Genomic DNA, 57533 nt, shown 5'->3' on the forward strand with positions numbered 1-57533 from the left:
ACCACAATCTAGCTGGCCGGCCGTGCGCCTTCTCCCCTCAGATGGGAGAAGAACCAAAAAAAACGGGCCCCTTTCGGGGCCCGTTCGATCATGGCGCGGCGGAGACCGTCGCTGCCCGATCAGAAACTCGCGCGCACGCCCACCGACACCTGGGTGACATCGCGGTAGGCCTGCACTTCAGCGACCAGACCCCAGGTCTGGGTGAAGTTCACCTGGCCACCGAGGTTGCCTACCCACGTGCCCTTGAAGTCGCTGCCGCCGTCCAGGTAACCGGCCTTGGCCCACGCTTCGGTACGCACCGACGGCTTGCCACGCACGCCCACGGTGGCGCGGCCGGCGTTGGTGTGGTCCTTGTCGGTGGCGCTGTCGAAACCGTCCACGGACAGCTTGGCTTCCACGTTCTGGCGGATCCAGGCGATGTCGGCGGTGAAGTCGACGCGGTCGCTCATCGGCATGTGGTAGCCGATGCCCAGCTCGGGCTGATTCAACTCCAGCTTGAGGCTGGCGTCATAACCGGCGTAGCTGCCGTTGTACTTCTTGGACACGTACGACCAGGCGCCGAATACATTGACCTGCGGGCCGATGTCGAACGAGCCGCGGATGTAACCACCGTCGACCTTCGGATCGCCGAAGTAGTCGTCGTTGGTGTCCAGCTGGGTCCAGCCGGCTTCGACATAGGTGTAGCTCACGCGCTCGGCGGCGGAAGCGGAAAGCGGGGCGGCGGCCAGCAGGGCGGCGGCCAGGAGAATCTTGCGCATGCAGGTTCCTTGGGTGAAGTTGAGGTCCATTTCAGCCAGCCCTTCGTGGGCGGCAGGGCGGCGATCACTGCCGCGCGGCCGCATTTTAACCATATCTTCACAAAAAGCGAGCAGTCAGCTTGGCTTGCTACAATGGCGCGGCCGGTTCGCCGGTACACAAACGTCTTCAGGGCGGGGTGCGATTCCCCACCGGCGGTAGGTGCGCAAGCACGAGCCCGCGAGCGCTTCCAGTTCCGCTGGAAGGTCAGCAGATCCGGTCCGATGCCGGAGCCGACGGTATAGTCCGGATGAAAGAAGACGGTGCGGCCGTGCCTTTGCGCGCGGCGTGCGCCTATATGCCTTGCGGCGTTTTTCGCTCACTTTCTGCGGGAAACGTTATGTCTGATTGCACCTCCATCCCCTGCCTCCGTCCGGGGGTCCGCTGATGTTCACCGGCATCATCGAAGGCGTCGGCCGCCTGGCCGCGCGTGACACCCTCGGCGGCGACGTCCGCTTCACCTTCAACGTCGGCAACCTGCCGTTCGACAGCGTCCAGCTCGGCGAAAGCATCGCCATCAATGGCGTCTGCCTGACCGTGATCGCTTTCGACGCGACGAGCTTCCAGGCCGATGCCTCCACTGAAACCCTCGGGTTGACCACGCTGGGTCAGCTTGCCGATGGCGCAGTGATCAACCTGGAACGTGCGATGCGTCCGACCGACCGCCTGGGCGGGCATCTGGTCAGCGGCCACGTCGATGGCCTCGGCCGGGTCCTGTCCATCCACGACGACGCACGGGCCCAGCGCTGGCGTTTCGCCGCGCCTGCGGCACTGCTGCGCTACATCGCCAAGAAGGGCTCGATCTGCGTGGACGGGGTCAGCCTGACCGTGAACGAGGTTGACGACCAGGGCTTCGAGGTCGCGCTCATTCCACACACCGTGGCCAACACCGCCTTCGCCGCCACCGGCGTGGGCAGCGCAGTCAACCTGGAAATCGACCTGGTCGCCCGCTATGTCGAACGGCTCATCGCCGTGCCCGCCCAGGGCCCGCAGCAGGGAGCCAACGCATGAACTTCGCCTCCATCCCCGAGATCCTCGAGGACATCCGCCTGGGCCGCATGGTCGTCATCGTCGATGACGAAGACCGCGAGAACGAAGGCGACCTGATCATGGCCGCCGAGCTGGTCAAGCCGTCGGACATCAACTTCATGGTCACCCACGGCCGTGGCCTGGTGTGCCTGCCGCTGACCCGCGAGCGCGCCGCCGATCTGGGCCTGGCGCCGATGGTCCAGGCCAACACGGCCCAGTTCCAGACCAACTTCACCGTCAGCATCGAGGCCGCCGAGGGCGTCACCACCGGCATCTCGGCCTACGACCGCGCGCACACCATCCGCACCGCGGTGAAGCCGGACGCCAAGCCGGCCGACCTGCACCAGCCGGGCCACATCTTCCCGCTGATCGCCCAGCCGGGCGGGGTGCTGACCCGCGCCGGCCATACCGAAGCCGGCGTCGACCTGGCCATGCTGGCCGGCCTGGAACCGGCCGGCGTACTGGTGGAAATCCTCAACCCCGACGGCAGCATGGCGCGTCGCCCGGAGCTGGAAGTGTTCGCGCGCGAGCACGGCCTGAAGATCGGCTCGATCGCCGACCTGATCGCCTACCGCCTGGCCACCGAGAAGACCGTCGAGCGCGTGGACGAGCGCGAGATCGAGACCGAATTCGGCCCGTTCACGCTGGTCACCTACCGCGACCGGATCGCCCACGACCTGCATTTCGCGTTGGTCCGTGGCACCCCCGACGCCGAGCCGACGTTGGTCCGGGTCCAGGTGGAGAACCCGCTGGCCGACCTGCTGCACTGGCGCCGCGACGACTTCGGCGTGGCCTCCACCGATGCCCTGCGTGCGATCGCCGCCGCCGGGCGCGGGGTGATGGTGGTGCTGTCCGCTCCGCGCGACAGCAACAGCCTGCTGGCGCGCCTGCGTCAGCAGCCGCAGCCGGTGGTGCCGGGCAAGGACAAGGATGTGAGCCAGTGGCGCCGCAACGGGGCCGGGGCGCAGATCCTGTCCGACCTGGGCCTGGGCAAGTTGCGGGTGCTGGGCACCCCGCGCCGGCAGATCGGGCTGGCCGGGTATGGGCTGGAAGTGGTCGAGACGGTGGGGAACACGTCATCGCATGCGCGCTGACGCCCCACGATGTGCTTCGCAAACCGTGGGCCCCTCTTACCACCATCCAGGCCCCCGCCGCGTCGCGGCAGCCCCCTGACTCAGGGGGCTGCTGCACCCGACCCGTCCCGTAACGCGCGGCGACCCGGCTACACGCGGCCATGCGCTAGAATATTCACCTATTAAATGGACCCCACGCCGAACATGAGCCACTACGAAGGCGACCTCCGTACTCCGGAAAAGGCCCGTTTCGCCATCCTCGCCAGCCGCTGGAATGCCCGCATCACCGACGTGCTCGTCGCTGGCGCGCGCCAGAGCCTGGCCGGCAATGGCATCGCCGAGTCGGCCATCGACGTGATCCGGGTGCCCGGCGCGTGGGAACTGCCGCTGGTCGCCGCGCGCCTGGCTGCCGCCCATGAGCACGCCGCCATCATTGCCCTGGGCTGCGTGATCCGCGGCGATACCCGCCACTACGAGCACGTCGCCGATGGCTGTGCCGAGGGCCTGATGCGGGTCCAGCTGGACTTCGGCGTGCCGGTGCTCAATGGCGTGCTGGCGGTCGAACGTGCCGAGGATGCCGAGGCACGCGCCGGTGGCAGTCATGGCAACAAAGGTGAGGAAGCCGCACTGACGGCGTTGGAAATGGTCAATCTTCTGGAGCAGTTGCCGTGAACAAGTCAAACCCGGGCAAGCCCTCCGGAAAGCCCGTCCGCCGCGATGGCATCGACCCGGTGCTGCGCTCGCGCGCGCGCCGTCGTGCCTTGCAGGCGATCTATGCCTGGCAGATTTCCGGCGGCAACGCGCAGTCGGTGATCGCCCAGTTCGCCCACGAACAGGCCCGCGAAATCGCCGACCTGGCCTACTTCGAAGCGTTGGTGCACGGCGTGCTCGACAATCGCAAGGACCTGGACGAGGCGCTGACCCCGTACCTGGACCGCGGTGTCGAGGAAGTGGATGCGATCGAACGTGCCGCGCTGCGCGTGGCCGCCTACGAAATGCGTTACCGCCTGGACGTGCCGTACCGCGTGGTGATCAACGAGGCGATCGAATCGGCCAAGCGTTTCGGTTCCGAACACGGTCACACCTACGTCAACGGCGTGCTGGATCGTGCGGCCGTGGAATGGCGCAAGGTCGAAAGCGGCCACTGAGCCGATTGTTCGCCGGCGGCTGATCCCGCGCACGCCGCCGTGTGATCGTTGGTAGAGCCGACCGTTGGTCGGCTGACCGCTTGGTAGAGCCGACCGTTGGTCGGCTGACCGCGCAAAGCGCGATCCGTCGCAGCCGGCATGATGTCCGGTTTCAAGGCAGCCGACCAACGGTCGGCGCTACATCCCAACGGTCCTGCCGGATCCGACCACGGTCGGGCCCACACGGCGGACGTTCCGCTGCCGGAGTTGCCCATGTCCCTTGCCGAATTCGCGTTGATCGACCGCATCCGTGCCCGCACCCGTGCGCGCGCCGACGTGGTGCTGGGCATCGGGGACGACGCGGCCCTGCTGCAGCCGCGCGCCAGCGAACAGCTGGTGGTCACCGCCGACACGCTCAACAGCGGCGTGCATTTTCCGGCGGAAACGCCGGCGTTCGAGATCGGCTGGAAGACGCTGGCGGTGAACCTGTCCGACCTGGCCTCGATGGGCGCGCGTCCGGCGTGGTGCACCCTGGCCATGTCGTTGCCGTCGACCGAGCCTGAGTGGATCGACGCCTTCGCCGATGGCTTCTTCGCACTGGCCGACGAGCACGACATCGTGCTGATCGGCGGCGATACCACGCGCGGTCCGCTGTCGCTGTCGGTCACTGCGATGGGGCAGGTCTCGGCCGGCCACGCGCTGCGCCGCGATGCGGCCCGGGTGGGCGACGACATCTGGGTGAGTGGCACGCTGGGCGATGCCGCCGGTGCGCTGCGGTTGTGGCAGCAGGGCCGTCTCGATGTGGCGGTGGTGTCCGATGATCCCGACCTGGAAGCGCTGCGCCAGCGTCTGCTGTGCCCCGTTCCGCGGGTGAAGCTGGGCCAGCGCCTGCGTGCCTACGCGCATGCGGCGGTGGACATCTCCGACGGCCTGCTCGCCGATCTCGGCCATATCGCGGCCCGCAGCGAGGTGGCCGCGCGCCTGGAAGTGGACACGCTGCCGATGTCCTCGGCGCTGCGCAACGCGCTGGGTCGCGATGACGCGCGCGATTGCGCGTTGCGCGGTGGCGATGACTACGAACTGTGCTTCACCGCCGCCGCCGACCAGCGCGACGCGCTGCATGCGCTGGCCGAAGCGCTGGCGCTACCCCTTACCCGCATCGGCCGCATCACCACCGGCCAGGGCGTGCACGGCGACGACCTGCCCAACGCGGACGGCTACGAGCACTTCGTCCTCCAGTAGAGCCGACCGTTGGTCGGCTGCTGTTAGAGCCGACCCTTGGTCGGCCGCTGTTAGAGCCGACCCTTGGTCGGCTGCTATGCGATGGGGGGATGTCTGCAACTGGACGAGGAGCAGCCGACCAACGGTCGGCTCTACGAAACGGTTGCGTCGACGATGGACGCACGAAACGGTTGCGTCGACGGTGGACGCACGAAACGGTTGCGTCGACGGTGGACGCAACGAAACGGTTGCGTCGACGGTGGACGCACGAAACGGTTGCGTCGGCGGTGGCCGCACGAAACGGTCGCGTCGGCGGTGGCCGCACGAAACGGTTGCGTCGGCGGTTGCCGCACGAAAAGGTTGCGTCGGCGGTTGCCGCGCACGCGAGGATCACCCTGCAGGCGGCAGCACCTTGCCCGGGTTGAGGATTCCGTCCGGGTCCAGCGCCTGCTTGATCGCGTGCATCGCCGCCAGCGTGGCCGGGTTGAACGCCTTGGCCATGAAATCGCGCTTGGCCAGGCCGATCCCGTGCTCGCCGGACAGCGTGCCGCCGAGCGACAGCGTCAGTGCGAAGATCTTCGGCAGCGCCGCGTGCGCACGCGCATTCTCGTCGGCATCGTCGGGGTGGTAGAGAATGTTGACGTGCAGGTTGCCGTTGCCGGCATGGCCAAAGGTGACGATCACCAGCTGATGCTCGCGCGCCAGCGCCTGTACCCCGGCCACCAGGTCGGGGATGCGCGATACCGGCACCACCACGTCTTCATTTATCTTGCCCGGGGCGATGCTGCGCAGCGCAGGCGACAACGCCTTGCGCGCGGCCCACAGTTTCTCGCGCGCGCTGCCTTCCATCGCCACATCCAGCGCGATCATACCGTCGCCTTCGGCGGCCGTGGCCAGCGCCTGCAGCAGATAGGGGAGGGTGTCGTGGTCGCCGTCGGCCTCGACCAGCAGCATCGCGCCGGCTTCGGGCACCTCGGCGCCATTGCGGCGCAGGAGCTCCAGGCTGCGGGCATCCATGAATTCCAGTCGGGTGGGCACCACCGGCTGGCCCATCAGCCGCGACACGGCCGCGGCCGCCGCATCGGCATCGCGGTACAGCACCCGCAGGCCGGCCTGCGCCACCGGTAGCGGAGTCAGTTTGAGCGTGGCCTCCACGATCAGCGCGAGGGTGCCTTCGCTGCCGACCAGCAGGTGGGTGAGGTCGTAGCCGGTGGCGTCCTTGGTATAGGCGCCACCGCAGTGGATGAGCTCGCCCGCGCCGGTCACCGCGACCAGACCCAGCACGTTGTCGCGGCTGGTGCCGTACTTCACCGCGCGCGGGCCACCGGCATTGCAGGCCAGGTTGCCGCCGATGCTGCAGATGTCCGCGCTGGACGGGTCCGGCGCCCAGAACAGGCCATGCGGTGCCAGCGCGTGCTGCAGGTCGCCGTTGAGCACGCCCGGCTCGACCACCGCGCAGCGGTTGCCCGGCTGGATATCGAGGATGCGCGCCATGCGCGCGAACGACAGCACGATGCTGCCCGAGACCGGCACCGCTGCGCCGGTGGTGCCGGTGCCGGCACCGCGCGCGACCACGGCGATGCGATGTTCGCGGCAGGCGTGCACCAGTGCCACCACCTGCTCGCGGTCACGCGGGAAGGCCACGCCGAGCGGCAACCGATGCCGCCAGGAATTGTCCTGCGCGTGCGCGGCGAGCGCGGCCTCATCGGTGCGCCAGCCGTCCTCGCCCAGCAGCGCATGCACAGTGGAAAGGAAGGCGGCGGGCAGGGCGGTCGTCATGACGGGGTCCGGGCATCGACAGGGGCGCGTTGGATCAGCTTCCAGCCGATCACGGCGGCGGCCAGAGGCAACCACACCCAACGCAGTTCAGAGAAAACGGTGGCCAGTCCGCGCGCGCTGAAGAACTGGCCGGCGAAGGGCGAGACGCGGATCGGTCGCCAAGGTGCGAATACGCGCTCGCCGCTCCACGGCCACCACAGGGCAACGCCGAGACCACCGGAGGTGAAGGCATCCAGCAGCGGGTGCGACAACGCGCTGATCCCCACGAACGCGGCGGCCTGCACCGTGCCCGCACGCAGCGGTCGGTGCAGCACCGCGGCGAGCACGGCCAGCAGGGTGGCAAACACGATCGAATGACTGGCACCGCGATGACCGAAGCTGTCGGCGTAGGGGATGTGCAGGGCGAAGGCCAGCACGTCGGTATCGGGAAGTATCGCCGCCACCACGCCAGCAGCCAGCAACGGCCTGGAAATGCGCCCGCGATCAGCGGCGCACCACAGCGCCAGGGGAATCGCGGCGTGGGTAAAGATGCTGGGCATCAACAATCCTCCAGCCGGAACGCATCGCGCAGCCAGCGCAGTTGCGGTGGATCGCCGCTGGCCTCGACCACGTCGAACCGACACGGCCGTTGCGCCAGCGCCGGGTGCGCGCCGAGGAACAACTGCGCGGCCAACACCAGCTTGCGTCGCTTGCGCAGGTCCACCGATGCCGCGCCGCCACCAAAGCCGGCGCTGGCGCGGTAGCGCACTTCCACGAAGACAGTGGTGTCGCCATCGCGCATGATCAGGTCCAGCTCGCCGCCGCGATAGCGCGCGTTCTGCGTGATCGGGCTCAATCCCTGCGTGCGCAGGTACGCCTGCGCCGCAGCTTCCACCGCTGCCCCACGCTGTGCCCGCGCGGTCGGCACGGGCCGCAGATCAGTTGGCGTTGGCGATCGGCATCGGCCGGCCGCCGCTGAAGGTCGACCATGCCGGCACGCGCAGCACGTTGCCGTTGCTGTCCAGGAACAGCGTGCCGGTGGCGCCGGCCAGGCCGCCCTCGTTGGACATCTTGTCCAGGTAGGCGCTGATCTTCCACGCATCGAAGCCGAAGGCGAACAGGCGGCCAGCCGCGCCGCGCGCATTGGGCAGGATCTGTCCGGCCGTGCTGGCCGAGGGCAGGCCGGCGACGCCGCGCACGTTCCATGCCTCGTTGGGATAGACGATGCCGTCCAGCGCCATGTCTTCCTCGGCCTTGCCCGCACCGACGGTCAGCTGCGAGGTGCCCACGCGGGTGGCGCCACCGGCACCGGCCAGTGCCAGCTGCGGTGCCAGCGCGCGCGCCTGCGGCGCCTTCACCGCCAGCAGCACGCCATCGACGCTGCCGGCCGCGCGGATCTGCGCGCTGATATCGCCCACGGCTTCACCCACCCCGATCGTGGCCACCACCTGGCCGCCGCGCTGCGCGAAGCGTTCGCGGAAGGCGGCGGCGGCACGGCGGCCGTTGTCGTCGTTGCTGTGCACCACCAGCACCTTGCTGCGCTCGCGGCCGCGCAGGAATTCGGCGGCGATGATGCCGTCGTCTTCCGGGGCCAGCGAGAACCCGGCGCTACCGGCCGGCGGGCTGCTCTTGCCACGGTTCAGCGCCAGCACCGGCACCGGCAGCTGGGCGCGGCCGAACACCGCATCGACCTCATCGCGGCCGAGCGGACCGACCACGAAGTCCACGCCGGCACCGACGGCTTTGTCATAGGCCGCCACCGCACCGGCAGCGGTGCCGGCGGTATCGATGAACTGGATGTCCGGGCGACGGCGGGTTTCGGCGTAATAACCGCTGAGCAGGCCATCGCGCACCGGCTGGGCGGCGGTGGCCAGGCGACCGCTGAGCGGCAGCAGCACGGCCATCTTCAGCGGCGGGCGGTAGCCATCGCTCATGGCCGGCGGACGCTTGCTGGTATCGAACTGCACCGCCTGCTCGCGATCGAACGGACGCGGCAGCGGCAGCCCGCGGGCGATCAACGCGCGCCCGGCGAAGTTGTACAGCGGCTCGTTGGCCGGCAGTGCCGCCGCGCGCGAACGCAGGGTGGCATCGTCGAGCGTGCCGAGCAGACCGGCGATGGCCTGCTGGTTGTCGGTGCGCGCCTTGCCGGTCAACGCGGCGTGCGCGCGGGCGCGCTCCTGCGCGGCACCGATGATGTCGCCGGTGCCCTGCAGCGCATCGGCGCGGGCCAGCTGCCAGCGCGTGCGCAGCTGCGGCACCACCGTATCGGAGGATTCCTTCAGCGAGGCCAGCGCCTGCGCCGGCTGCTTATCGGCCAGGGCCAGCTCGGCGGTGGTCAGGTGGTAGCGCTGCAGGTTGGCGCCGTTGAGCTGGCGCGGGGTGATCTGGGCCAGCAGGCTGCGCGCGCGTGCGCTGTCGCCGGCCTCATGCCAGGCAAAGGCAGCATCGGCCAGCGCGGCAGCGCGGGCGCTGCCCTTCAAGGTGTTGGCCAGTGCTTCCAGCTGCACGGCGGCGTCGCGCGGCTTGCCCTGGTCGATCAGCGCCAACGCCTGGCTCTGCGCCGGCGATTCAGGCGCACTGGTCAGGCTCGTCGTGGCGCAGCCGGCAAGCAGCATCAGCGACAACGAAAGGGCGGAGATCCGTGCGACGGGCTTGTTCATGATCAGGTCCATTCGATGGGGGCAGCGGCCGTGGCCGGGGAACGGTACGATTCTACCCTTGACCCACGAGTGCCGTTGCGATGAGTGCTGTCCCTACGCTGTATGTCGTTGCCACCCCGATCGGCAACCTGGCCGACCTGACGCCGCGGGCGCAGGACGTGCTGCGCTCGGTGGCGGCGGTCTGCGCCGAAGACACCCGCCGCAGCGGCCAGTTGCTGGCCCATTTCGGCATCCAGCAGCCGCTGGTGGCATTGCACGACCACAACGAGGAAGCGCTGTCCCAGCGCATCGTTGCGCGCCTGCTGGCTGGTGAATCGCTGGCGCTGGTGAGCGATGCCGGCACCCCGCTGGTCAGCGATCCGGGCTATCGGCTGGTGCGCGCCGCCCGCGAGGCGGGCATCCGGGTGAGCCCGGTGCCGGGTGCCTGCGCGGCGATTGCCGCATTGAGCGTTGCCGGCCTGCCCAGCGACCGCTTCACGTTTGAAGGCTTCCTGCCGGCCAAGGGCTCGGGCCGCCGCGAACGCCTGCAGGGCCTGGCCGGCGAAACCCGCACGCTGGTGTTCTACGAATCCTCGCACCGCATCACCGAGTCGCTGGCCGACATGGTCGCGGCCTTCGGCGCGCAGCGCCCGGCGGTGCTGGCCCGCGAGCTGACCAAGCTGTTCGAGACCGTCCTCGACGGCACGCTGGCCTCGCTGCTGCAGCAGGTGGAAGCCGACGACAACCAGCGCAAGGGCGAGTTCGTGGTGATGGTGCAGGGCGCTGCCGACGACGAACGAGCGCAGCTGGCCGCCGGCCGCCGCATGTACGCCAAGCTCAGCGAACACCTGCCGCCATCCACCGCCGCCAAGCTCGCCGCCGAACTCACCGGCGCCCCACGCAAAGCCCTCTACGGCAGCTGATCGCGAGCTGGGCGCAGGCAGAGCCACCCCACGGGTGGCCGCCCGCGATGCCGAAGAGGTAGAGCCACCCCATGGGTGGCTGCCCGTAGTGCCGAAGAAGGTAGAGCCACCCCACGGGTGGCTACGCACGATGCCGGAACGAACAGCAGCCACCCATGGGGTGGCTCTACCAGGCGTGCAGCAAACACCGCATTGGAATAAAGCCCCCCGCAAACCATCCGGAGTAGAGCCGTCCCATGGGTGGCTGCCCGTGATGCCGAAGAGGTAGAGCCACCCCATGGGGGGCTACGCACGATGCCGGAACGAACAACAGCCACCCATGGGGTGGCTCTACCAGACGTGCAGCAAACGCCGCTTTTGAATAACCCCCCCCCGCAAACCGTCTGGAGGCACAGCCCCCTTTAGTAAAGGGGGCGCGGCGACAGCCGCGGGGAATTGGACGCTGGTGGCGCCCGGGGCCCACGGTTTGCACCGCAAACCGTGGGGCTTCTTCGCGGCATCGCGAAGAAAGGGCGGAGCCGGCCGATAAGCCGGGTTTTGTCGTGGACAGTCATTCCTCTAGGCGCTACGTCACCGCAGCGCTCAAGCAACCTACCCGGACCCGACGCGGGCCACGCCATTAGGTCCCTATTTGGTCTTGCTCCAGGTGGGGTTTGCCGTGCCGGTCTGTTGCCAGACTCGCGGTGCGCTCTTACCGCACCATTTCACCCTTACCGGCTTCCCGAAGGAAACGTAGGCGGTATCTTTCTGTTGCACTTTCCGTCGGCTTGCGCCGCCCAGGCGTTACCTGGCACCTTGCCCTATGGAGCCCGGACTTTCCTCGGCATCCGCAAGGGATGACGCGACTGTCTGGCCGACTCCGCCGCGCGCATTGTCCCACATCCCGGCGTGCGGAGGGCGGGCGATCACCCCGGCGTTCGGTATTGCCCGGCCGAGATGAACTGCGCGAAGCGCTCGCACCACACCACCACAGTGGTGAATTCCTCGACATCCACGCCCGGTGGCACCTCGACCAGGAAGCGGTTGAAGGTCTTCACTTCGCCGATCCGCACCGCATCGGCCTTGATCCGTTCAAAGCCGGCCTTGGTGTCGACGAACTCGCGGGTCAGATAGACCTTGTAGTCGGGCCCCGGAGCGATCTTGCCGGTGAAGGCCACCTGGGTGGCGCTCACGCTCAGCGCGCCATCGGCCCAGTGCAGCGCATCGCTGCCCTTCTGGTCGCGGTGGAGGTTGGCGTGGTAGCGCGCCTGCTCCATCGCAGCCTGTACCTGCTGAGCCGGCGGATCGTCCGGTGCGGTGAGGATCGGCAGGAAGTACACGCCCAGGCCGAAGCCCACGCCAAGCACAAGCAGGTGGCTGATCAGAAGAAGGAGGATGCGTCGTCGCATGGAAGCTCCGTACAGAGTGGAGACGCGGCAACGGCGCCGCCCCGCCATCCTCGGCACGCAGCGCGTCGGGTCAAGGCGCCCTGGAGGCGGCGTCGGGCCGGCATCCTGCGCAGAACCAGCTCCATCTGGGCCGAGGGGCCGGGAATGCCTTCTGGCGCAGCGGCGTTAAACTTTCGTGAACACCCTTGCTTGTGGCTGAAGTGCCGCAATGCCCGGTCCCTGAAGATTGGCTTGGCAACGTCAAAGTGCGCCGATCTGCGCCCTTGCCTCCAGCCGGGTCTCACCGATGCAACTGCCGTCCGGCCCAAACCGGCGCTCGTGGATGAAACCCTCGCCATTGGCATCCAGTGCGATCAGCGTGCTGGCGCGGGTGCCGTACTCCGGGCTGCGGATGAACGCTGCGCTCAGCCAGCGCTCGCGTTCCAGGCCGATGCCGGTGTTGGGCAGGGCGCTGTCGTCAGCCCGGGTTTCATCGGCCAGCGCCGCCCACAGGGGCCCCAGGTCGTCGCTGCCGCTGGCGATCCAGCCCCGCAGGGCGGCGTTCAAACGCTCGGTCTTGGGCCACGGCGCATCCAGCGGCCCGTTGGACATGCCGTGCACGCCGGGCGCCAGCGCCTGCCGGCCCAGCGGGTGATTGCCCAGGAACTGGCAGCTGTCGCGGTCGGCCAGCAGCAGGTTGAACGGCGCGAAGGTGGTGGCGCGGGCGGCCAGCTCGTCGGCGAAGGTGGCAGCCGACGCATCGGCACGCAGGTAGTCGGCCACCAGAGCACCACGTGACGGGCCGGTCTGGCGCGCCAGCGGGTCGCGGACATTGGTGACCACCGCCATCCGGCCCTCGGGCGCGACCCCGGCCCAGGTCCCGCCCGAACGCAGGTCACGTCCAGCCAGCAGGCCGGTGTCCGGCGCCGGCCAGGCCACCAGTGCGGCGGTGGGGCGGGCGTGGAACTCGTCGCGGTTGCCGACCATGACCAGCTGCCACCGCGGGTGTGTTTTCCAGGCAAGGGCGAGAAGGCACATGGCCGGCATTGTGCCGGGGTTTGCGCAAGACCGGGTCAATGGCGACGGGGCTTCTCATGAATGCGCGCCTATGTTTCACACCCTCTACACGCGCCTGAACTTCGCCCCAATCTCAAAAGATGAGACGAAACAGCAACTTGTGGATAAGCCTTGAACAAGTCTCTAAACATTGCTGCAAGCCCTTGATGTCCAAGGTGATTTCCCGCTTGCAAAGTTGTTGACAACCCAATCGGCACTGCTAAGGTGGGTAACAGAGGCAAAACCGGGTTTTTTGTGGTTTTTCGTGGTTCAATGTTTCATCCGGGCGAAGGAAAGGTGCACGCGTCGTGTTTCAGGGCGAGACGGCCATCACGGTTGACGATAAAGGGCGCATGGCGGTTCCCACCGCGCATCGCGACCTTGTCGCGCGCGTGAGCAACAACCGCCTGGTCCTGACCTACAACCCCTTCGAGTCCGGCTGCCTCTGGCTGTATGCCGAGCAGGAGTGGGAGCGGGTCCGCGACGACGTCATGTCCAAGCCCAACACACAGCGTGTCGTGCGTCTGCTGCAACAGAAGCTGGTCGGTTCGGCCGCGCATCTGGAGCTGGACGGCAACGGTCGCATCAGTATTCCTGCCAGCCACCGCGGTGCCGTTGGCATTGAAAAGAAGGCGGTTCTGCTGGGCATGGGCGACAAATTCGAATTGTGGAGCGAGCAGGCACATCGCGCGTTGATCCAGCAGACGTTGTCTGACGGGGATCTGGGCGATGGGTTGCTCGACCTGAAGTTGTGAGCCGGGGTGCCCGGATGCGCGGAGCAGCGCAGACCGGTCACCTTCCGGTGTCGCAGTCGCCGGCGGGGCACCTGCCGGTTCTGTACACGCAGGTCCTGGATGGCCTGAGGGTGATCGAAAACGGTACGTATCTCGATGGCACGTTTGGTCGTGGTGGTCACGCCCGCGGCGTGCTCGAGCAACTCGGTCCCGGAGGCCGGCTGCTGGTCATGGACAAGGATCCCGAAGCGATTGCGGTTGCCGAGCGCGATTTCGCGCCGGACCCGCGCGTGACGATCTTCCGTGGCAGCTTCGCCGACCTGCTGCATTGGGAGGCCACCGCCGACGGCCTGGACGGGGTGCTGTTCGACCTCGGCGTGTCGTCGCCGCAGCTTGACGTGGCCGAGCGCGGTTTCAGTTTCGGCAAGGACGGCCCGCTGGACATGCGCATGGACCCGGACAGCGGCGAAAGCGCCGCGCAGTGGCTCAACCGTGTTGAAGAGCGCGAGCTGATGGACGTGCTGTGGACCTATGGCGAAGAGCGCCAGGGCCGCCGTATCGCCAAGGCCATCGTGGCCCGCCGCGACAAGCAGCCCTTCACCCGCACCGCCGAATTGGCGGAGCTGATCGGCTCGGTGATGCCGCGTGGCAAGGACAAGATCCACCCGGCCACGCGCAGCTTCCAGGCCATCCGCATCCACATCAACCGTGAACTGGCCGACCTCGAAGCCGGCCTGGACGCGGCGATGGCGCGGCTCAAGCCCGGTGGCCGGCTGGCGGTGATCAGCTTCCATTCGCTGGAAGACCGCATCGTCAAGCAGTTCATGAACCGTCACGCCAAGGCCCCGCCGAGCAATCGCCGGCTGCCCGAGCTGGCCGCGTTCGTGCCGACCCTGGATCTGCACGGCGGCGCGATCAAGGCCGAGGACGACGAGCTGGCGGTCAACCCGCGCTCGCGCAGCGCGGTGCTGCGCGTGGCCGAAAAGCGCGAGGTGGCCGGGTGAGTCGCCTGCTGCTCATCGTGCTGCTGGCCTGCACCATCGCCTCGGCGATCGGGGTGGTGTTCATGCGCCACCGCCACCGTCAGACCTTCATCGAGTTGTCCAAGGTCGAGCGTGCGCGCGATGAGATCAACATCGAATTCGGCCGCCTGCAGCTGGAGCAGGCGACCCTGGCCGAGTCCACCCGGGTCGACCGCGTCGCCCGCGAGAAGCTCGGCATGAAGTTCCCCGAAGCGGCGGACGTGGTGGTGGTACGGCCATGAACAAGTCCGGTCGCAACCGTGCACGCAACAGCTTCAACCTGCGCCAGCGCCTGAAGTGGGTGGGTCTGGCGCTTGGGCTGTGCTCGGTGTCGCTGGTCGGCCGCGCGGCCTATGTGCAGATCATCAACAGCGAGTTCTACCAGCGCCAGGGCGAAGCGCGCTACCTGCGCGAGCTGCCGATCAACACCTCGCGCGGCATGATCACCGACCGCAACGGCGAGCCGGTGGCGGTGTCCACGCCGGTGGCTTCGATCTGGGTCAACCCGCAGGAACTGCTGCGCTCGCAGGACCGCATCCCCGAACTGGCGACCGCGCTGGGCATGCCGCTGGACGAGCTGACCTCCAAGCTGGCGCAGAAGTCGGACAAGGAATTCATGTACCTGCGTCGCCGGATCAATCCGGACGAGGCGGAAAAGGTGGTCGCGCTGAAAATTCCGGGCGTGGCCTCGCAGCGTGAGTTCCGTCGCTTCTACCCGCAGGGTGAGGCGATGGCGCACGTGCTGGGCTTCACCAACATCGACGACCGCGGCCAGGAAGGGCTGGAGCTGGCCTTCGACGAATGGCTGCGCGGCAAGGCCGGCGCCAAGCGGGTGATCCGCAACCGCAAGGGCGACACCGTTGAAAGCGACCTGCTGCGCCCCGCCGAGCCGGGCAAGGACCTGACCCTCAGCATCGACCGCCGCATCCAGTTCCTGGCCTTCAAGGAGCTGCGCAACGCGCTGATCGCCAACAAGGCGGCCGGCGGCTCGATGGTCATCATGGACGTGGCCACCGGCGAAGTGCTGGCCATGGTCAACCTGCCCACCTACAACCCCAATTCGGTTGGCGGTGCGGCCCCGGACACCCGTCGCAACCGCGCGGTGACCGACCTGGTCGAGCCCGGCTCGACCATGAAGCCGTTGACCATCGCCTCGGCGCTGCAATCCGGCGTGGTCACCAAGGACACCACGGTGGACACCAACCCGGGCTACATGTCCGTGGGCCGCTTCACCATCAAGGACGTGCCGCGCAACAACGGCGTGCTCAATGTCACCGGCGTGATCACCCGCAGCTCGAACATCGGCGCGGCCAAGATCGCCGCGAAGATGCCGGACCAGGTCTTCTACGACCACGTCCACAGCTTCGGGTATGGCGTGTCCCCGCATAGCGGATTCCCGGGTGAATCGGCCGGCGTGCTGCCGCGTCCGGCGCGCTGGAGTGGTTCGTCCAAGACCACCATGTCCTACGGCTATGGCCTGAATGTCACGCCGCTGCAGATCGCCACCGCCTACTCGGCGCTGGGCAACGGCGGCAAGCTGATCGCGCCGACCTTCGTCAAGGGCCAGCGCAACGAAGGCAAGCAGATCATCGACGAGAATATCGCCAAGCAGGTCGTGGCGATGATGGAAACCGTGGTCACCCAGGGCGGCGCCAAGCAGGCGGCGGTGCTGGGCTACCACGTGGCCGGCAAGACCGGCACCGCGCGCAAGGCCGGCCCCGGCGGCTACGAGCGCGGGCATTACAACGCGCTGTTCGCCGGTGTGGTGCCGGCCACCAACCCGCGCTTTGCCACGGTCATCGTGATCAACGATCCGCAGGCCGGCAAGTATTACGGCGGCCTGGTGTCCGCCCCGGTGTTCCACAACGTGATGGAAGGCGCGCTGCGCCTGATGGACGTGCCGCCGGATGATATCGAGTCGTGGCTGGCCGCCCAGCAGTCCGGAAAGATGGGTCACGCCGCCTCGGTACTGCCGATGCCGCCGCCGGAAACGGTGATCGCCCCGGACGCCGCCGCCGAATTCGATGCCGCGCTGCCCAGCGCGCACGCCACGGTGCCGCCCCCGCAGGGAGGCACCCAATGAGCCAGACGATGTTGCTTTCGCACCTGCTTCCCGATGTGGCGCTCAGCCACGATCCGTCCATCACCGGCCTGGTGCTGGACAGCCGCGACGTGCGTCCGGGCAATGCCTTCGTGGCGATCGCCGGCTTCGGCGCGCACGGGCTGGGCTTCGTCGACCAGGCGCAGGCCAATGGCGCCGGTGCGATCCTGTTCGACCCGCCGGCCCCGACCGAGCTGCCGGCCCCGGCCGACGCGATCGCCGTGCCGGGCCTGCGCAACCGCATGGGCGCGATGGCCGACCAGTTCCACGGCCGCCCGTCGCGCGCGATGACGATGGTCGGGGTGACCGGCACCAACGGCAAGACCTCCACCGTGCAACTGCTGGCCCAGGCCTGGCACCTGCTTGGTACCCGCAGTGGAAGTATCGGCACGTTGGGCGTGGGTCTTTATGGCCACGTCGTGCCGACCGGCTTCACCACCCCGCTGGTATTGCAGATGCACCAGGTGCTGGCGCAGCTGCGCGATGACGGCGCACAGGCGGTGGCGATGGAAGTCAGCTCGCACGCGCTGGACCAGGGCCGCGTGGACGCCGTGCACTTTGATGTGGCGGTGTTCACCAACCTCACCCGCGATCATCTGGATTACCACGGCGATATGCTCCAGTACGGCGCGGCCAAGGCCAGACTGTTCCACCGCGAGGGCCTCAAGGCGGCGGTGGTCAACCTGGACGACAGCTTCGGCAGCGAACTGCTGCGGACCGTCGAGGCCGGCGTGCGCCAGATCGGGCTGAGCTCGCGCGGCGCGCAGCAGGCCACGCTGCGCGCGGACTCGCTGAAGCTGGATGGCCGTGGCATCGCCTTCGACCTGGTGGTCGATGGCACTCGCCATCCGGTGCAGTCGCCGCTGCTGGGCCGCTTCAACGTGGACAACCTGCTGGCCGTGGCTGGTACGTTGTTCGCCCTCGACCATGCACCGGCCGCGATCGCCGACCTGCTTTCGCAGCTGCAGCCGATCGCCGGGCGCATGAACCGCCTGGGCGGCGAGCACGGCCTGCCCACCGTGGTGGTCGATTACGCACACACTCCCGACGCGCTGGAACAGGCGCTCGGCAGCCTGCACGACCACCTGAGCGGGCGTCTGGTCTGCGTGTTCGGCTGCGGCGGTGAGCGCGACACCGGCAAGCGTCCGCAGATGGCGGCCATCGCCGAGAAACTCGCCGACGTGGTGATCGTCACCGACGACAATCCGCGTGGTGAAGATGGCGACGTGATCGTGGCCGACATCGTCGCCGGCCTGAGTTCGCCCGCTGCCGCCACCGTGCAGCGCGACCGCGCCGCCGCGATCGCCACCGCGATCGGCCTGGCCGGCGCCGGTGACATCGTGCTGATCGCCGGCAAGGGGCATGAGCCCTATCAGGAAGTCCACGGCGTCAAGCATGCCTTCGACGACACCGAGGTCGCCGGTCGCGTGCTGGCGTCGCGGATGCAGGAGGTGGCCCCATGAAGCGCACCCCGCTGTCGCTGATCGCGCATTGGGCCGGTGGCGAGATCCATGGCGATGACACCGCCATCGACGCCATCAGCAACGACACCCGCACGCTTGCCCCCGGCAGCCTGTACGTGGCGCTGCGCGGTGAACGTTTCGACGGCCATGATTTCGCCGCCGACGCGATCGCGCGCGGTGCTTCGGCAATGTTGGTGGAGCGACTGCTCGACCTGCCCGTGCCGCAGATCGTGGTCGCCGACAGCGAACACGCGCTGGGCCGGATCGCCCACGGCATGCAGCGTGACCGCCGCACCGCCGTGTTCGCCATCACCGGCAGCAACGGCAAGACCAGCGTCAAGAGCCTGCTGCTGGCCATCCTGGCACAGGTCGCGCGCGAACAGCACAAGGTCGTCTACGCCAATCCGGGCAACCGCAACAACGAGATCGGGCTGCCGCTGGCGGTGCTCGACGCGCCCGAGGACGCCGACTTCGCCATCTACGAGATGGGGGCCGGCAAGCCGGGCGACATCGCCTACCTCACCGAGATCGTGCGCCCGCACTACGCGCTGGTGAACAACGTCGCCCCGGCCCACCTGGAGCGGATGGGCAGCCTGCAGGGCGTGGCCACCACCAAGGGCGCGATCTACGCCGCGCTGCCGGCCGATGGCGTTGCGGTGATCAATGCCGACGACGCCTTCGGCATCTGGTTCGAACAGCACATCGTCGGCCAGCCGCCGCGCAGCCGTGTGCTGCGCTACGGGCTGGACCACAGCGCCGATGTGTCGGCGCTGGCGATCCGTCCGAGCGCTTCGGGCAGCCAATTCCTGTTGACCAGCCCGCACGGGCAGGTCGAGATCGCCCTGGCCTTGCCGGGTCGGCACAACATCAGCAATGCATTGGCCGCCGCCACGCTGGCGCTGGCCGCCGGTATCGGCCTGGACCAGATCGCCGCGGGCCTGGCCCGCGCCGAACCCGTTCCCGGCCGCCAGATCGCGCACCAGTTGCCCAATGGCGCGGTGCTGATCGATGACAGCTACAACGCCAATCCCGGCTCGCTGGCCGCGGCGATCGATGCGCTGGCCGGCGGCAAGGCCGAGGGCTGGCTGGTGCTGGGCGACATGCGCGAACTCGGCCCGGACGGCGAGGCGCTGCACGCCCAGGCCGGGCGCCGCGCGCGCGATGCCGGGCTCAAGCGCCTGTACACGCTGGGCACGCTCAGTGCGGCCGCATCGACCGCGTTCGGCGAGGGCGGGCGGCACTTCACCGACCACGACACGCTGGCCGCCGCGCTAGGCGACGAACTGCATGCTGGCGTGCGCTGCCTGGTCAAGGGTTCGCGCGGCAGTGCCATGGACAAAATTGTAAAAGCGCTGCTGGCGCGAGGAGAGGAAAGCCCCAATGTTGCTTGAACTGGCCCGATGGTTGCAGCAGTTGGAGAGCCTGTTCGGGCTGTTCGGCTATCTGACTCTGCGCGGCATCCTCGCTGCGCTGACCGCGCTGTTCCTGTCGCTGTGGCTGGGCCCGGCGATGATCCGCAAGCTGGCCCAGTTCAAGGGCGGCCAGCCGATCCGCACCGACGGGCCGCAGACCCACTTCTCCAAGGCCGGCACGCCGACCATGGGCGGTTCGCTGATCCTGCTGACCATCACCCTGTCGGTGCTGCTGTGGGCCGACCTGCGCAACCGCTACGTGTGGGTCGTGCTGGCGGTGATGCTGTGCTTCGGCGCCATCGGCTGGTACGACGACTGGATCAAGATCGTGCGCCGCGACCCGAACGGCCTGAAGTCGCGCTGGAAGTACCTGCTGCAGTCAATCTTCGGCCTGGCCGCCGGGCTGTTCCTGTTCTACACCGCCGATGTCCCGGCGGCGTTGACCTTCTACATCCCGATGTTCAAGTCGGTGGCGTTGCCGCTGGCCGGGATCAGCTTCGTGGCCATCGCCTACTTCTGGATCGTGGGCTTCTCCAACGCGGTCAACCTGACCGACGGCCTGGATGGCCTGGCGATCATGCCGACCGTGCTGGTGGCCTGCGCGCTGGGCGTGTTCGCCTACGCCTCGGGCAACGTGGTGTTCTCCAGCTACCTGCAGATCCCGCAGATTCCCGGCGCCGGTGAACTGGTGATCATCTGCGCGGCGATTGCCGGCGCAGGCCTGGGCTTCCTGTGGTTCAACACCTATCCGGCCATGGTCTTCATGGGCGATATCGGCGCGCTGGCGCTGGGTGCGGTGCTGGGCACCATCGCGGTGATCACCCGCCAGGAACTGGTGCTGGTGATCATGGGCGGCGTGTTCGTCATCGAGACCCTGTCGGTGATGATCCAGGTGGCCTCGTTCAAGCTCACCGGCAAGCGCGTGTTCCGCATGGCCCCGATCCACCACCACTTCGAGCTGAAGGGCTGGCCGGAGCCGCGCGTGATCGTGCGCTTCTGGATCATCTCGGTGGTGCTGGTGCTGATCGGCCTGGCCACGTTGAAGGTCCGCTGATGAATGATCTGTCGCGCCAGGCAACCCGCCTTGAAGCCATCGGAGGCCACTTCGACAAGTGGCTGCTGGGCGCGATCATCACGCTCACCGGGCTGGGCGTGGTGATGGTCGCGTCCAGCTCGATCGCGTTGATGAGCAGTCCGTTCTACTACCTCAACCGCCACTTGATCTTCCTGGCGGTGGGTATCGTGCTGGCCATCATCGCCATGCGCACCGAGCTCAAGACCATCGAGCAGTACAACCAGGTGCTGCTGCTGGGCTGCTTCGCCCTGCTGGTGGTGGTGTTCATCCCCGGCCTGGGCAGCAGCGTCAACGGTGCCCGCCGCTGGATCAACCTGGGCTTCTCCAAGTTCCAGACCGTCGAAGCGGTCAAAGTGCTCTACATCGTGTGGCTGTCCAGCTACCTGGTGCGCTTCCGCGACGAGGTCAACGCAACCTGGCCGGCGATGCTCAAGCCGCTCGGCGTGGCCGGTGCGCTGGTGGTGCTGTTGCTGCTGCAGCCGGACTTCGGCTCGTCGACCCTGCTGCTGGCGATCACCGCCGGCATGCTGGTGCTGGGCGGGGTGAACCTGCCGCGCATGTCGATGCCGATCGTGTTCGGCCTGGTGGCGATGAGCGCGCTGGCGATCATCGAACCCTACCGGATGCGCCGCATCACCTCCTTCTGGGACCCGTGGGCCGACCAGCAGGGCGACGGCTACCAGCTGTCGAACGCGCTGATGGCCGTGGGCCGCGGCGAATGGACCGGCGTGGGCCTGGGCAACTCGGTGCAGAAGCTCTACTACCTGCCCGAAGCGCACACCGACTTCATCTTCTCGGTCACCGCCGAAGAACTGGGCTTCCTCGGTACCTGCCTGATCGTGGGCCTGTACGCGCTGCTGGCCGGCCGCGCGTTCTGGATCGGCATGCGCTGCGTGGAAATGAAGCGGCACTTCTCCGGCTACATCGCCTTCGGCATCGGCCTGTGGGTGAGCATGCAGAGCTTCGTCTCGATCGGGGTCAACCTCGGCATCCTGCCGACCAAGGGCCTGACCCTGCCGCTGATCTCCGCCGGCGGTTCCAGCGTGCTGATGACCTGCGTGGCGATGGGCCTGCTGCTGCGCGTGTCCTATGAACTGGATCGCGCCGAGCGCCGCCAGGCCGTGCGCATGCACGCAGCCGAAGGCGAGGAGCCGATCGCCGCCGAGCCGGGCAGGGCGCCGAGCGCGTCGGCCGTGGCGGCTGCCATGCAGGAAAGTACCCCGCGCGACGGCACCCCCCGTGACAGCTCGCCACGGGGCACCAGCCGCATGCAGCAGCGCATCGAACCGACCCTGGGGAGGATGGGATGAGCACTCGCCCGACTTCTTCCCCGCGTCCGGTGATGATCATGGCTGGCGGCACCGGTGGGCACATCTTCCCCGGCCTGGCCGTGGCCGGGGTGCTGCGCGCGCGCGGCATTCCGGTGACCTGGCTGGGCAGCGACGGCGGCATGGAAACGCGCCTGGTGCCGCCGCACGACATCCACATCGATACGCTGGCCATCAGTGGCCTGCGTGGCAAGGGCAAGCTGGCCCTGCTCGCCGCACCGGCACGCCTGCTGCGTGCGGTGCGCGCGGCCGGCTTCCTGATCCGCGACCGCCAGCCGCGCGCGGTGATCGCCTTCGGCGGCTTCGCCTCCGGCCCGGGCGGCCTGGCCGCGCGCCTGCATGGTCTGCCGCTGCTCGTGCACGAGCAGAACCGCGCGCCGGGCCTGACCAACCGCGTCCTGTCGCGCTTCGCGCGCCGCGTGCTGACCGGTTTCCCGGGCAGCTTCGCCCAGCGCGAGGAAGCGGTGGGCAACCCGGTGCGTGCCGAGATCGCCGCGATCACACCGCCTGACATGCGCCTGGCCAACCGCCAGGGACCGCTGCGCCTGCTGGTGCTCGGCGGCAGCCAGGGCGCGCGCGCATTGAACAACGCGGTGCCGCAGGCGCTGGCAGCACTGGGCAGCCGCGTCGCTATCGAGGTGCGCCACCAGAGCGGTGAGAAGCTGCATGCCGAAGCGCTGGCGGCTTACCGCGATGCCGGTGTCGAGGCGCGCGTGGAGGCCTTCATCGCCGACATGGCCGAGGCCTTCGCCTGGGCCGACCTGGTGGTGTGCCGTTCCGGCGCCTCGACCCTGGCCGAGCTGTGCGCGGTCGGTGTCGGCAGCGTGCTGGTGCCCTTCGCCGCCGCCGTCGACGATCACCAGACCCGCAATGCGGAGTATCTGGTCGAGCGCGGCGCGGCCGTGTTGCTGAAGCAGGATGAAACGCTGGCCACGCATCTTGAAGGCGTGCTGCGCGAATTGTCCGAAAATTCCGCCCGACGCATGCAGATGGCCAATGCCGCGCGTGCCCTGGCCAAGGTCGATGCCGCAGAGCGCATCGCCGACATCATCCTCGAGGAATCCAAATGAAGACCGCTATGCGCCACCGCGCACGCCTGACGCGAGGCCGCGCATGATCCGTCGCCTGCACGACACCAACGACCTGGTGCGCGCCTTCCCGCGCGTGCACTTCGTCGGCATCGGCGGCACCGGCATGAGCGGCATCGCCGAAGTGATGCTGACCCTGGGCTATGAAGTGTCCGGTTCGGACAACGCCGACAACGCCGCGACCCGTCGCCTGGCCAGCCTCGGTGCGCGCGTGATGCGCGGCCATTCGGCGGCCAACGTGCTCGGCACCGACTGCGTGGTGGTGTCCAGTGCGATCCGCGATGACAACCCCGAGCTGATGGAAGCGCGCAGCCAGCGCATTCCGATCATGCCGCGTGCGGCCATGCTGGCCGAACTGATGCGCTTCCGCCGCGGCATCGCGGTGGCCGGTACCCACGGCAAGACCACCACCACCAGCCTCACGGCCGCGGTGCTGAGCGAAGGCGGGCTGGACCCGACCTTCGTGATCGGTGGCCAGCTGCTGGCCGCAGGTGCCAACGCCAAGCTGGGCAGTGGCCAGTGGCTGGTGGCCGAAGCCGATGAAAGCGATGGCAGCTTCCTGCGCCTGAACCCGCTGGTGTCGGTGATCACCAACATCGATTCGGATCACCTGGAAAACTACGGCAACGATTTCGCCCGCGTCCAGGCCGCCTTTGCCGAGTTCCTGCAGCGCCTGCCGTTCTACGGCCTGGCCGTGCTGTGCATCGACGATCCGGAAGTGGCCGCGCTGGCCGCACAGACCCCGCGCCATGTCATGAGCTATGGCATGAGCAGCAACGCCGACGTGCGCGCCGAGGACGTGGTCCAGGATGGACCGCGCATGCGCTTCACCCTGCGCCTGCCCGAAGGCAGCAGCTACCCGGTCACGCTGGCGCTGCCGGGCGCGCACAACGTGCTCAACGCGCTGGCCGCCGCCGCCGTGGGCTGGCAGCTGGGCGTCGCCCCCGACGCCATTGCCCGCGCGCTGGAAAGTTTTGCCGGCATCGGCCGCCGCTTCAATGACCTGGGCATCGTCACCACCCACACCGGTGCCCGTGTGCGTCTGATCGACGACTACGGTCACCACCCGCGCGAGCTGGCGGCGGTGTTCGCGGCCGCCCGTGGCGGCTGGCCGGACCAGCGCCTGGTGGTGGCGTTCCAGCCGCACCGCTACAGCCGTACCCGCGACCAGTTCGATGCCTTTGCCGCGGTGCTGTCCGAAGTGGACGCGCTGGTGCTGAGCGAGGTCTACCCGGCCGGCGAAGCGCCGATCCCGGGCGCCGACTCGCGCTCGTTGGCGCGCGCCATCCGTGCGCGCGGCCGCAGCGAGCCGGTCGTGGTGGGCCATACCGCCGAGCTGTCGCACGTGCTGCCCGACGTGCTGCAGGACGGCGACCTGCTGCTGCTGATGGGCGCCGGCGACATCGGCCACGTGGCGCAGCTGATCGCAACCGAAGGATTCACGGAGACCCCGGCGGCATGAACCCGATCTTCTTCCCGTCGCTGCGTGTCACCGACCCGGCCGTGTTCGGCCGCGTCGCGGTGCTGCTTGGCGGTACCTCCAGCGAACGCGAGGTGTCGCTCGACTCGGGCCGCAACGTGATCGCCGCGCTGCGCGCGCGCGGCGTCGACGCGGTGGCCGTGGACGGCATCCCGGCGCTGGCGCTGGCGCTGGTGGAAAAGCGCTTCGACCGGGTGTTCAACATCCTGCACGGCCACAACGGCGGCGGTGAGGACGGCATCGTGCAGGGGCTGATGGACGCCTTCGGCGTGCCGTACACCGGCTCCAAGGTGCTCGGCTCTGCGCTGAGCATGGACAAGATCCGCACCAAGCAGGTGTGGTTGTCGCTAGGCCTGCCCACGCCGCGCTACGTCAAGCTGGTGGAGGGCGTGGACGTGCACGCCGCCGCTGCCGAACTCGGCCTGCCGGTGGTGGTCAAGCCCGCCAATGAAGGCTCCAGCGTGGGCATCAGCCGGGTCACCGACGCCGCCGGCCTGGCCGACGCCGTGGCCCTGGCCGCGCGCTACGACGGCCAGCTGCTGATGGAACAGATGGTGGTGGGCGACGAACTCACCGTGGCGATCCTGGGCGACCAGGCCCTGCCGTCGATCCGTATCGTGCCCAAGGGCCAGTGGTACGACTACAACGCCAAGTACATCGCCGAGGACACCCAGTACCTGTGCCCCGGCCTGGACGGCGATGACGAAGCCGACATCCGCCGCATCGCGCTGGCCGCCTTCCAGGCCGCCGGTTGCCACGGCTGGGGTCGGGTGGACGTGATGCGCGACCGCGACAGCGGCCGCTTCTACCTGCTGGAAGTGAACACCGCGCCGGGCATGACCAGCCACTCGCTGGTACCCAAGGCTGCCGCGCAGGCTGGCATCGGCTTCGAGGAACTGGTCTGGCGCGTGCTGGAACAGACCCTGCCGACCCACCTGCAGGACCTGGACAGGGAGCGTGCCCACGCATGAACGCGGTGCTGCGCATCTTCGTCTGGTTGCTGGCCCTGTCGGTCGTAGCGCTGCCCGTGGTGGCGGTGCTCAACGGCTGGGTCGGTGCCGAACGCTGGCCGCTGGCCAAGCTGCGCGTGCACGCCGAGTTCAAGCGGGTGCCGGCCGAACAGCTGCAGCAGGTTGTGCTGCCCTATGCCAAAGCCGGGTTTTTCGCGGTCAAGCTGCAGGATGCGCAGGACGCCATCGAAAAGCTGCCGTGGGTGGAAAGCGCGCAGGTGCGCAAGCAGTGGCCGGACGTGCTGGAAATCAGCCTGGTCGAGCACAAGCCGTTCGCGCGCTGGGGCCAGGACCGCCTGCTGTCCGAGCAGGGCAAGCTGTTTGCCACCCCCAAGAAACTGCAGGACCTGCAGCTGCCCGACCTGGACGGCCCGGACTCGCAGACCGAAGAAGTGGTGGCGCTCTACAACGATGCACGTGCGCTGTTTGCGCCGGCCGGGGTGGACGTCAAGCGGGTCACCATGGATGCCCGCGGCAGCTGGTCGCTGCTGCTCAGCAACGGCACCGAAGTGGTGGTCGGCCGCGATGACGCGCGCTCGCGCCTGCAGCGGTTCGTGCGCGTGCTGCCACAGCTGGCCAACCCGCAGGCGCCGATCGAACGCGCCGACCTCCGATATACCAATGGCTTCACGCTGAGCTGGGGTACCCCGGCCGCAACCGCGCCGAAACCGGCGCAGGACAGGACATGAATCGCAAGGGTGACAAATCACTGATCGTCGGACTGGATATCGGCACCTCCAAGGTGGTGGCGCTGGTCGGCGAGTATTCGCCGGGCAATCCGATCGAGGTCATCGGCATCGGCTCGCACGAATCGCGCGGGCTCAAGCGCGGCGTGGTGGTGGATATCGAATCGACGGTGCAGTCCATCCAGCGCGCGGTCGAAGAGGCCGAGCTGATGGCCGGCTGCGAAATCCGCTCGGTGTATGCCTCGATCTCCGGCAACCACGTGCAGTGCAAGAACTCGCCGGGCATCGTGCCGATCCGCGACGGTGAAGTGACCTGGGGCGACCTGGACCGCGTGCTCGATGCGGCCAAGGCCGTGGCGATCCCGGCCGACCAGAAGATCCTGCACGCGATCCCGCGCGAGTACGTGCTGGACGATTCGCAGGAAGGCATCCGCAACCCGGTCGGCATGACCGGCGTGCGCCTGGAGGTGCACGCGCACCTGGTGGTGTGCGCGCAGTCGGCCGCGGCCAACATCTCCAAGTGCGTGCAGCGCTGCGGCCTGCAGGTCGACGATCTGGTGCTGTCTTCGCTGGCCTCCAGCGTGGCCGTGCTGACCGCCGACGAGCGCGAGCTGGGCGTGGTGCTGGTCGACATGGGCGCCGGCACCACCGACCTGGCCGTGTTCGTGCAGGGCGCGATCTGCCACACCGCGTCGCTGCCGATCGCCGGTGACCACGTCACCAACGACATCGCGCACATGCTGCGCACCCCGACCCCGGAAGCCGAACAGATCAAGGTGCGCTACGCGTGCGCCCTGGCCCAGCTGGCCACCGCCGAGGAGAGCATCCAGGTGCCCAGCGTCGGCGATCGTCCGCCGCGCCGGATGCCGCGCCACGCGCTGGCCCAGGCAGTGCAGGGCCGTTACGAGGAAATCTTCGAGATGGTGCAGGCCGAACTGCGCCGTTCCGGTTTCGAGGAACTGGTGCGTGCCGGCATGGTGCTCACCGGGGGTGCCTCGAAGATGGAAGGCGTGGTCGAACTGGCCGAGGAAATGCTGCAGATGCCGGTACGCGTTGGCATTCCGCAGCACGTTACCGGGCTGGGCGAAGTGGTCGGCAATCCGGTCCACGCCACCGGCGTAGGCCTGCTGCTGATGGGCAGCCAGATCGAACACCCGCGCCGTCCGTCGCTGCCCACCGGGCGCGCCGGCAGCATGTTCAAGAAACTCAAGACCTGGTTCCGCGGCGAATTCTGAGCGCGGTACTGACACGCAGTACACATGCAACACGCGATAAGCAGTTCCCGAAAATTCCACGCAGTCCACGCACCACCGGCAACACCACGCAGTGCGATGTAACTGGAACACAGGCAACACCGCGGCCCCCCGGCCGTTCATTGAAGCAGGCAACACGGCCGCAACCGGTGCGAACCGGCCAGGGCAAACCAACTACAACTCGCCGGCACGACGGTGGGGGAGGACAGGAGAAGGAATCTCCAACGCCCCCGTCCCGCGTAAACGGCATCAAGAGGACACGGACATGGCGCATTTCGAACTGATTGAAAAGATGGCACCCAATGCGGTGATCAAGGTGATCGGCGTGGGCGGCGGCGGCGGCAACGCGGTGGCGCACATGGTCAGCACCAGTGTGGACGGCGTGGAATTCATCACCGCCAACACCGACTCGCAGGCCATCAAGAATTGCGGTGCCAAGCTGCAGCTGCAGCTGGGTACCAACGTCACCAAGGGCCTGGGCGCCGGCGCGAATCCGGAAGTGGGCCGCCAGGCCGCGCTGGAAGACCGCGAGCGCATCATGGATGCCCTGCAGGGTGCGGACATGGTGTTCATCACCGCCGGCATGGGCGGCGGCACCGGCACCGGCGCCGCGCCGGTGGTTGCACAGCTGGCCAAGGAGATGGGCATCCTGACCGTCGCCGTGGTCACCAAGCCGTTCCCGTTCGAAGGCCGTCGCCGCATGCAGGTCGCGCTGAAGGGCATCGAGGAACTGAGCCAGCATTGCGATTCGCTGATCACCATCCCCAACGAAAAGCTGATCACCGTGCTGGGCCGCAACGCCACCATGATCCAGGCCTTCCGTGCCGCCAACGACGTCCTCCAGGGCGCCGTGCAGGGCATCGCCGACCTGATCGTGCGTCCGGGCCTGATCAACGTCGACTTCGCCGACGTGCGCACCGTCATGTCCGAAATGGGCCTGGCGATGATGGGCACCGGCACCGCCCGTGGCGATGACCGCGCCCAGGCCGCCGCCGAAGCCGCCATCCAGAACCCGCTGCTGGACGATGTGAACCTGGCCGGTGCCAACGGCATCCTGGTCAACATCACCGCCGGCGCCGACTTCACCATGGCCGAGTTCGACGAGATCGGCCGCACCATCGATGGCTTCGCTTCCGAAGACGCCACCGTGGTGGTCGGTACCGTGCTGGATCCGGACATGCAGGACGAAGTCCGCGTGACCGTGGTCGCCACCGGCCTGAACCGTGCCGTGGCTGCCAAGACCCAGCGTCCGGGCGAGCGCGCGCCGATCAAGCTGGTCCGCAACGCCACCACCGGCCAGCCGGAGTTCGGCGAGTTCGACACCGGCGGCGATGCCGTGTCCAAGGCCGTCGGCGGCATGGGCATGGGGATGGGCCTGCGTCGTCCCAGCGCGGACACCGTGGCTCCGTCGGCGCCGTCGTCCTCGGGCCCCGCGGCTGCTGAACTGCCCAACGATTACCTGGACATCCCGGCGTTCCTGCGCCGCCAGGCGGACTGACGCGTGCATGCCGGGGTCTTGTCCTCCCCGGTTGACGCCTCCATGTCCCTTGCTGCCGGGCCAGGATCGGCCCGGCAGTCTGCCGCCTTCGTGCCTCGGCACGTGTGTGCGGCGCTGCCCGTTTTTCGGTTCAGAAAGGGGTAGTGGTAGTGCGTGTTATTCTTGTTTGTCACCGTCGCGCTGACCGCGCGCTTTCCCGGTCCTGCTCCCCATGATTCCGCAACGAACCCTCAAGAACACGATCCGCGCCACCGGCGTTGGCCTGCACAGCGGTGACAAGGTCTACATGACCCTGCGCCCGGCACCGGTCAACCATGGCATCGTGTTCCGACGGGTCGATCTGGAACCGGTGGTGGAAGTGCCCGCGCGCGCGGACCTGGTCACCGAAGTCACCCTGTGCACCGGGCTGACCTACCACGACGCCAAGATCCAGACCGTCGAACACCTGATGTCGGCCCTGGCCGGCCTGGGCGTGGACAACATCATCGTGGAACTGTCCTCGGCCGAGCTGCCGATCATGGACGGCTCTTCCGGTCCGTTCGTGTTCCTGCTGCAGTCGGCAGGCATCGCCGAGCAGGACGCACCCAAGCGCTTCATCCGCATTCTCAAGACCGTGGAAGTGACCGAAGGCGACAAGGTCGCCCGCTTCGAGCCCTATGAGGGCTACAAGCTCGGTTTCACCATCCAGTTCGATCATCCGATGATCCCGGCCAAGCAGTCCCGCGCCGAGATCGAGTTCTCCACGGCCGCCTACACCAAGGAAATCTCCCGCGCGCGCACCTTCGGCTTCATGCGCGACCTGGAGTACATGCGCGAGCGCAACCTGGGTCTGGGCGGGTCGATGGACAACGCCATCGTGCTCGACGAATTCCGTGTGCTCAACGACGACGGCCTGCGCTACGCCGACGAGTTCGTGCGGCACAAGATCCTCGACGCGATCGGCGACCTGTACCTGGCCGGTGGCCAGGTGCTGGGTGCCTACGAAGGCTTCAAGTCCGGCCATGCGCTCAACAACAAGCTGGTGCGGGCCCTGATGGCCGATGCCAGCGCCTGGGAGTGGGTCAGCTATGACGCGGCGGCGGCCACGGCCCCGGTCGTTTACAGTGTCCCGGCCTACGCCTGATCTTCCGCAACCCATTGAATGTATTGAAAAACAAACGGCGCCCAAGGCGCCGTTTAGCGTTTCGGGGTCGAACCCGCTGGTTTCTTGACGTCGATGAACCATTGGCCGACGTGGGTCACGGATTTGTGAACCTGATCGAGGTTCTTGCTGAATTTAACGCAAATTTAATAAAAGACTAACGACTGGGCGACGTTCCGCGGCTACGATGCAGGCCGGTTCCCTGACAAGTTCACATGTTCGTGACGCGTCGGGGAAGGGGCCGGATGCCCCGATGCCTTCAGGATTTGGAGAGGTCCATGTCCTTCAGGCAAGCCAACGCGTCGCGTAGCCCTTTGTGCGTGGCGGCTGAAACTGCGTGGGGGCCATTCCGGTTGTCAACCGCTGGGGAGCGGGGAGGAGGGGCAGGCGCAGTTTTGACGGTCACCTTGGTGACCTTCAGCCCGATGGACCGGGCCGCGTCGATCAACTGTGCTTCGGCAAGCCGCAACCTGGCGTGCCACACGGGGGAGTCGACGAGAAAAACGAGGTGCTCGCCGTTTACATTCGCCAGCCGGCAACGGGTGGCCAGTGCAGGCGGTAAATGGGGGCGTAACTGACGGTCCAGCGCGTCGAGCCACAAGGCGCGGCGCAGCGGGTTACCGGCTTTATCCGCCATCACCGCATCCAGCGCCGGCTTCGGCGTTGATGGGGAACGGGCACTGGATTTCGGCTCAGACATGAAAACTCACTGATGGCATTCAAAAAGATCGTAATCAAAACGCGTGAAGGAAAGGCCAAGACGCCGCTGGCGCGTTTGCGTTTCTACTTCGAGGATTCACCCCGGGCCCTGCTGGGCAGTGTGCTGGGGGTAGGCTGCCTGATCGGCTTCGGTGCCGGTATCGGTGGCAGCATGTTCAACGATTCCCGGCTCCACGCCAAGGTCGCCCAGCAGGAACGCGAGCTGGCGCAGGCCCAGAAAGACGCCCAGACCCAGGTCAACGCGCTGGCAGCGCGGATGGGTGAACTGCAGGCGCAGGCCACCCGTCTCAACGCCCTGGGCGAACGGCTCACCCAGATGGGCAAGCTGGAGGACGGCGAATTCGACTTCAACGAGACCCCCGGCCTCGGTGAAGGCGAGCCCGGCCCCACCCAGGACATCCCGGTCAGCGCGGTCAACGCCGACTTACAGGTGCTGGAGCAGCGCTTCGCTGCTTCAGGCCGCCAGCTGTCGGTGATGGAATCGCTGATGTTCGACCATCAGCTCGAGCAGAATGCGGTGCCCGGCCGCATGCCGATCCGCAATACCTACATCACCTCCAACTTCGGCACCCGCAGCGATCCGTTCGGTCGCGGTGCGGCCACCCACAAGGGCATGGACTTCCATGCCAAGGTCGGTGACCCGGTGATGTCGGTGGCCGACGGCGTGGTCAGCTTCGCCGGCGTGAAGGGCGGCTACGGCAACGTGGTCGACGTGGACCACGGCAACGGCTATGTGACCCGCTACGCGCACAACTCGCGCCTGGTGGTGAAGCCGGGCGACCTGGTCCGGGCCGGTCAGGAAGTGGCCAAGGCCGGTTCCACGGGCCGTTCCACCGGTGCCCACGTGCACTTCGAGGTGTGGGAGCGAGGCCAGGTGGTCAACCCGCGCAAGTTCCTCGGTGACGGCGGCAATACCCCGGTCGGGCGCGTTTCGCGCGGCTGATCGCGGATTTTCGCTTCGGAAGGGGGTGCTTGAAACGCCAGGCCCCCGACCCAAGCTACAATGGGTGTTGCCATAGACAGGGCGCAGTGCGCCCTGTTTCGTTTGCGGCGGACGATTCCCCCGGGGGAGCGTCGCCGTTGGGGCGTCTCATTCCAACCGGTTCCTTCAATGATCAACAGCCTGCTTACCCGCGTCTTCGGCAGTCGTAATGAACGACAGCTGCGCCAGCTCAACCGCATCGTCGCCAAGGTCAATGCGTTGGAGCCGGAAATCGAAAAGCTCTCCGACGAGCAGCTCAAGGCCAAGACCCCGGAGTTCAAGCAGCGCATCGCTGACGGTGAAGCCCTGGACAAGGTGCTCCCGGAAGCGTTCGCGGTCTGCCGTGAAGCCAGCCGCCGCGTGCTCGGCATGCGCCACTATGATGTCCAGCTGATCGGCGGCATGGTCCTGCACCTGGGCAAGATCGCCGAAATGCGCACCGGTGAAGGCAAGACCCTGGTCGCCACGCTGCCGGTGTACCTCAACGCGCTGGAAGGCAAGGGCGTCCACGTCGTCACCGTCAACGACTACCTGGCACGCCGTGACTCGGCGCAGATGGGCAAGCTGTACAACTGGCTTGGCCTGAGCGTGGGCGTGGTGTACCCGGGCATGCCGCACGGCGACAAGCGCGAGGCCTATGCCAGCGACATCACCTACGGCACCAACAACGAATTCGGCTTCGACTACCTGCGCGACAACATGGCGCTGTCCCGCGCCGACCGCTACCAGCGCGGCCTGCACTACGCCATCGTCGATGAAGTCGACTCGATCCTGATCGACGAAGCGCGCACCCCGCTGATCATCTCCGGCCCGGCCGATGATTCCCCGGAGCTGTATATCCGCGTCAACCGCGTCGTCCCGCACCTGATCAAACAGGAAGCCGAGGAAGGCGAGGGCGATTTCTGGGTCGATGAAAAGGGCAAGCAGGTCCACCTGTCCGAAGCGGGCATGGAGCACGCCGAAGCGCTGCTGGTCGAGGCGGGCATCCTCAACGCCGAGACCGAAGGCCTGTACGCCGCGCAGAACCTGACCGTGGTGCACCACCTCAATGCCGCCCTGCGCGCGCATGCCATCTACCAGCGCGACGTCGATTACATCGTGCGCGATGGCGAAGTGGTGATCGTCGATGAGTTCACCGGCCGTACCCTGGCCGGCCGTCGCTGGTCCGATGGCCTGCACCAGGCGGTGGAAGCGAAGGAAGGCGTGCCGGTCCAGCGCGAGAACCAGACGCTGGCCAGCATCACCTTCCAGAACCTGTTCCGCATGTACAAGAAGCTGTCCGGCATGACCGGTACGGCCGATACCGAAGCCTACGAATTCCAGAGCATCTACAACCTGGAAGTGGTGGTCATCCCGACCAACCGCCCGACCATCCGCAAGGACGGTTCGGACCAGGTGTTCCTCAACCGCAACGGCAAGTTCAACGCGGTGCTGGCCGACATCCAGGCCTGCAACGAGCGCGGCCAGCCGGTGCTGGTGGGCACCACCTCGATCGAAACCTCGGAAATGCTGTCCGAGCACCTGCGCAAGGCCGGTGTGCACCACGAGGTGCTCAACGCCAAGCAGCATGATCGCGAAGCAACCATCATCGCCAACGCCGGCATGCCCGGTGCTGTGACCATCGCCACCAACATGGCCGGTCGCGGTACCGACATCGTGCTGGGCGGTTCGCTGGAAGCGCAGCTGCACGAGCTGGGCGAAGACGCCAGCGACGCGCAGCGCGCCCAGGTCAAGGCCGAGTGGCAGGCCCGCCATGAAGTGGTCAAGGCCGCCGGCGGCCTGCACATCGTGGGCACCGAGCGCCACGAATCGCGTCGTATCGACAACCAGCTGCGTGGCCGTTCCGGCCGTCAGGGCGATCCGGGTTCGTCCCGCTTCTACCTGTCGCTGGAAGACAACCTGATGCGCATCTTCGCCTCGGACTGGGTCCAGAAGGCGATGCGCATGATGGGCATGAAGGAAGACGACGTCATCGAGGACCGCCTGGTCAGCCGCCAGATCGAGAAGGCGCAGCGCAAGGTGGAAGCGCACAACTTCGACATCCGCAAGAACCTGCTGGACTTCGACGACGTCAACAACGACCAGCGCAAGGTGATCTACGCCCAGCGCGATGAACTGCTCGATGCGGAGTCGGTGAAGGAAAACGTCGACGGTATCCGTGGCGATGTGATCTACGACATCGTGGCGCGCTTCGTGCCGCCGAACTCGATCGACGAGCAGTGGGACCTGAAGGGTCTGGAAGCCACGCTGGAGTCGGATCTGGGCGTACAGATGGACCTGGTGGGGCTGGTCAAGCTTCACGAGGAACTGGACGCCGAAGCGATCGCCGAGAAGGTCCAGGCGCGCGTCGACGAACACTTCGCCGAGAAGGAAGCCGGCGTGGGCGATGAGACCATGCGCGCACTGGAGAAGCACGTGATGCTGACCGTGCTCGACCAGAGCTGGAAGGAGCATCTGGCACGCATGGATTACCTGCGCCAGGGCATCTACCTGCGCGGTTATGCGCAGAAGCAGCCCAAGCAGGAATACAAGAAGGAAGCGTTCGAGCTGTTCTCGGAAATGCTGGAGAACGTCAAGCGCGAAGTGGTGACCCTGCTGGCGCGCGTGCGCATCCGCAGCGAAGAGGAAGTGGCCGCGCTGGAAGCTGCCGAGCGCCAGCAGGTGGAAGCCCGTCTGCTGCAGTCGCAGTTCCAGCATCAGGACGCTGGCAGCTACAGCGCCGACGAAGAGGCCGCGCAGGTCGAAGCGTCGCAGAACGGCGTAGCGCAGGTGCGGCTGGACGAGCCCAAGGTCGGTCGTAACGATCCGTGCCCGTGCGGCAGCGGCAAGAAGTACAAGCACTGCCACGGTCAGTTGACCTGACCTGATCTGACGCACGCTGAAAAAGCCCCGCGGATGCGGGGCTTTTTTTTGGGTTTTTTCTCATTGCGCATGGAAAGCACGTGGCGTGCTTCGAACTTTTCCAGACGTGGCCGTCGGTGGGTCGGGCGCTGGGCCCCATGCCCTTTCCGGCGACGCCCCCGGCCGCGTGCGGCCTCCGCCTTTATTTCGCCTCCAAGGGCATGGGGCCCAGCGCCCGACCCACCGACCAAGGCCAGAAAAGCCTGGCTTCCCCCTGCTTACCGCAAGCCGAGCCCCGTAGCGGCCGGTAGGCTCTTGGGCAAAATCAAGGAGGAGGCCGCAGGCCGGGGGACATTTGCACCAGGGGTCTACCGGCCGCTACGGGGCCCTCACGCGCGCGACAATCCTGATCGGAGGCGCCACAGATCCTCATCGCGCCGGGACCACCGAGTCACATGCGTATCGCCGTGTACCTCTGAGCAACAAGACGCTGCTTCCATTTGGCAGAAGAACTCTTTTGTTCTTGTTCCAAAGCGCGCTGCATCGCACTGCGATGTGTGATGTGTAGCGCTTAAGACGAATTATCAGGGAACTCTGACCCGCGATTCAGGGCATCCCCACATCGCACTAAGACGCGTCCGATGGGCAGTTTCAATGAATGCATTTACTTTCTGCGTCCCCGTGTTTTTTAAGCCAGAGCACGTTGGAAATTGCCGCGACATTGCGTTCCACACGATGTGGAATCGCCGCGCCCCTGAGTCCACTTACATGGAGTTTCATGAACAGGATTTATCGCCTGGTGTTCAACCACACCACCGGCTTGATGCAGGTTGCATCCGAACTGACCGCTTCGCATACCTGCCCCGCACCCGTTGTTGGCGGTACCCGTCGACGCTCCGCATTGAGCGCGGCCATGCTGGTTGCGCTGGGTCTTGCCGCCGTGCCGGCACAGTCCGCGTTCGCGGCCGTGTTCGATTTCGACAGCGACGAAACCGTTACGGATTCGCGCGTCTACGCCGACGGCCTGCGTATCGGCCCGAACGGTCCGGTGGTGGTCGACCTCGGCCCGGGTGGCTCGATCATTTCCAATGACCTGGTGTCGCTGGGCACCAACGTCGGCGGCGATGGCACGCTGCGCGCACAGGGCGCGGGCGTTTCGCTGACGGTCAATAGTGCCTCGGTGCGCGTCGGTGACGCCGGCAACGGCACGTTGGAACTCCTCAACGGCGCTACCGCCAGCGTTGCCGGCGGCACCGTCTCCTTCGGTTACGGCGTCGACGCCTTCGGCGTTGGCCTGGTGGAGGGTGCCGGTTCGCTGCTGAGCGCCCGCCAGATGCTGGTCGGCCGTGAGGGCAGTGCCGTGCTGACCATCGGCAACGGTGGCCGGGTGGAGACCACCAAGGTCGCCACGCCGGCGGCCGGCGAGTTCGGCCTGGCCATCGGGTCCGAGGCGGGCAGCATTGGTCTGGTGAACGTTGTCGCGGGCGGCCAACTGGCGGTTACCGACAACTATCTGCTGGTGGGGCAGGCCGGCAACGGCACGCTCAACATCGACGGCGGCGCGGTCGACGCCGGCCGTGGCCTGCGGACCGGCACGGCGAGCGGTGGCGACGGCACGGTCAGGGTCGTCAACGGCGGCCAGTTGGCCACGCAGGACCTGGATATCGGCTACGCACAGGGCGGCAGCGGTTCGATGCAGGTCACTGGCACCGGGTCGACGGTGAACGCGTCCCTGATGCGCGTGTCCGGGAGTGGCGACGGTGCGCTGCGCATCGAAAACGGCGGCGTGGTCGCGGTCACCGGCAACGTCACCGCCGAAGACAACGTGGGCCTGCCGAGCAACGCGGCCCGCGTCGGCCGCATTGAAGTGTCCGGCGCGGGCTCGCTGCTGAGCGGCGACCGGGTCATGACCAGTACCCACCTGCTGGTGAGCGATGGCGGCGAGATCCGTTCCAACAGCGCACGGATCAAGGATTCCTACAGCGATACCGGCGTGGCAACACTGACCGGCGCGGGCAGCCGCTGGAGCAATCTGGGTGAACTGGATGTACGGACCAACGTGGACGTGCTCGACGGCGCGCTGGTCGCCACCGATACGCTGCTGGTCTCCGGTGGCACCAACACCATGCTCAACGCTCCCCAGCGCTACGACCAGCAGGTCCGGGTGAGCGGTGCCGGCGCGGCGATCGAGGCCGCCAACGGCATCACCGTTGGCGCACATCTGGTCGGTGAGCCCTACGGCGTCCTCAGCGTCAGCAACGGCGGTCGCGTAGCGGCAGGTACCACGCTGACCCTTGGCACCTCGGGCTATGTGGCCGTGGGTGGCGGTATGCAGACCTGGTCGGTGGCCAACGATGGTCCGCTGTGGCGCGCAGCCGAAGCGGCCGGCGAACTGCAGGGCACCATCGCCATGCAGGTCGCCTCGGGCGGCCTGGTGTTCAACCACACCGACGACATCACCCTGTCCAACACCCTTGCCAGCGTGGTCAGCGGCAACAATTACACCGGCGGGGCAGTGACCCAGATCGCCGGCAGCACCACGTTGAATGGCGATCTGACCGGTTTCGGCGGCGACATCAAGGTGACGGGCGGTGCGCTGCAGATCGATTCGGACACGTACACCGGCCAGGGATACGTCGGTAGCAGCCAGGCCTTCATGCAGCAGATCGACGTCTCCGGCGGCACCCTGGTGCTCAATGGCAGCGCCGGCTTCCAGCAGCAGATCGACTACGGCAGCAGCACCGAGACCGTGCGCAGCTCGGCAGTGACGGTGAGCGGGCAGGGCACCTTGGCCGGCAACGCCACCGTTGGCGAAACCTACGTATACAACGGCGGCACGCTGTCGCCGGGCCACAACGGCATCGGCGCGATGACCATCGACGGCGATCTGTACCTGAGTGCCAACGGCGCCCCCGGCGGTGCGATCAGCGGTCCGTCGTTCTTCGACGTGGACGTGCTCGGCAACGGTCAGAGCGATCGCCTCACCGTCACCGGCAAGGCCTACCTGGGCCGTGGCTCGAACCTGCTCAACACCGCCGACGCCAGCGTGCGCATCACCGGCCTGGACCCGGCGGTGAGCTACCAGAACGGCCAGACCTACACGATCCTCGATGCGGCGGAAGGCGTGCAGGGCGCGTTCGACGAGGTGGTGTCCAAGTCGGCCTTCCTGGCCCCGACCCTGGCCTACACCGACAACCAGGTGCAGCTGACCATCGCGGTCAAGGATGCGGGCGGTACGCCGGTGGACCCCGTCGACCCCGTCGATCCGGTGACCCCGGTGGATCCCGGCAACCCGGGCACGCCTGGCAATGGCGGCAATCCGCCGATCGTGTTCGGCGCGGTGGCGGCCACCGGCAACCAGCGCGCCACCGCAGCGGCGCTGGATTCGCTGCAGCAGTCCGGCCAGGCGCTGGCGCTGTACAACGGCCTGCTGATGCTGGATGAAGCCGGCGCGCGCGACGCGTTCGACGACCTGTCCGGTGAACTCCACGCCAGCAGCCGCGCCCTGCTGCTGGAAGACCGTTTCCTGCGCGAAGGCATCGCCCAGCGTCTGCGCCCGGATCCGAGCATGGCCGCGTCGGGCCCGTCGGCGTGGGTGGCAGGTGCCGGTACCGCTACCCGCCAGGATTCGGACGGCTCCGCCGCGCGCACCCGCCAGCACCGCGAGGGCCTGATGGCCGGCGTCGACTGGACCGTCGGCGGCGCGTGGACGGTCGGCTTGGCGGCAGGGTCGGAGTCGCTGCGTCAGCAGATCGATGACCGCCATGCCAACACCGAGGTCGATGCCGTGCACGGCGGCCTGTACGCCGGCTTCCGCGGTGAGGAACTGTGGATCAACGGTGGTGCCAGCTATGCCGACTACGACCTGGATACCCGGCGCATGGTGGGTACCGGCACCAGCTGGGCACAGGCGCTCAACAGCAGCTACAACGCGCACGCTGTGTCGGTGTTCGCCGAGGGCGGCTGGGACATGGAACTGGACGCGCTCACCCTGACCCCGTACGTTGCCATCGCCTACACCCGCCTGTCGACCGAAGCCGGCGTGGAAACCGGCGGCAGTGCGGCACTGGCGATCGATGCCAGCAAGGACGAGGTGTGGACCACCACGGCCGGTATCCGCGCCTCGTGGGACATCAGCGGCGGCCAGACCGACGCTGCCCGCCTGGAGGCCGGGCTGGCCTGGCAGAACGCCAGTGGCGAACTGCGTGCCGACTCGCGCCACCGCTTCGTCGCCGGCAGCGACCGCTTCACCGTCAGCGGCCTGCCACTGGCGCGCAACGTGGGCATCGCCGAACTGGGTGTATCGGTGCATGTCACCGACAACAGCCGTCTGTCCCTGTTCGCGCAGGGCCGTGCGGGCGATGGCCAGCGTGAGCTGGGCGCGCAGCTGAACTGGAACGTGTCGTTCTGACCGACGCCGCGCCCTGATGCATGATCGCGAAGGGCCCCGCAAGGGGCCCTTCGTTCGTCTGCCAACCCCGCAAGACCCGTCGTCCGGCGTGCTGTGGCGGATCGCCCGCCCGCTGCGCTGGACCCCGCGTTGCGCACGCCGGCATTGCACCACCCCGGTGCCATTGGGCATGCTCACCCCATGCCATCCCCCAAACGATCGATCCACGTCGTGGCCGGCGTCATCACCGACGCCCGCGGCCGCATCCTGCTCAACCGCCGTACCGAGAACAGCGACATGGCCGGCCTCTGGGAGTTTCCCGGCGGCAAGCGTGAGCCGGGCGAGACCTCCGAGCAGGCCCTGGTGCGCGAGCTGCGCGAAGAGCTGGGCATCGAGGCGGAGATCGGCGAGTGGATCATGGAGGTACCGCAGCTCTACCCGGACAAGCGGCTGCGGCTGGAAGTACGCCGGATCAGCAGCTGGAAGGGCTCACCGCGCGGCCGCGAAGGCCAGGCCATCACCTGGGTGGCCCCGGACAAGCTGGCGCGCTACTCGATGCCGCCGGCCGACCTGCCGGTGGTGGCCGCGCTGCGCCACCCCGACCGCTACCTGATCACCCCCGAACCCGAGGCCGACCACGCCCAGGCTCACCAGGCCTGGCAGCAGTGCCTGGCGCAGGCGGTGGCCGCCGGTGCCAACCGCATCCAGCTGCGCACCCCCACCAGCCCGGCACGGGTGGCCTTGGCCGAACAGGCCATCGGCGCCCATCGCGGCCGCGTGCAGTGGCTGCTCAACCGTGACATCGCACTGGCCCGCCGGCTCGGCGTTGGCGTGCACCTGGGCGGCGAACAGCTGCTGCAGCTGGACGCGCGCCCGCTGCCAGCCGAACAGCTGGTGGCGGCGTCCTGCCACGATCTGGCGCAGTTGCAGGCCGCGCAGCGGCTGGGCTGCGATTTCGCCGTGCTCGGCCCGGTCCAGGCCACCCCCAGCCATCCCGGCGCGAGCGCGCTGGGCTGGGAGGCGTTCGAAGGACTGCGCGAACAGGTGTCGCTGCCGCTGTACGCGCTGGGAGGATTGCATCCGGATGACATCGGCGAGGCGCGCCGGCATGGCGCCCAGGGCATCGCTGCAATCCGGGCGCTGTGGCCCGCCTGATCGGACCGCCGGCCGCCGGCCGCCTGCAACCCGCAACCCCGCAACCCGGTAGTGCCGGCCGCTGGCCGGCAACCCCAGCCAGCCGCCGCTACAAGGTGATCCAGAAACACCCGTACTGCCGCCGCAGCCCGAATACGGTGCGCGCCGGCGTTGCCGTGCTGCCCAGGGTCTGCTCCAGCCGCAGCCCTACCGGGCGCGGCCGGCGCGGCGTGACCTCCGCCAGCGGCTGCCCATCGCCACCCGGCACCGACGCAGCGGCAGGCGCCGCCACCGCACTCTCATCGCTGGCCGGATACACCGGGGCGATATCCACCAGCGGCCGTTGCACCACCGATTCCAGCCGTCCGATGATGTGGCGGGCGGTGGCGTTGGACACGTCGTTCCACAGGTAGATCGAGGACAGCCGGTTGACGTCCTGCAGGCTGACCGCATCGCGGATCTGCCCGGTCAGTTCGCTGAGCCGGCGCGCGCAGCCGGCGCGATAGATGCCGGTGTTGCCCACCGTCGGTGCATGCGCGGGCATGCGTGCGGTAGCGCCCAGCGCATCGCAGCTGCGGTCGGTGAACACGGTCTGGCCCTGGGCGTTGGTGCAGCGGTTGACGCGCTGCGCCTTTGCCGACGCCGGGTTTGGCAGGCACAGGGCGCACAACAGGGTCAGGAGGAACGCTTTCATCGCAGCAGCGTAGCGGTGCCAGCGTTATCTGCAAGCGATTTGAGCGTGCTTCAAGGGCGCAGCAGTTTGAGCACCTGGGTGGTCGGCTTGGCCAGGTTGAGCGTGTAGAAATGCAGCCCCGGCGCGCCGCCGGCGACCAGCCGCTCGCACAGTCCGGCGACCACCTCGGCACCGAACGCGCGCACCGATTCGGCATCGTCGCCGAAGGCCTGCATCTTCCGGCCGATCCAGCGCGGGATCTCCGCACCACACTGCTCGGAGAACCGGCGCAGCTGGCTGAAATTGGAGATCGGCATGATTCCCGGCACGATCGGCACCGTTACCCCGAGCTTGCGCACCGCGTCGACGAAGTGGAAGTACGCATCGGCGTTGAAGAAATACTGGGTGATCGCCGCGTCCGCGCCGGCGTCGATCTTGGTCTTGAAGTGCTTCAGGTCAAGCAGCGCGTCGTTGGCCTGCGGATGGGTTTCGGGGTAGGCGCCCACTTCGATCCGGAACGCGTCGCCGTGCTCGGCGCGGATGAAGCTGATCAGGTCCGAGGCGTAACGCAGGTCGCCGGGGTGGCCCATGCCCGACGGCAGGTCACCGCGCAGGGCGACGATGCGCCGACAACCGATCGCGCGGTACAGCTTGAGCAGTTCGCGGATCTCTTCGCGGCTGCCGCCGACGCAGGACAAGTGAGGCGCGGCCTCGAAACCGTGGTGCTGCTTGAGATGGCGGACGGTTTCGGAGGTGTAGCTCAAGGTCGAGCCGCCGGCCCCGAACGTACACGACACGTACTCGGGCGCAAACGCCTTGAGCTTGCTCGCGGTACGGTCGAGCTGGGCGCGCTGCTCGTCGGTCTTGGGCGGGTAGAACTCGAAGCTGATGGCGGTCATGGCGGCGGCGGCGACGGGTGTGGGGATATCATATCGCTTCATCGCGATGAATGTAAAAAATAGGCTATCGGGGATTGGCCGCCGGGTCGACCGGTTACCCTGTGCGCCTGTTCTGGCTGCCGCGTTCCCCATGTCCATCATCCTTACCGAATTCGCCCGTCCCCGCTTGTTCCCGCGTACCCCACGCGGCAACACCCTCCAGGATTGCACCGCCGAGCAGTTCCAGGCGCATCTCAACACGCACGCGCCGCTGAAGGTGCTTGATGGCTATGCGCCGTTCTGCAAGCTGTTCGTCTACGAAAACTGGACCTCCACGCGCTGCCTGACCGTGCCGATCACCGACGCCAACCGCCACCAGCTCCACACCGGCTACGAGGCGCGCAACTGCAACGAGCTGCCGGTGCTGGTGCGCTGGTTCGAGGGTGTGGAGTCGCCGCGCGCGAAGTACCTGGTGGTGATCCTGTACAGCGCCGGGCAACTCGCGCTGGAAGGCTCGCCGATCGATGCAGACTGGGGCATCGTCGGCTGCATCTACACCGCCGAGCCGGAAGAAGTGCCGATGGCGCCGATCACCATGATGCGCAACGCGCTGGGGGTGGACGAGGGCGGTTCCGGGGTGCCATTGGACCGCGAGGCCTACCAGCGTGCGGTGGCGTTCTGGGAGCGCAACGCCAACTGGCGGCCGTAACCGCCCTGCCCGGGTAGAGCCACCCCATGGGTGGCTGCACGCGGTGCCGGGGCGAGACGCCGCCACGCATGGCGTGCCACTCCGGGTCTATCAGGCGTCGACCGGGATGCCCATGCGCTGCAGCATCGCGGCGAATGCGGCAACGTCCTCCGGCGGCGCCGCCAGGGCGATGCGCAGCGGCGAAGCCGCCAGGCCCAGCGCATCGGTGGTGATGGCATCCAGGTGCAGCACCAGTGCGCCGGCCGGGAGCTGCGCAGACTGGATGCCGCCGTAGGCCGAGCGTGCCTGCGCGTGCAGGCAGACATGCACGCCGTCCAGGCCCAGGGCGATGTCCTGCGCATCGGGATGCTCGGCCTTCTGCAGCAGCAGGTAGCGGCGGGTGTCGTGTTCGTGGTCGGCCAGGCCGGCCAGCAGCACGCCGTCGTCCGCGCCGACGTGGATGACGGTGGCGATGAACTCAGGCATGCGCTGGGGTTTCTTCAACGGTTGGAAGGGCCAAGGTCCACTCCCACCACGGGTAGTGGTACTCGCGGTCGGTGGCAAGCCAGTGCGCCGAGCAGTCCACGCAGGTGACCGAACGCGCTTCACCCCAGCCGCCCCCGGCTTCACCTACCGCATCGATGACCACGTGCCCGCGGGTGGCCTCGCGGCGCGGATCGAAGAACGGGTAGTGCGGATACAGCGCGCACAGGCAACCTGCCCGATCCCGCCAGAAGCGCAGCCGCCGCAGCGCGAACTGCAGGTGATGGTTGTTGGCGAACACTGCGCCGCCCAGCCCGATGTGTGCGGTAGCGCGCCCGATGCGTTCGACCCACGGCGCAAGCGCGTCCAGTTCGGCCGGATCGCGGAGCTGGGCGATGGCGCAGGCAGCGCTGTAGATGCGGTCGGGGTCCGACGACAACAGCGCCTGCAGGTGCTGGGCGCCGGGTCCTTCGGTAGGGGCCGCTGGCGCCCGGGAGAAGGGCCAGCGCATCAGCGGGTCCTACCGATGGCGGCATAGCTGCCATCGGTGAGCTGCAGCAGGTCGGCCGGTGCCACTGCGACCTCCAGCCCACGCCGGCCGGCGCTCACATGCAGCGTGGGCAGCGCCTGCGCGCTGGCATCGAGGAACGTGCGGTGCTTTTTCTTCTGCCCCAGCGGGCTGATCCCGCCGACCAGGTAGCCGGTGGCGCGCTGTGCCTGCTCCACGTCGGCCATCTCGCACTTCCTGCAGCCGGCCGCTTCGGCCAGCGCCTTCAGGTCCAGCGTGCCGCTGACCGGCACGATCGCCACCAGCAGTTCGTGCTTTTCGGTGCTGGCCAGCAGGGTCTTGAACACCTGCGCCGGGTCCAGCCCGAGCTGCTGCACCGCTTCGCCGCCGTAGGAGTCGGCATCGGGATCATGTGGGTAGGACAGCACGCTGTGGACGATGCCGTGCTTCTTGAGCAGGTTGATGGCCGGGGTCATGGGTGCATCGTAACGCGGTGCGGACCGGCTGCCTTGACCGGGGCTACTGCGATCGCGGCGATAATGGCGGCGTTCCCGTCTGGAAAGATCCCATGCGCCTCTCAGGTCAATGCAACGCGCTCAGTTTCGACAGTGATGTGGCGCGCGGACCGTATCCCCCGCAGGGGTTTGTGTCGATCGCGGAAGGCGCGCTTGGCAACGGCGATTGTTTCGGGCTGTATTGGCCGTTGGGGCGTGAGGGAGATGCGCCTTTCGTCTGCGAGATGTTCCATGACGAATGGCGTATGGAACTGCGCCATTCCTCGGTGCAGGTGTTCTCGCACTGGCTGGTATTGAACGAGGGCGAGTATGGCGAGCATGAGGTCGAAGATCCCGGTTCGCAAACCGAGCAGTTGGAGCAGGCGCGTGCGCAGGTGCTGGCGGGGCAGGTCGAGCAGGCCATTGAACTGCTGCGCGCAGCATGCACGGCGTTCCCGGAGCTTCAGCAGGGCTGGGCGCTGCTGGCAAGCCAGTACATGCGACAAGGGCAGCAGGATGCGGCGATCGATGCGGCACGTTCGGCCGTGCTTGCCAACTGGGCATTTGGCATTCCCGAGCCCGGCGTGCTGCGCATCCTGCGCGCTGCCCCGGCCAGCACTGATCCGGTGATCGCCCTGGTGCAGCGGATGGGCTTCGCCTTTGGCGGCGCCAAGACCAATCCGGATTACGCGCTGATGCAGGCCTGCATCGATGAATGCTGGGCCGCCGGTGATGCTCTGACGGCGCTGCGACTATCGCAGAACCGCTGCTACGTGCTTGCTGGCGAAACGGTGTCTTTCCAGGAACGGGAAGGATTCACGCTGTCGCGCTGGCAGGCGGACTTCGCCGGGCAGTGTCAGGCCGTCCTCAACGACGACCGCAGGTGTTTCGGCCAGGACTGAGGGAATACCGCCACGAAAACGGGCGCCTTTCGGCGCCCGTCTGTGCTCAACGCAACCGGATCGGCAGGCCGATCAGTAGCGGTAATGCTCCGGCTTGAACGGACCTTCCACCGGCACGCCGATGTAGTCGGCCTGTTCCTGGCTCAGGGTGGTCAGCTTCACGCCGATCTTTTCCAGGTGCAGACGCGCCACTTCCTCGTCCAGCTTCTTCGGCAGCAGGTACACCTTGTTCTCGTAGCTGTCCTTGTTCGCCCACAGGTCGATCTGCGCGAGCGTCTGGTTGGCGAACGAGTTGGACATCACAAAGCTCGGGTGGCCGGTGGCGCAGCCCAGGTTGACCAGGCGGCCTTCGGCGAGCAGGAAGATCGCGTTGCCGTTCGGGAACACGTACTTGTCCACCTGCGGCTTGATGTTGACGTGCTGCACGCCCGGGAAACCGACCAGCGCATCGACCTGGATTTCATTGTCGAAGTGGCCAATGTTGCAGACGATGGCCTGGTCCTTCATCGCGCTCAGGTGCTCGATGCGGATGATGTCCTTGTTGCCGGTGGTGGTGACGTACAGGTCTGCACGGCCCAGGGTGGATTCGATGGTGTTGACTTCGAAGCCTTCCATCGCCGCCTGCAGGGCGCAGATCGGGTCGATCTCGGTGACCACCACGCGCGCGCCGTAAGCACGCAGCGAAGCGGCGCAGCCCTTGCCCACGTCACCGTAGCCGCAGACCACGGCGACCTTGCCGGCCAGCATCACGTCCATCGCGCGCTTGAGGCCGTCGGCCAGCGACTCGCGGCAGCCGTACAGGTTGTCGAACTTGCTCTTGGTGACCGAGTCGTTGACGTTGATCGCCGGGATCAGCAGGGTGCCGGCCTGGGCGAGCTGGTACAGGCGGTGCACGCCGGTGGTGGTCTCTTCGGAGACGCCCTTCCAGTCCTTGACCACGCGCGCCCAGTAACCCGGACGCTCCTTGGCCACGCGCTTGAGCAGGTCCTTGATGACCTGTTCTTCGTGCGAGGCGGCTTTTTCGTTGACCCAGTCGCTGCCGTTTTCCAGCTCGTAGCCCTTGTGGATCAGCAGGGTGACGTCGCCGCCGTCATCGACCACCAGTTCCGGGCCGGTCAGGGTGCCGTCGGGCAGGGTGAAGGTCAGTGCGTCCAGGGTGCAGTCCCAGTACTCCTCCAGCGACTCGCCCTTCCAGGCGAACACGGGGGTGCCCGAGGCGGCGATCGCCGCGGCGGCGTGGTCCTGGGTCGAGAAGATGTTGCAGGACGCCCAACGCACGTCGGCGCCGATGTCCTTCAGGGTCTCGATCAGCACGGCGGTCTGGATGGTCATGTGCAGCGAACCGGTCACGCGCACGCCCTTCAGCGGCAGGGTGGCGGCGTGCTTGCGGCGGATCGACATCAGACCCGGCATCTCGTGCTCGGCGATGTCCAGTTCCTTGCGGCCCCAGTCGGCGAGCTTGATATCGGCAATCTTGTAATCACCTTCGGTGGAGAAGGTCTTGGCAACAGCATTCATTCGTAAGCTCCGGTAGTGACGAGCCATGCTCGTCAAGCGAGATGTCGGCAACCAGACACCCGCATGACAGCACAACTCGCAATCGCCGGGCGCCGTTGGAACAATCCTGGCCACCGAGCCTGGCCGGCCGGACAGGGTCCGGAACGGTCGCAGCGCCCCTCGGTGGAGGGCCGCCCAGTATATCGCGGCCCGCTGCATTGGCATGAATCGGCAGCCGCCCCCAACCAACGGCAGGGGGGCGATCTGCGCCCGGCTGTTAAGGTCCGGGGTTTGCATCAGCATAGGGATCGAAGATGACACGCAATGATCGTCGGCGCCGCGCGCGCTGGGGCAGCCTGCTCGTGGGCATGGCGCTGTTGGCGGTTGCGCCGCTGGCACTGGCGGCACCGGCTGGCAAGACCTCCGCCTCGCAGGTGGTCGCGGCCAAGGGCGAGCAGGGCTACGAACTGCCCTCGGCCGCGCTGCAGGCGGTGGTCGATGCCCCGCGTGCACCGACCCTGAGCCTGTCGCCACGCCGCGATATCGCCGCGATGCTGCAGACCCCCTCGCTGCCGTCCATCGCCGAGGTGGCCCAGCCGGAGCTGAAGCTGGCCGGGCTGCGCATCAACCCGGCCACCCACGCCTTCAGCCGTTTCAGCTTCGGCAACAAGCTGTGGTTGATGAACGTGGCCGATGGCAAGGAGCGCCAGATCACCGGCCTGCCGCAGCCGTTGTCGATCGCCACGCTGGCGTGGTCGCCGGACCAGCAGTACCTGGCCTTCAACCAGGTGCATGCGGCCAGCGGAGCCAACGAACTGTGGATCGTCGATGTCGCCGCCGGCGCCGCGCGCAGGCTGGTGGCCGATCTGAACACCGTCCTCGGCGATGGCTACAGCTGGCTGCCCGACAGCCGCGGGCTGCTGGTGATGCAGCAGCTCAAGGGCCAGGGCCCGGCGCCAGCGGCCGGGGGCATCCCAGCCGGTCCGGCGATCCAGCAGACCGGGGCCGATGCCGGGGTCCGCTCGATCCGCACCTACCAGGACCTGCTCAAGAACGAAGCCGATGCGCGCCTGTTCGATTATTACGCCAGCGCGCAGCCGGCGCGGATCGCCCTCAACGGGGTGGCCACGCCGCTGTCCACCGCCGGCGTCTACCTGGACGTGAGCGTGTCGCCCGATGGCCGCCATCTGCTGGCCGAGCGCGTGCTGCGTCCGTATTCCTACCTGGTGCCGGCCGACGACTTCCCGCGCCGTATCGAAGTGCTGTCCGCCGCCGATGGCAAGCTTGAGCACACGGTCAGCACGCTGCCGCTGGTGGAAGGCCTGCCGACCGGCAACGACGCGGTGCCCACCGGCGTGCGCGACATCGGCTGGCGCGCCGACGCCCCGGCGACGCTGGTCTGGGCCGAAGCGCAGGACGGCGGAGACCCCAACCGCGAGGCCAAGGTGCGCGATGCGGTGATGATGCAGTCGGCGCCGTTCGAGACACCGCCGGTGACCCTGGCCCAGCTGGGCAGCCGCTACGCCGGCATCCAGTGGGGGCGTGGCGACCTGGCCCTGCTCAACGAATCGTGGTGGAAGAACCGCGAAGTGAAGCAGTGGCGGATCGCCCCGGACCAGCCCGACGTTGCGCCGGAGCTGCTGTCCTCGCGCTCCTCGCAGGACCGCTACAGCGATCCGGGCAAGCCGGGCATGGTGCGCGACGTCAACGGTCGCTCGCGCCTGCAGATCACCGCCGATGGCCGCAGCATCTTCCTGTATGGGCAGGGTGCCTCGCCCGAAGGCGACCGTCCGTTCGTGGATCGCCTCGACCTCACCAGCAAGCAGACCACGCGCCTGTTCCACTCGCAGGCCCCGGGCTACGCGGTGCCGCAGGCGCTGCTCGACCAGGAAGGCACGTCCCTGCTGCTGACCCGCGAGTCGCCCGACGAGCCGTCCAACTTCTACGTGCAGTCGCTGGCCGATGCCAACACCGCGCCGAGGGCGCTGACCCGCTTCGAACACCCGCTGCCGCAGCTGCGTGGGGTGAGCAAGGAGCAGATCCGCTACAAGCGCAACGACGGCGTCGACCTGACCGCCACGCTGATGCTGCCGCCGGGCTACAACGCGAAGAAGGACGGCCCGCTGCCGCTGCTGATGTGGGCCTACCCGGGCGAGTTCAAGACCGCTGCCGCGGCCAGCCAGGTCACCGATTCGCCGTACCGCTTCAACGCGATCAGTTACTGGGGCCCGCAGGCGTTCCTGGCCAAGGGCTATGCGGTGCTGGTCAGCCCGTCGATGCCGATCATCGGCGAAGGCGACAAGGAGCCCAACGACACCTACCTGCCGCAGCTGATCGCCAACGCCGAGGCGGCGGTGGATGAAGTGGTGCGGCGGGGCGTGACCGACCGCGAGCACATCGCCATCGGCGGCCATTCCTACGGTGCGTTCATGACCGCCAACCTGCTCGCGCATACCCGCCTGTTCAAGGCGGGCATTGCCCGCAGCGGCGCCTACAACCGCACGCTCACCCCGTTCGGTTTCCAGGCCGAGGAACGCAATTACTGGCAGGCGCAGGACGTCTACCAGAAGATGGCGCCGTTCAACTACGCCGACAAGATCAAGGACTCGATCCTCTTCATCCACGGCGTGGACGACAACAACTCCGGCACCTTCCCGATCCAGAGCGAGCGCATGTTCGCCGCGGTCAAGGGCCTGGGCGGGACCGCGCGGCTGGTGATGCTGCCCAACGAATCGCACGCCTACCGCGCACGCGAATCGATCATGACCATGCTGGCCGAGAGCGAGCGCTGGCTGGAACAGACCGTCGGTCCGGGCAAGCCGATCAAGAAGCAGCGCTGAAAGAAAACCGATAGGTACCGGCCGTTGGCCGGTACCAGAAATGATCGGCACCTTCCGCCCACCGGCCCGCTTCCCGCGATCGTGCCGGCCGCTGGCCGGCTCCCTGCGATGCTGGACATCACGTGGAGCCGGCCAGCGGCCGGCAATGTACGGGCGCCTGTCAGATCTGCATGGAGCCGGCCAGCGGCCGGCACTACCAGATGTAACTATTTGCGCGACGCAGCATTGACTCCGTTGTGGGTTAGGCTTGAGTGGATTCCGTTCCCGAGGCCAGTGCGTCGCAGATGAACGAGTACCGTAGCAGCATCGTGTTTGCCACTCCCGATATTCCCCTGCGCGACGACGTACGCCGACTTGGCGCACTCGTCGGCGACCTGCTTGCCGAGCAGGTGTCCACGCAGTTCTTCGATGATGTGGAACAGGTGCGTACGCGCGCCATCGCCCGCCGCGAAAGCGACGCCCCCTTGTCCGATCTCAACGATGCGCTCACCGGCCTGCCGCCGGCGCGCGCCGAAGCGATGGTGCGTGCCTTCAGCACCTATTTCCAGGTGGTCAACATCGCCGAGCGCGTGCATCGCATCCGCCGCCGCCGTGACTACCAGCGCGCCGGTACCGCCGCACCGCAGCCGGATGGCTTGCAGGACGCGCTGGTCAAGCTCAAGGCGCAGGGCGTCACGCTGGAGGAGCTGGCGCAGTGGTTGCCGCGCATCGACATCGAGCCGGTGTTCACCGCACACCCCACCGAGGCGGTACGCCGCGCGTTGCTGGAAAAAGAGCAGCTGATGGTGGCCAGCCTGGTCGACAACCTCGACGGCCAGCGCACGCCCGGTGAAGCGGCCGCCGATGCCGCACGCTTCCGCATGGCCCTCACTGCCTCCTGGCAGACCACCGATTCCTCGCCGGTACGGCCGACGGTGGATGACGAACGCGAGCACGTCGGCTTCTACCTGGTGCAGGTGCTGTACCGGGTGATTCCGGTGTTGTACGAATCGCTGCAGCAGGCCCTGCTGGATACCTACGGGCAGGACCTGCCGCTGCCACGGCTGCTGCGCTTCGGCACGTGGGTGGGCGGGGACATGGACGGCAACCCGAACGTGGATGCCGGCACCATCCGCAACACGCTCGATGCGCAGCGCCAGGCCGTACTGGGCCGCTACCAGAAGGACCTGCTGCAGTTGGCCAGCCTGCTCAGCCAGTCCACCGAGCGGATCGCAGTCAGCGATGCATTGCAGGCGCGTGTCGCGCATTACGAACAGCTGCTGCCGCAGGTGAGGTCGCGCCCGCGGCATGCCGACATGCCGTACCGCCTGCTCAACGACCGCATGCGCGCGCGCGTGCAGGCCACCCTCGACGATGCCGACGGCGCCTACGCCTGCCCGGAGGAACTCGAGCAGGACATCGAGCTGATCCTGGCCAGCCTGCATGCCAACAAGGGCGACCATGCCGGTGGCTTCGCGGTGCGCCGCCTGCTGTGGCGGGTACGTACCTTCGGTTTCCACCTGGCGCGGCTGGACGTGCGCCAGGAGTCCAGCGTGCATGGCCGCGCGCTGGCCAGCGTGCTCGACGGACAGGACGCCTGGGACGCCGCCGATGCGGTCACCCGCGCGGCGCGCCTTGCCCCGTTCGCCAGCGGCGAGCAGGCCCTGCCGGCCAGCAGCGAAGCGGGCGGGCAGCGTCTGGATGCGGTGTTCGCCGCACTGGCCGACGCACGCCGCCGCCACGGTGCCGACGCGTTGGGCAGCTACATCATCTCGATGGCGCACGATCGCAGCGACGTGCTCGCCGTGCTTGCACTGGCGCGTCGCGGCGGGCTGGTGGATGACGGCGGCGCGGTGCCGCTGGATATCGCCCCGCTGTTTGAAACGGTGGACGATCTCGGCCGCGGCACCGATACCCTGCGCGACCTGCTTGCCGACCCCGTGTACCGGGCGCACCTGACCGCACGCGGCGATGTGCAGATGGTGATGCTGGGTTATTCGGACAGCGGCAAGGATGGCGGCATCGCCGCCTCGCGCTGGGGCCTGCAGCGGGCGCAGGTGGAACTGCTCGAGGTGGCGGCCGAGAGCGGTATCCGCCTGACCTTCTTCCATGGCCGTGGCGGGTCGATCAGCCGCGGCGGTGGCAAGACCACCCACGCGGTGGACGCCTCGCCGCGCGGCAGCATCGACGGACGCCTGCGCGTGACCGAGCAGGGCGAAGTGATCCACCGCAAGTACGGCATCCGCGCGCTGGCGCTGCGCTCGCTGGAGCAGTCCACCGGTGCGGTGCTGCGCTCCAGCCTGCGCCCGCGCGCACCGGAGCCGCGCGAGGAACAGTGGCGCCCGGTGATGGATCTGATCGCACAGAAGAGTGCGGATGCGTACCGCGCCTTCGTCGGGCAGAAAGACTTCATGCAGTACTTCCGCCACGCCACCCCGATCGATGTGATCGAGCGGATGACGCTGGGCTCGCGCCCCTCGCGCCGACTGGGCGAAGATGCGGCGTTGTCCAACCTGCGTGCCATTCCGTGGGTGTTCGCCTGGAGCCAGGCGCGCGCGGTGATCCCCGGCTGGTACGGCGTGGGCAGTGGACTGCAGGCCGCGATCGAGGCCGGGCACGCCGCGACGCTGAAGGAGATGGCGCGCGACTGGCCGTTCTTCAGCACCTTCCTGGACGACATCGCGATGGTCTTGTGCAAGGGCGATCTCACCATCGCCGAGCAGTTCTCGCGCTTGTCGGGCGGGCTGCATGACACGTTCTTCCCGCAGATCCAGCGCGAGCTGGACCTGACCGCCACGCAGATCCTGGCGCTGACCGGGCAGGACGAACTGCTGCAGCACGACCAGCGGCTGGCGCTCTCGATCCGGCTGCGCAATCCCTACATCGATCCGATCAGCGTGCTGCAGGTGGACCTGTTGCGGCGCTGGCGCGAGAGCGGGGGCGAAGATGACGACGTGCTGCGCGCGCTGGTGGCGTGCGTCAACGGCGTATCGCAGGGGGTACAGAACACCGGGTGATTCCCAGCTTGGGTCTGTGGTCGGTCACCGGTAGTGCCGGCCGTTGGCCGGCTTCCTCCATCGCTGGATAAGCGCACGATGTTGCAATGCGCGTGTGCCATGGATTGCCCAAGTGATTCCAGCATCGTGCAGCGCCGGCCAAGGGACGGCACAACCGGGTTACTCCGGGGACGGCGGGTTGGAGGCCAGCAGCTCCAGGTGGCGCTGCTCCATTTCCTCGCGCAGCTGGCGGCGGATCAATGCGGCCGCGTGCCGGCGGCGTTCGTCGCTGGTTTCCAGCTGCAGCGGCGGCACGGGCGTGGGCTTGCCGTCCTCGTCCACCGCCACCATGGTGAAAAAGCAGCTGTTGGCATGGCGCACGCTGCGCTTGAGGATGTCCTCGGCGACCACCTTGACCCCGATTTCCATCGAGGACGTACCGGTGTAATTGACCGAGGCCAGGAAGGTGACCAGCTCGCCGACCGCGATCGGCTGGCGGAACATCACCTGGTCCACCGACAGGGTGACCACGTAGCGCCCGGCATAACGGCTGGCGCAGGCATAGGCGACCTGGTCCAGCAGGCGCAGCACCGCGCCCCCGTGGACCTTGCCGGAGAAATTGGCCATCTCCGGCGACATCAGCACGGTCATGGACAGCTGGTTGGATTTGAATTCGGGCATGGCGGCAGTGTAGCGCCGGTTGCCCGCCCGGTAGAGCCGACCGTTGGTCGGCTGGGCGGGGTGCCCAAACGACGACGGGCCGCTTTCGCGGCCGCGCCGCGATGGCATGGATGCGCCGGGCTGATGAACGCATCGCCATGCGCCTACGTTTTTGCCGCCCAAACGACGACGGGCCGCTTTCGCGGCCCGTCGTTTATTTCGATCAAAGGCAGCCGACCAACGGTCGGCTCTACCGATTGATTATTTCAACTTCGCATCTGCACGCAGAGCGGCGGCGCGGTCGGTCTTCTCCCAGGAGAAGGCGGTCGCGTTGACGGTTTCGCCGGCAGCGTTGAGGTAGCTGAAGTCCTTCGGCTTGCGGCCGAAGTGACCGTAGGCGGCGGTCTGCTGGTACATCGGGTGGATCAGGTCCAGCATCTTGATGATGCCGTACGGGCGCAGGTCGAAATGCTTGCGGATCAGCTTTTCGATCTTGTCATCGCTGATCTTGCCGGTGCCGAAGGTGGTGACCGAGATCGAGGTCGGCTCGGCCACGCCGATGGCGTAGGAGACCTGCACTTCGCAGCGGTCGGCCAGGCCGGCGGCCACGACGTTCTTGGCGACGTAGCGGGCAGCGTAAGCGGCCGAACGGTCGACCTTGGACGGATCCTTGCCCGAGAACGCGCCGCCACCGTGACGGGCCCAGCCGCCGTAGGTGTCGACGATGATCTTGCGGCCGGTCAGGCCGCAGTCGCCCACCGGGCCACCGATCTCGAACTTGCCGGTCGGGTTGATGTGGAACTTGGTGCCCTTGTGCAGCCACTTGGCCGGCAGCACCGGCTTGATGATCTCTTCGCGGACGGCCTCGATCAGGTCCTTCTGCTTCACGCCCGGGGCGTGCTGGGTGGACAGCACCACCGCGTCGATGGCCGAGACCACGCCGTTTTCATAGCGCAGGGTGACCTGGCTCTTGGCATCCGGGCGCAGCCAGGACAGCGGCGAGTTCTTCTTCTTGCGGACCTTGGCCTGCTGCTCGACCAGGCGGTGCGCCAGATGGATCGCGGCCGGCATGTAGCTGTCGGTCTCGTTGGTGGCGTAGCCGAACATCAGGCCCTGGTCGCCAGCGCCCATTTCTTCGGGCTTCTTGCGGTCAACGCCCTGGGCGATGTGCGGGGACTGCTTGCCGATCAGGTTCAGCACGCCGCAGGTCGCGCCGTCGAAGCCGACGTCGGAGCTGTCATAGCCGATGTCCAGGATCACCTTGCGGGTCAAGGCTTCCAGGTCGATCCAGGCGCTGGTGGTGATTTCACCGGCCACGATCGCCACGCCGGTCTTGACCATGGTCTCGCAGGCCACGCGGCCCCGCGGGTCCTGGGACAGGATCGCGTCCAGCACCGCATCGGAGATCTGGTCGGCAATCTTGTCCGGATGGCCTTCGGAGACCGATTCGGAGGTGAACAGGTAGCTGGACATCAGGCGTAATATCCTTTGATTCGGATGGAAAGATGGGCGCGAATGATACACGGCAACCCGCGCCGTTGCATTGTGCGTCAGCACAGGTTGTCCCAGGTTAAGCCCGTGTGCCCGTCGCAGGGCCCGTTGTGACGGTATTGGGGTCCAGCGTCACCGCCCAGTGTTCCACCTGCGTGACAGTGGACCCTCGCCGCGGCAGCGCTGCGCGACAGCAGGGCCGGTCATCCCGCTGTCGTCAAACCGCCATCGGCCTGCAGTGGGACAGGCGCAGGCTTCGGCGCATCCGGCCGCCGGGCCTGGGGGAGCACGCCATGCAGCAGCAGACGCAGTGCGACGCGAACGTCGGCAGGAGCGCGGTGACGCGGCTGGCGCCCCATCGCCGCGCGGTATTCCTCTCCGATGTCCACCTGGGGTCGCGGCACTGCCATGCCGCCGAGCTGGCGCGGTTCCTGGCCGGCCTGCGCTGCGCGCGCCTGTACCTGGTAGGCGACATCATCGACCTGTGGTGGATGGCGCATCGCCGAGCTGCCTGGCGACCGGCCCACGGCGAGGTGATCCAGGCGCTGCACGCGCTGCGCGCTGCGGGGACCGAAATCATCTACATCCCCGGCAACCATGATGCATCGCTGCGCAAGGTCTGCGGCTTGATGCTGCCGGCCATGCAGGTGCGCCGACGTGCCATCCACGTCACCGCCGATGGCCGCCGGCTGTTGGTGGCCCACGGTGACGACTACGACGGCGTCACCCACTTTGGTGGCCTGCAGGAGCAATTCGGCGACTGGCTCTATTACCGCATTCTCACTGGCAACCACCTGCTCAATGCCGTGCGCCGACGGCTCGGGTGGCGCTACTGGTCGTTGTCCGAATTCCTCAAGAAGCGCAGCAGCGCGGCCGAGCGGTACATCGAGCGCTTCGTGCAGGCCGGGCTGGACGATGTGCGCCGCCGCGGACTGGATGGCATTGTCTGCGGGCATATCCATCGTGCGGCGCTGGTCGAGCGCGACGGGTTGGTTTACGCCAACGACGGCGACTGGGTGGAAAGCCTCACTGCGCTGGCCGAGGACCCCGACGGCAGCCTGCGGCTGCTGGACCATACCGGTCATACGCTGGCGCAGCTGCCCGCTGCAACGCGGCTGCCCGAGGTGGCCTGACCGCGCCGCATGGGTCGGCCCGGCTGCTAGCATCGGCCGATGGACTCCTTTACCCAGATCGTATTGGGCGGCGCGGTCGGCGCCGTCATCGCCCCCGCCGGGCACCGCCGCGCTGCCCTGCTGGCCGGTGCCGCGCTCGGCACGCTGCCCGACCTGGATGCCCTGCTGCTCGGCTTCACCACCGCCGACCCGGTGGCGCTGATGACCGAACACCGCAGCTACAGTCACTCGCTGCTGGTGCTGCCGTGGGTGGCCGCGCTGATCTGGTGGCTGTTCAAACGCTTCGGCCATGGTCGGGTCGCGCAGGCGCCCGGACGCTGGTTCTGGGCGATCCTGCTGGCCTTGGTCACCCACCCCCTGCTGGATGCGTTCACCGTCTACGGCACCCAGCTGTGGTGGCCGTTCACCCCGCATCCGACGATGTGGTCCAGCGTGTTCATCATCGATCCGCTGTATACCGTGTGGCTGTTGATCGGCTGCGCGGTGGCGTGGTTCGCGCGCAGCCGCCCGATCGCACAGAAGGCGCTGGTCGCCGGGCTGGTCCTGAGCAGTGGCTACCTGGGCGGGTCGCTGCTGGCCAAGTACACCGTCGAACGCGAGGCCGATCGCGCACTGACCGCGATGGGCCTAGGCGATGCGCCGCGCTTTTCGGCGGCCACGCCGTTCAATACGCTGTTGTGGCAGGTGGTGGCCATGACCCCCAGCGGCTATGTGATCGGCGAGCGTTCGCTGGTGGCCGATCGGGGTCCCATGACCTTCAAGGGCTATCCCTCCAACGTGCAGGCGCTGCGCCAGGCCGAGGTTGCCGGCCTTCCGGCCGTGGCACGGTTGAACTGGTTCAATCGCGGCTTCATGCGTGCCCGGGTGGTCGATGGCCAGCTGCAGGTGAGCGACCTGCGCATGGGACTGGAGCCCGATTACACCTTCACCTTTGCCGTGGCTCGTGCAGACGGTGACGGCTGGTCGGCGATCCCTGTCAGGCAGTTGCGCCCCGTCTATGAAAGCGAGGAGGGCAAGGCACAGCTCAAACGCCGGTTCGCCGGCCTGTGGCAACGCATCTGGACCGCACCCGGCGCCGTCGATCCGGCCAGCGCGGACGCCATGCCGGAGACGGCGCGCTGACTGATCTCCTCGCGCTGCGCAGCAACGCAGGTGCCATACCCGGCCCGATCAACTGCTGATCGGGGGCGGGACTCAATACACCGTGGCACGTGCCTGCACGAACGAGAAGAAGAACACCGCGTTCGGATCGTTCTGCACCAGGCTGAACTCGCGACGCATGCCCGCCACGGTGTCCTGGTCGACCAGGCCCGCGTCCAGCAGTGCATCGGCAGCGGAGAGCAGCAGCTGTTCCCAGAACGCGATCATGGTCTTGCGCCGGGCCGGCTCGCGGTTGTCCAGGTGGATGGTCTTGATCTCGGTATGCACGTCGCGGAAGCCACCGGCCAGCAGCAGATTGCCGAGCTTGGCGCCGACGAACGGATCGCCACCGTGGTCGTACTGGAAATCGTTGAAGGCCATCCAGTAGCGCCAGATGTGCGGCGAATACGGGTCGAGCAGGAAGGAGGCGTTCATCACCTCGGTGATGTACACGGGCGAGCCCGGGGCCAGCACGCGGCGTACCTCGCTGAGCACGCGCGCCGGTGACGGCACGTGTTCCAGCACCCAGCACAGGAACGCCGAATCGAACTCGCGCGCACCGAACGGCAGGTTGCCGGCGTCGGCCTGCAGCAGGGTGTAGCGCTCGCTGCACCAGGGCGTTTTTTCCAGGTTGCCGCGGGCGGTGGCCAGCTGCGACTCGCTCAGGTCCACGCCGGTGACGTGCAGTTCGGGGAAGCGGCGCAGCAGGATCTCGGTCTGCGCGCCGACGCCGCTGCCCACCTCCAGCAGGCGCTGCGCGCCGCTGTAGTCGATGCCGCTGAAGATGCTCGATTCGAACAGGCGGGCCTGGGTCATCAGGCGTTG

General features: G+C 67.6%; 47 protein-coding genes, 1 other RNA gene, 1 pseudogene and 2 riboswitches (1 of these 51 running past the window's edge). Of the genes and pseudogenes, 31 read left to right on the forward strand and 18 right to left on the reverse strand.

The features are described from left to right. Positions 1 to 119 precede the first annotated feature (119 nt). The gene (locus NR101_RS06610) at positions 120 to 758 is read right to left on the reverse strand and encodes an outer membrane beta-barrel protein (RefSeq protein ID WP_256774889.1); all 639 of its coding nucleotides are present in this window, start codon (positions 756 to 758) and stop codon (positions 120 to 122) included. 158 nt (positions 759 to 916) lie between these two features. After that, a riboswitch (FMN riboswitch) is annotated at positions 917 to 1061 on the forward strand. Between the two features lie 121 nt (positions 1062 to 1182). Between NR101_RS06610 and NR101_RS06615 the strand changes: the two genes are divergently transcribed. The 5 genes from NR101_RS06615 to thiL all read left to right on the forward strand — a co-directional run bounded on the left by NR101_RS06615 (position 1183) and on the right by thiL (position 5266). Continuing rightward, on the forward strand, positions 1183 to 1806 hold the full coding sequence (locus NR101_RS06615; RefSeq protein WP_256774890.1) for a riboflavin synthase: 624 nt from the start codon (positions 1183 to 1185) through the stop codon (positions 1804 to 1806). Then, positions 1803 to 2918, forward strand: a complete 1116-nt coding sequence (gene ribB, locus NR101_RS06620; protein WP_256774891.1) for a 3,4-dihydroxy-2-butanone-4-phosphate synthase — start codon at positions 1803 to 1805, stop codon at positions 2916 to 2918. The genes NR101_RS06615 and ribB overlap by 4 nt, the downstream gene beginning before the upstream one ends. Before the next feature lie 183 nt (positions 2919 to 3101). Then, positions 3102 to 3569 carry a 6,7-dimethyl-8-ribityllumazine synthase gene (gene ribH / locus NR101_RS06625; protein ID WP_256774892.1) on the forward strand — a complete coding sequence of 156 codons (468 nt, stop codon included), beginning with the start codon at positions 3102 to 3104 and terminating at the stop codon, positions 3567 to 3569. Then, complete coding sequence (nusB, locus tag NR101_RS06630; protein ID WP_256774893.1) at positions 3566 to 4045, forward strand: transcription antitermination factor NusB; 480 nt, start codon at positions 3566 to 3568, stop codon at positions 4043 to 4045. Before ribH ends, nusB begins: the two co-directional genes overlap by 4 nt. A 252-nt stretch (positions 4046 to 4297) precedes the next feature. Continuing rightward, the gene (gene thiL, locus NR101_RS06635) at positions 4298 to 5266 is read left to right on the forward strand and encodes a thiamine-phosphate kinase (RefSeq protein ID WP_256774894.1); all 969 of its coding nucleotides are present in this window, start codon (positions 4298 to 4300) and stop codon (positions 5264 to 5266) included. 369 nt (positions 5267 to 5635) lie between these two features. On the opposite strand, the gene NR101_RS06640 is transcribed toward thiL, so the two are convergent. The 4 genes from NR101_RS06640 to NR101_RS06655 are packed head-to-tail and all read right to left on the reverse strand — an operon-like array spanning position 5636 to position 9663. Further along, positions 5636 to 7024: an FAD-linked oxidase C-terminal domain-containing protein gene (locus tag NR101_RS06640; protein ID WP_256774895.1), complete on the reverse strand. Its 1389-nt coding sequence runs from the start codon at positions 7022 to 7024 to the stop codon at positions 5636 to 5638. Then, complete coding sequence (locus tag NR101_RS06645) at positions 7021 to 7563, reverse strand: metal-dependent hydrolase (RefSeq protein ID WP_256774896.1); 543 nt, start codon at positions 7561 to 7563, stop codon at positions 7021 to 7023. Before NR101_RS06645 ends, NR101_RS06640 begins: the two co-directional genes overlap by 4 nt. Beyond that, positions 7563 to 7931, reverse strand: coding sequence for a YraN family protein (locus tag NR101_RS06650; protein WP_256774897.1), 369 nt, complete (start codon positions 7929 to 7931; stop codon positions 7563 to 7565). Before NR101_RS06650 ends, NR101_RS06645 begins: the two co-directional genes overlap by 1 nt. Positions 7932 to 7941: 10 nt before the next feature. Continuing rightward, a complete protein-coding gene (locus NR101_RS06655) occupies positions 7942 to 9663 on the reverse strand; it encodes a penicillin-binding protein activator (RefSeq protein ID WP_256774898.1) in 1722 nt (573 codons plus the stop codon). An 80-nt stretch (positions 9664 to 9743) separates the two neighbouring features. On the opposite strand from NR101_RS06655, the gene rsmI reads away from it, so the two are divergent. After that, positions 9744 to 10565, forward strand: a complete 822-nt coding sequence (gene rsmI, locus NR101_RS06660) for a 16S rRNA (cytidine(1402)-2'-O)-methyltransferase (RefSeq protein WP_256774899.1) — start codon at positions 9744 to 9746, stop codon at positions 10563 to 10565. A gap of 510 nt (positions 10566 to 11075) precedes the next feature. On the opposite strand, the gene rnpB is transcribed toward rsmI, so the two are convergent. The 3 genes from rnpB to NR101_RS06675 all read right to left on the reverse strand — a co-directional run bounded on the left by rnpB (position 11076) and on the right by NR101_RS06675 (position 12970). Then, positions 11076 to 11426, reverse strand: an RNA gene (gene rnpB / locus NR101_RS06665) — RNase P RNA component class A. A 44-nt stretch (positions 11427 to 11470) separates the two neighbouring features. Then, the gene (locus NR101_RS06670; protein ID WP_256774900.1) at positions 11471 to 11953 is read right to left on the reverse strand and encodes a DM13 domain-containing protein; all 483 of its coding nucleotides are present in this window, start codon (positions 11951 to 11953) and stop codon (positions 11471 to 11473) included. 240 nt (positions 11954 to 12193) lie between these two features. Then, the gene (locus NR101_RS06675; protein WP_256774901.1) at positions 12194 to 12970 is read right to left on the reverse strand and encodes an NRDE family protein; all 777 of its coding nucleotides are present in this window, start codon (positions 12968 to 12970) and stop codon (positions 12194 to 12196) included. Between the two features lie 326 nt (positions 12971 to 13296). Here NR101_RS06675 and mraZ point away from each other — a divergent pair, with 326 nt between their 5' ends. The 15 genes and pseudogenes from mraZ (at position 13297) to lpxC (ending at position 30261) form a co-directional block, all read left to right on the forward strand. Next, on the forward strand, positions 13297 to 13743 hold the full coding sequence (mraZ, locus tag NR101_RS06680) for a division/cell wall cluster transcriptional repressor MraZ (RefSeq protein WP_256774902.1): 447 nt from the start codon (positions 13297 to 13299) through the stop codon (positions 13741 to 13743). A gap of 14 nt (positions 13744 to 13757) precedes the next feature. Further along, complete coding sequence (gene rsmH, locus NR101_RS06685; RefSeq protein WP_256774903.1) at positions 13758 to 14726, forward strand: 16S rRNA (cytosine(1402)-N(4))-methyltransferase RsmH; 969 nt, start codon at positions 13758 to 13760, stop codon at positions 14724 to 14726. Beyond that, positions 14723 to 14986: a cell division protein FtsL gene (ftsL, locus tag NR101_RS06690; protein ID WP_256774904.1), complete on the forward strand. Its 264-nt coding sequence runs from the start codon at positions 14723 to 14725 to the stop codon at positions 14984 to 14986. Before rsmH ends, ftsL begins: the two co-directional genes overlap by 4 nt. Then, positions 14983 to 16827, forward strand: a complete 1845-nt coding sequence (locus tag NR101_RS06695) for a penicillin-binding protein 2 (protein ID WP_256774905.1) — start codon at positions 14983 to 14985, stop codon at positions 16825 to 16827. The genes ftsL and NR101_RS06695 overlap by 4 nt, the downstream gene beginning before the upstream one ends. Further along, positions 16824 to 18308, forward strand: a complete 1485-nt coding sequence (locus NR101_RS06700; protein ID WP_256774906.1) for a UDP-N-acetylmuramoyl-L-alanyl-D-glutamate--2,6-diaminopimelate ligase — start codon at positions 16824 to 16826, stop codon at positions 18306 to 18308. Before NR101_RS06695 ends, NR101_RS06700 begins: the two co-directional genes overlap by 4 nt. Continuing rightward, positions 18305 to 19699, forward strand: coding sequence for a UDP-N-acetylmuramoyl-tripeptide--D-alanyl-D-alanine ligase (murF, locus tag NR101_RS06705; RefSeq protein WP_256774907.1), 1395 nt, complete (start codon positions 18305 to 18307; stop codon positions 19697 to 19699). Before NR101_RS06700 ends, murF begins: the two co-directional genes overlap by 4 nt. Continuing rightward, positions 19689 to 20774 (forward strand): phospho-N-acetylmuramoyl-pentapeptide-transferase, encoded by a 1086-nt coding sequence (mraY, locus tag NR101_RS06710; RefSeq protein ID WP_256774908.1) that lies wholly within the window; start codon positions 19689 to 19691, stop codon positions 20772 to 20774. Before murF ends, mraY begins: the two co-directional genes overlap by 11 nt. Then, positions 20774 to 22105, forward strand: coding sequence for a putative lipid II flippase FtsW (ftsW, locus tag NR101_RS06715; RefSeq protein ID WP_256774909.1), 1332 nt, complete (start codon positions 20774 to 20776; stop codon positions 22103 to 22105). The genes mraY and ftsW overlap by 1 nt, the downstream gene beginning before the upstream one ends. After that, on the forward strand, positions 22102 to 23193 hold the full coding sequence (murG, locus tag NR101_RS06720; RefSeq protein ID WP_256774910.1) for an undecaprenyldiphospho-muramoylpentapeptide beta-N-acetylglucosaminyltransferase: 1092 nt from the start codon (positions 22102 to 22104) through the stop codon (positions 23191 to 23193). Before ftsW ends, murG begins: the two co-directional genes overlap by 4 nt. A 43-nt stretch (positions 23194 to 23236) precedes the next feature. Continuing rightward, entirely contained in the window at positions 23237 to 24673 is a 1437-nt protein-coding gene (murC, locus tag NR101_RS06725; protein WP_256774911.1) for a UDP-N-acetylmuramate--L-alanine ligase, read from the forward strand. After that, complete coding sequence (locus NR101_RS06730) at positions 24670 to 25662, forward strand: D-alanine--D-alanine ligase (protein ID WP_256774912.1); 993 nt, start codon at positions 24670 to 24672, stop codon at positions 25660 to 25662. The genes murC and NR101_RS06730 overlap by 4 nt, the downstream gene beginning before the upstream one ends. Then, positions 25659 to 26333: pseudogene (locus NR101_RS06735) on the forward strand (cell division protein FtsQ/DivIB); the annotation flags it as partial. The gene NR101_RS06730 and the pseudogene NR101_RS06735, both read left to right, overlap by 4 nt. Before the next feature lie 53 nt (positions 26334 to 26386). Continuing rightward, positions 26387 to 27622 (forward strand): cell division protein FtsA, encoded by a 1236-nt coding sequence (ftsA, locus tag NR101_RS06740; protein ID WP_017355446.1) that lies wholly within the window; start codon positions 26387 to 26389, stop codon positions 27620 to 27622. A gap of 283 nt (positions 27623 to 27905) precedes the next feature. Continuing rightward, positions 27906 to 29138, forward strand: a complete 1233-nt coding sequence (gene ftsZ / locus NR101_RS06745) for a cell division protein FtsZ (RefSeq protein ID WP_256774914.1) — start codon at positions 27906 to 27908, stop codon at positions 29136 to 29138. A gap of 211 nt (positions 29139 to 29349) precedes the next feature. Next, positions 29350 to 30261, forward strand: coding sequence for a UDP-3-O-acyl-N-acetylglucosamine deacetylase (lpxC, locus tag NR101_RS06750; protein WP_256774915.1), 912 nt, complete (start codon positions 29350 to 29352; stop codon positions 30259 to 30261). A gap of 277 nt (positions 30262 to 30538) precedes the next feature. Here the strand turns inward: lpxC and NR101_RS06755 are convergent, their stop codons facing one another. Continuing rightward, positions 30539 to 30979: a DUF721 domain-containing protein gene (locus NR101_RS06755; protein ID WP_256774916.1), complete on the reverse strand. Its 441-nt coding sequence runs from the start codon at positions 30977 to 30979 to the stop codon at positions 30539 to 30541. A gap of 12 nt (positions 30980 to 30991) precedes the next feature. Between NR101_RS06755 and NR101_RS06760 the strand changes: the two genes are divergently transcribed. The 4 genes from NR101_RS06760 to NR101_RS06775 all read left to right on the forward strand — a co-directional run bounded on the left by NR101_RS06760 (position 30992) and on the right by NR101_RS06775 (position 40367). Then, positions 30992 to 31942: a M23 family metallopeptidase gene (locus tag NR101_RS06760; protein WP_038690496.1), complete on the forward strand. Its 951-nt coding sequence runs from the start codon at positions 30992 to 30994 to the stop codon at positions 31940 to 31942. Positions 31943 to 32110: 168 nt separating this feature from the next. Continuing rightward, the gene (gene secA / locus NR101_RS06765; protein ID WP_256774917.1) at positions 32111 to 34843 is read left to right on the forward strand and encodes a preprotein translocase subunit SecA; all 2733 of its coding nucleotides are present in this window, start codon (positions 32111 to 32113) and stop codon (positions 34841 to 34843) included. A gap of 757 nt (positions 34844 to 35600) precedes the next feature. Further along, the gene (locus tag NR101_RS06770) at positions 35601 to 39233 is read left to right on the forward strand and encodes an autotransporter domain-containing protein (RefSeq protein WP_256774918.1); all 3633 of its coding nucleotides are present in this window, start codon (positions 35601 to 35603) and stop codon (positions 39231 to 39233) included. 180 nt (positions 39234 to 39413) lie between these two features. Beyond that, positions 39414 to 40367: a Nudix family hydrolase gene (locus tag NR101_RS06775; protein WP_256774919.1), complete on the forward strand. Its 954-nt coding sequence runs from the start codon at positions 39414 to 39416 to the stop codon at positions 40365 to 40367. 88 nt (positions 40368 to 40455) lie between these two features. On the opposite strand, the gene NR101_RS06780 is transcribed toward NR101_RS06775, so the two are convergent. Both NR101_RS06780 and metF read right to left on the reverse strand, forming a co-directional pair. Then, on the reverse strand, positions 40456 to 41040 hold the full coding sequence (locus NR101_RS06780; RefSeq protein ID WP_256774920.1) for a DUF4124 domain-containing protein: 585 nt from the start codon (positions 41038 to 41040) through the stop codon (positions 40456 to 40458). Between the two features lie 50 nt (positions 41041 to 41090). Continuing rightward, complete coding sequence (gene metF, locus NR101_RS06785) at positions 41091 to 41918, reverse strand: methylenetetrahydrofolate reductase [NAD(P)H] (RefSeq protein ID WP_256775022.1); 828 nt, start codon at positions 41916 to 41918, stop codon at positions 41091 to 41093. Between the two features lie 130 nt (positions 41919 to 42048). On the opposite strand from metF, the gene NR101_RS06790 reads away from it, so the two are divergent. Then, positions 42049 to 42606, forward strand: coding sequence for a DUF3228 family protein (locus NR101_RS06790; RefSeq protein WP_256774921.1), 558 nt, complete (start codon positions 42049 to 42051; stop codon positions 42604 to 42606). Positions 42607 to 42696: 90 nt separating this feature from the next. Here NR101_RS06790 and NR101_RS06795 read toward each other — a convergent pair whose 3' ends face one another. From NR101_RS06795 to ybaK, 3 genes are read right to left on the reverse strand one after another with little or no spacing between them, the layout of a single operon-like run. Further along, on the reverse strand, positions 42697 to 43071 hold the full coding sequence (locus NR101_RS06795; RefSeq protein ID WP_256774922.1) for an Imm10 family immunity protein: 375 nt from the start codon (positions 43069 to 43071) through the stop codon (positions 42697 to 42699). Further along, positions 43064 to 43579, reverse strand: coding sequence for a hypothetical protein (locus NR101_RS06800; protein WP_256774923.1), 516 nt, complete (start codon positions 43577 to 43579; stop codon positions 43064 to 43066). The genes NR101_RS06795 and NR101_RS06800 overlap by 8 nt, the downstream gene beginning before the upstream one ends. Next, positions 43579 to 44052, reverse strand: a complete 474-nt coding sequence (ybaK, locus tag NR101_RS06805) for a Cys-tRNA(Pro) deacylase (protein ID WP_256774924.1) — start codon at positions 44050 to 44052, stop codon at positions 43579 to 43581. The genes NR101_RS06800 and ybaK overlap by 1 nt, the downstream gene beginning before the upstream one ends. A 2-nt stretch (positions 44053 to 44054) precedes the next feature. On the opposite strand from ybaK, the gene NR101_RS06810 reads away from it, so the two are divergent. Further along, complete coding sequence (locus tag NR101_RS06810; RefSeq protein WP_256774925.1) at positions 44055 to 44972, forward strand: hypothetical protein; 918 nt, start codon at positions 44055 to 44057, stop codon at positions 44970 to 44972. Between the two features lie 72 nt (positions 44973 to 45044). Here NR101_RS06810 and ahcY read toward each other — a convergent pair whose 3' ends face one another. Further along, positions 45045 to 46490 (reverse strand): adenosylhomocysteinase, encoded by a 1446-nt coding sequence (gene ahcY, locus NR101_RS06815; protein ID WP_256774926.1) that lies wholly within the window; start codon positions 46488 to 46490, stop codon positions 45045 to 45047. Positions 46491 to 46570: 80 nt separating this feature from the next. Beyond that, positions 46571 to 46657: riboswitch (S-adenosyl-L-homocysteine riboswitch) on the reverse strand. Positions 46658 to 46783: 126 nt separating this feature from the next. Here ahcY and NR101_RS06820 point away from each other — a divergent pair. Next, a complete protein-coding gene (locus tag NR101_RS06820) occupies positions 46784 to 49309 on the forward strand; it encodes a prolyl oligopeptidase family serine peptidase (RefSeq protein ID WP_256774927.1) in 2526 nt (841 codons plus the stop codon). Positions 49310 to 49593: 284 nt separating this feature from the next. Then, positions 49594 to 52305, forward strand: coding sequence for a phosphoenolpyruvate carboxylase (gene ppc / locus NR101_RS06825; protein WP_256775023.1), 2712 nt, complete (start codon positions 49594 to 49596; stop codon positions 52303 to 52305). A gap of 159 nt (positions 52306 to 52464) precedes the next feature. Here the strand turns inward: ppc and NR101_RS06830 are convergent, their stop codons facing one another. Both NR101_RS06830 and metK read right to left on the reverse strand, forming a co-directional pair. Then, entirely contained in the window at positions 52465 to 52965 is a 501-nt protein-coding gene (locus tag NR101_RS06830) for an acyl-CoA thioesterase (RefSeq protein ID WP_256774928.1), read from the reverse strand. Positions 52966 to 53205: 240 nt separating this feature from the next. Then, a complete protein-coding gene (gene metK / locus NR101_RS06835) occupies positions 53206 to 54417 on the reverse strand; it encodes a methionine adenosyltransferase (protein ID WP_256774929.1) in 1212 nt (403 codons plus the stop codon). 311 nt (positions 54418 to 54728) lie between these two features. Between metK and NR101_RS06840 the strand changes: the two genes are divergently transcribed. Both NR101_RS06840 and NR101_RS06845 read left to right on the forward strand, forming a co-directional pair. Next, the gene (locus tag NR101_RS06840) at positions 54729 to 55568 is read left to right on the forward strand and encodes a UDP-2,3-diacylglucosamine diphosphatase (RefSeq protein ID WP_256774930.1); all 840 of its coding nucleotides are present in this window, start codon (positions 54729 to 54731) and stop codon (positions 55566 to 55568) included. Positions 55569 to 55607: 39 nt separating this feature from the next. Continuing rightward, a complete protein-coding gene (locus tag NR101_RS06845; RefSeq protein WP_256774931.1) occupies positions 55608 to 56690 on the forward strand; it encodes a metal-dependent hydrolase in 1083 nt (360 codons plus the stop codon). Positions 56691 to 56762: 72 nt separating this feature from the next. On the opposite strand, the gene NR101_RS06850 is transcribed toward NR101_RS06845, so the two are convergent. Further along, positions 56763 to 57533: the 3' portion of a class I SAM-dependent methyltransferase gene (locus tag NR101_RS06850; protein WP_256774932.1), read on the reverse strand. Its footprint extends 57 nt past the window's final position; 771 of the gene's 828 nt are visible here — the last part of the coding sequence; its start codon lies beyond the right edge, outside the window; it ends in the stop codon at positions 56763 to 56765.

It is taken from the genome of Stenotrophomonas sp. Ste86, assembly GCF_024519465.1.
GTDB lineage: Bacteria > Pseudomonadota > Gammaproteobacteria > Xanthomonadales > Xanthomonadaceae > Stenotrophomonas.

Bases quoted from the DNA above. Each gene is read 5' to 3' on its own strand.
- NR101_RS06610 (WP_256774889.1), bottom strand. From the start codon at position 758: ATGCGCAAGATTCTCCTGGCCGCCGCCCTGCTGGCCGCCGCCCCGCTT.
- NR101_RS06615 (WP_256774890.1), top strand. From the start codon at position 1,183: ATGTTCACCGGCATCATCGAAGGCGTCGGCCGCCTGGCCGCGCGTGAC.
- ribB (WP_256774891.1), top strand. From the start codon at position 1,803: ATGAACTTCGCCTCCATCCCCGAGATCCTCGAGGACATCCGCCTGGGC.
- ribH (WP_256774892.1), top strand. From the start codon at position 3,102: ATGAGCCACTACGAAGGCGACCTCCGTACTCCGGAAAAGGCCCGTTTC.
- thiL (WP_256774894.1), top strand. From the start codon at position 4,298: ATGTCCCTTGCCGAATTCGCGTTGATCGACCGCATCCGTGCCCGCACC.
- NR101_RS06640 (WP_256774895.1), bottom strand. From the start codon at position 7,024: ATGACGACCGCCCTGCCCGCCGCCTTCCTTTCCACTGTGCATGCGCTG.
- NR101_RS06645 (WP_256774896.1), bottom strand. From the start codon at position 7,563: ATGCCCAGCATCTTTACCCACGCCGCGATTCCCCTGGCGCTGTGGTGC.
- NR101_RS06655 (WP_256774898.1), bottom strand. From the start codon at position 9,663: ATGAACAAGCCCGTCGCACGGATCTCCGCCCTTTCGTTGTCGCTGATG.
- rsmI (WP_256774899.1), top strand. From the start codon at position 9,744: ATGAGTGCTGTCCCTACGCTGTATGTCGTTGCCACCCCGATCGGCAAC.
- NR101_RS06670 (WP_256774900.1), bottom strand. From the start codon at position 11,953: ATGCGACGACGCATCCTCCTTCTTCTGATCAGCCACCTGCTTGTGCTT.
- NR101_RS06675 (WP_256774901.1), bottom strand. From the start codon at position 12,970: ATGTGCCTTCTCGCCCTTGCCTGGAAAACACACCCGCGGTGGCAGCTG.
- rsmH (WP_256774903.1), top strand. From the start codon at position 13,758: ATGCGCGGAGCAGCGCAGACCGGTCACCTTCCGGTGTCGCAGTCGCCG.
- NR101_RS06695 (WP_256774905.1), top strand. From the start codon at position 14,983: ATGAACAAGTCCGGTCGCAACCGTGCACGCAACAGCTTCAACCTGCGC.
- NR101_RS06700 (WP_256774906.1), top strand. From the start codon at position 16,824: ATGAGCCAGACGATGTTGCTTTCGCACCTGCTTCCCGATGTGGCGCTC.
- murF (WP_256774907.1), top strand. From the start codon at position 18,305: ATGAAGCGCACCCCGCTGTCGCTGATCGCGCATTGGGCCGGTGGCGAG.
- mraY (WP_256774908.1), top strand. From the start codon at position 19,689: ATGTTGCTTGAACTGGCCCGATGGTTGCAGCAGTTGGAGAGCCTGTTC.
- ftsW (WP_256774909.1), top strand. From the start codon at position 20,774: ATGAATGATCTGTCGCGCCAGGCAACCCGCCTTGAAGCCATCGGAGGC.
- murG (WP_256774910.1), top strand. From the start codon at position 22,102: ATGAGCACTCGCCCGACTTCTTCCCCGCGTCCGGTGATGATCATGGCT.
- murC (WP_256774911.1), top strand. From the start codon at position 23,237: ATGATCCGTCGCCTGCACGACACCAACGACCTGGTGCGCGCCTTCCCG.
- NR101_RS06730 (WP_256774912.1), top strand. From the start codon at position 24,670: ATGAACCCGATCTTCTTCCCGTCGCTGCGTGTCACCGACCCGGCCGTG.
- ftsA (WP_017355446.1), top strand. From the start codon at position 26,387: ATGAATCGCAAGGGTGACAAATCACTGATCGTCGGACTGGATATCGGC.
- ftsZ (WP_256774914.1), top strand. From the start codon at position 27,906: ATGGCGCATTTCGAACTGATTGAAAAGATGGCACCCAATGCGGTGATC.
- lpxC (WP_256774915.1), top strand. From the start codon at position 29,350: ATGATTCCGCAACGAACCCTCAAGAACACGATCCGCGCCACCGGCGTT.
- NR101_RS06755 (WP_256774916.1), bottom strand. From the start codon at position 30,979: ATGTCTGAGCCGAAATCCAGTGCCCGTTCCCCATCAACGCCGAAGCCG.
- NR101_RS06760 (WP_038690496.1), top strand. From the start codon at position 30,992: ATGGCATTCAAAAAGATCGTAATCAAAACGCGTGAAGGAAAGGCCAAG.
- secA (WP_256774917.1), top strand. From the start codon at position 32,111: ATGATCAACAGCCTGCTTACCCGCGTCTTCGGCAGTCGTAATGAACGA.
- NR101_RS06770 (WP_256774918.1), top strand. From the start codon at position 35,601: ATGAACAGGATTTATCGCCTGGTGTTCAACCACACCACCGGCTTGATG.
- NR101_RS06775 (WP_256774919.1), top strand. From the start codon at position 39,414: ATGCCATCCCCCAAACGATCGATCCACGTCGTGGCCGGCGTCATCACC.
- NR101_RS06780 (WP_256774920.1), bottom strand. From the start codon at position 41,040: ATGAAAGCGTTCCTCCTGACCCTGTTGTGCGCCCTGTGCCTGCCAAAC.
- metF (WP_256775022.1), bottom strand. From the start codon at position 41,918: ATGACCGCCATCAGCTTCGAGTTCTACCCGCCCAAGACCGACGAGCAG.
- NR101_RS06790 (WP_256774921.1), top strand. From the start codon at position 42,049: ATGTCCATCATCCTTACCGAATTCGCCCGTCCCCGCTTGTTCCCGCGT.
- NR101_RS06795 (WP_256774922.1), bottom strand. From the start codon at position 43,071: ATGCCTGAGTTCATCGCCACCGTCATCCACGTCGGCGCGGACGACGGC.
- NR101_RS06800 (WP_256774923.1), bottom strand. From the start codon at position 43,579: ATGCGCTGGCCCTTCTCCCGGGCGCCAGCGGCCCCTACCGAAGGACCC.
- ybaK (WP_256774924.1), bottom strand. From the start codon at position 44,052: ATGACCCCGGCCATCAACCTGCTCAAGAAGCACGGCATCGTCCACAGC.
- ahcY (WP_256774926.1), bottom strand. From the start codon at position 46,490: ATGAATGCTGTTGCCAAGACCTTCTCCACCGAAGGTGATTACAAGATT.
- NR101_RS06820 (WP_256774927.1), top strand. From the start codon at position 46,784: ATGACACGCAATGATCGTCGGCGCCGCGCGCGCTGGGGCAGCCTGCTC.
- ppc (WP_256775023.1), top strand. From the start codon at position 49,594: ATGAACGAGTACCGTAGCAGCATCGTGTTTGCCACTCCCGATATTCCC.
- NR101_RS06830 (WP_256774928.1), bottom strand. From the start codon at position 52,965: ATGCCCGAATTCAAATCCAACCAGCTGTCCATGACCGTGCTGATGTCG.
- metK (WP_256774929.1), bottom strand. From the start codon at position 54,417: ATGTCCAGCTACCTGTTCACCTCCGAATCGGTCTCCGAAGGCCATCCG.
- NR101_RS06840 (WP_256774930.1), top strand. From the start codon at position 54,729: ATGCAGCAGCAGACGCAGTGCGACGCGAACGTCGGCAGGAGCGCGGTG.
- NR101_RS06845 (WP_256774931.1), top strand. From the start codon at position 55,608: ATGGACTCCTTTACCCAGATCGTATTGGGCGGCGCGGTCGGCGCCGTC.